Below are 48,218 nucleotides of genomic sequence, written 5' to 3'. Positions count from 1 at the left end.
CAGAAGCGACTTTATTAATATAACATTTCGTTATATTTTCGTCAACAACTTTTTTTAATAAGTTGTTTTTCGTTTGTTTTTCTTGTTACCTTTCGTGGCAACGAATATAAATATACCAGTTTGATTATTAAAATGCAATAGTTTTTCTAATAAAATTTTTAACTTAGTAAAAAAGTATAAAAACAGCATATTTCTTCTATATAAATATAATTTCTTGCACCATCAAACTTTAAAACTTCACTACTCACACTTAAATAAAAAAAGCTTTGGAGAAATCTCCAAAGCTTAGTCTTGTTTATGACGCATAGCAGGGAATAGTAGTACATCACGAATAGATGGTGCATTTGTTAATAGCATAACAAGACGATCAATACCAATTCCTAGTCCACCTGTAGGAGGCATACCGTACTCAAGAGCTTCGATATAATCATCATCCATCATGTGAGCTTCGTCATTACCTTGTTCACGTTCTTTTAATTGCGCTTCAAAGCGTTCTTTTTGATCGATTGGATCATTTAACTCAGTGAACGCATTTGCATGCTCACGTGCAACGATAAATAATTCGAAACGATCTGTGAATCGTGGATCTTCGTCATTCTTTTTCGCAAGTGGCGAAATTTCTACAGGGTGACCGTAAATGAATGTTGGTTGGATTAATTTATCTTCTACTTTTTGTTCGAAGAATTCATTTATAATATGACCAACTTCCATTGTATCCTTAATATCTACATTATGTTCTTTCGCAAGTTCACGCGCTTCTTCTACACTCATCGGATTCCAGAAGTCTGCTCCAGAATGTTCCTTAATTGCATCTACCATATGAAGACGTGTCCATTCTGGTTCTAGATTAATTTCATAATCACCATATTGGATTGTCGTTGTACCTAGTACTTGCTTCGCGATATGAGCAACCATATTTTCTGTTAGTTTCATAATATCTTTATAATCAGCATACGCTTCATATAATTCAATCATCGTAAATTCAGGGTTATGACGAGTTGATACACCCTCATTACGGAATACACGGCCGATTTCATAAACTTTTTCTAACCCACCCACAATAAGGCGTTTTAAATGAAGTTCAATCGCGATACGCATATATAATTCCATATCTAACGCATTATGATGCGTAATGAAAGGACGCGCAGAAGCTCCACCTGCAATTGCATGCATCATAGGTGTTTCCACTTCAAGATAACCGTTGTCATCTAAGTATCTTCTCATTTCACGAATGATCTTACTACGAGTAACGAATGTTTCACGGCTTTCCATACTTGTAATTAAGTCTAAGTAACGTTGACGGTAGCGCTGTTCAACATCTTTTAATCCATGATATTTATCCGGTAATGGACGAAGAGATTTCGTTAATAGCGTAAAGCCAGTTGCTTTCACTGAAAGTTCTCCAACGTTCGTTTTGAACACTTTACCTTCAATACCTACTAAGTCACCTAAATCTGCTGTTTTAAATAATTCGTACTCTTCATCGCCAACAGCATCTTTACGAACATAAATTTGAACTTGTCCATGTAAATCTTGAATATGCGCAAATCCAGCTTTTCCTTTACCGCGCTTTGTCATAATACGACCAGCGATAGAAACAGAGATTTCTTTCTCTTCTAATTCTTCTTTAGAGAACTCTCCATATAAGCTTAATAAGTCATTTGTTGCATTTGTACGTTCAAATCGTTTACCGAACGGATCGATTCCTTGCTCACGTAAGTTATGTAGCTTTTCACGACGAACAAGCAATTGGTCGTTTAATTCTTCGTGGTTCATGTTATCCATGGTATTGATATCACTCCAGCTCTATTAATTTTTACAATATATACAGTATAGCATTTTCTACTCAACTAGAAAAACTGCCAGCAACTAACTGGCAGTTCTTCTTTCTTTCACGTAATTATAGGAAGTGTATAGAAGAATGTCAATCTTCCCTATCTATTATTAACCAACGTGAATTGTTTGTTGTTTCGCTTCCACTTCTTCTACAAATGCACCTAATACATTCGCAAGGTCTTCACGCGTATTACAAGCATTTATACCATTACGTACATTTGCATTACCACGAATACCTTTTAAATACCAAGCTGCATGCTTTCTCATCTCTCTTACAGCGACACTTTCGTTCTTTAAATCGATTAGACGATCTAGATGCAACATACATACGTCAATTTTCTCACGTACTGTCGGTTCCGGCATTAATTCACCTGTCTCTAAATACTTTACCGTACGATAAATCATCCAAGGATCTCCAAGGGCAGCGCGACCAATCATAACGCCATCTACACCAATTTCATCAATCATGCGTTTTGCATCTTGTGGCGTTGCGACATCACCATTTCCGATAACCGGGATATTTACAGCTTGCTTTACTTGTTTAATAATATCCCAATCCGCTTTCCCCTCATACATTTGCACTCGTGTACGTCCATGAACCGCTACCGCTTGTCCGCCAGCACGCTCAACAGCTTTTGCATTCTCGATTGCGAAAATATGATCCTCATCCCAACCAATTCGCATTTTAACTGTAACTGGTTTTTTTACAGCATCTACAACTGCCGCTACCATTTCATATATTTTATTTGGGTCTAACAGCCACTTTGCTCCTGCATCACACTTAACGATTTTCGGTACCGGACACCCCATATTTATATCAATGATGTCTGCTGTCGTATATTGATCTACATATTTTGCAGCATCTACAAGAGTCTCTTTTTCTCCACCAAAAATTTGTAAACTTAATGGCTTTTCTCTCTCATCAATATATAACATATCTAACGTTCTTTTATTGTTCAGTAGTATTGCCTTATCACTTACCATTTCGGCACAAACTAGACCGGCACCAAATTCTTTTACTGTCAAACGGAATGCAGAGTTACATACTCCCGCCATCGGTGCTAATACAACTGGATTTTTCATCTCAATATTTGCGATTTTTAACACTCGATTTACTCCTTCCTTCCTGGTCACTTTGGCATTAACTCATCTATCGAGACCTTTAATGCTTTAGCAACTTCCACTACAAAATCTTGGGAAGGCGATCGATTTCCTCTCTCAACTTCACCTAAAACAGATACAGATACCCCTAATTCTTTTGCAAAACCTTCTTGCGTATAACCTTTTAGCTTTCGAAAAGCACGAATGCGTCTTCCCCATTTTTCTGCTTCCATACCGTTACTCCCTCTCGCCTTTTCATTTCTTCTACTTGTGAACGTGAAATGTTTTGTTTTATATCTTGATTAATCTCTAACAACGGAACGATAACAAAAGCTCTTTCGAACATCCGCGGATGCGGAACAATAAGATTCTCTGTTTCAATATTTTCTTGATTATATAGTAAAATGTCAAGGTCGATAGTTCTCGGACCCCACCTAATTTCCCTTTTTCTTCCTAGGTCATTCTCTACTTTTTGCGTTACTTTCAATAATTCTTGCGGTGATAAATTGGTAGAAATTTTTATAACTAAATTTAAAAAGGAACTTTGGTCGGTATAGCCAACTGGTTCCGTTTCATATACAGACGAAACAGCCTCAACTTGGATATATGGATTTTTATTTAGAAACTGAATCGCTTCAGTTAAATACGTATAACGCTCTCCGATATTTGAACCTAATGCAATGTACGCTACATTATTCATGGACGTTCTCTCGTAATTTCCACTGCTACAGCACGATAATGCCCCGGTATCGGCGGATCTGGTTTAATCACCTTTATTATACATCTTGAAATACTCTCATATTGTTCCAATATATCTGCAGCGATATTTTCAGCAATGCTCTCTACTAGCTTATACGTTCTATCTTCAACAACTTTCCTACATAATTCAAAAAGCTCTCCATAATTGACAGAATGCTCTAGGTCATCACTTTCTCCGGCCTGCTTCAAATCCAATTCCACCGTTAAGTCCACTTTAAATCTTTGGCCCAATTTATTTTCCTCTGGGAATACACCATGGTAACCGTAAAACTCCATATCATGAATATAAATTTTATCCAATTACTTCCCCCCCTTACCAATCATCGCGTCCATCATCTTAGCCATACGCGCCATTTCCTTCACATCATGAACACGAACAAATTCACAACCCTTTTCAATACCGAGACAAACGGTAGCTCCCGTTCCCTCAAGACGTTCCTCTACCGGTAAATCTAGCACATGCCCAATAAAGGACTTTCTTGAAGTACCTAAGAGAACCGGGTAACCTAATACGTTTAACTGTTCTAAATTACGCATCGCTTCTAAATTTTGTTCTGGTGTTTTAGCAAAGCCGATACCTGGGTCTAAAATGATATTCTCATCTCGTACGCCAGCATCTTTAGCAATTTTAATACTGTCATATAAATCAGCAATCATATCAGCCATTAAATTGCGGTAATTCATGTTATCGCGATTGTGCATTAAGATAAGAGGTACATCGTAATGAGCTGCAACTTCAGCGATTTTTGGTTCCGCCTTCGCTCCCCAAATATCATTAATAATATGAGCACCAGCTTCGATTGCTTGTTTTGCAACTTCAGCTTTATACGTATCGATAGAAATAGGTAATTTCACTTCTCTTGAAACCGCCTGAATCATCGGAACAACTCGCTTTATTTCTTCTTCCACTGATACTTTAGCAAAACCCGGGCGAGTAGATTCACCACCGATATCAATAATATGAGCACCTTCATCTCGCATTTCTTTCGCATGGCGCACCGCAGCCTCTACCTCATTGTAACTTCCACCATCGGAAAACGAATCTGGCGTTACATTTAAAATCCCCATAATTAAAGTTTTTTCATTTAAGTTCAATGTATATTCGCCGCAGCGCAAATCATAATCCCACTTCAAACTACACATCTCCTCTTCGCAATTCATTTCTGCTCCACAATTTCTCTCTCTGCATTTCATAAAGATTCATAAATCTTTTTGTAACCATACCTACTTTACCCGGGAAATCTCGTCCCTCTATACGATTAAGCGGAACAATTTCTTGAACCGAGTTTGTTACGAAGACTTCATCAGCTGAAAGTAATTCATCTTTTGTAAAGAAACCTTCCTTTACTTCTATGCCTATTTCTTCAGCAACCTTTATAATAAACGCGCGAGTGATACCATTTAAAATCCCCGTTTTTAACGAAGGTGTATATAAAATATCACCTTTTACAAAAAAGAGATTCGAAACAATACCCTCTGCAACATAACCTGTTTCAGTAAGGAAAATACCTTCCTTATTCACAACATTTCCTATTTCACGTTTCCCTAAAATGTTATTTAAATAATGGTGAGACTTCAAGCGAGATGCACCCTCTGGTGTATTTCGCACTTGATTTAAGACAACCCCTTCTTTTTCCACTACATCTCCCGGGGCCGCTAAAGGTTTTATAAAAACAATAATAGACGGCTCTTCATACATTTCTGTTTGCAATCCAATTTCATCTATACCCGCCGATACATTAAAACGGACATACGCATTCTCTAATTTATTCTTGATGAGTAAATTCTTCAAAATAAGCATTACTTCATCTTTCGTCATCGACCATTTAATTTGCAACGTATCAAGCGCATCTATTAAACGGTCATAATGATCATCCAATAAGAAAGGATGGCCATTATAAATACGAAATGTCTCAAAAACTCCAAGACCATATAAATAACCGTGGTCATACGGCGAAATTCTCGCTTCACTCGCTTCTACATACTGACCGTTTACGTAAATTAACATGACGTCACACTTGGACTGTATTTACGAATGAAATTCTGCAACAACTCTTTTCCGTGAGAAGTCATAATAGATTCCGGATGGAACTGTACACCTTCAATCGGTAATGTTGTATGACGGAGCGCCATAATTTCCCCTTCTTCTGTCCAAGATGTTACCTCTAAGCACTCCGGTAATGTCTCTTTCTTAACAATAAGGGAATGATAGCGCGTCGCAGTAAATGGATTAGGGATATCCGAAAAAATCGTCTTTCCATCATGATGCATAGGTGACGTTTTCCCATGCATTAATCGCCCTGCACGGACAACCTCTCCGCCAAACACTTGCGCAATAGATTGATGCCCAAGACAAACCCCAAAAATCGGAATCTTTCCAGCGAAGTATCGAATAACCTCCATACTAATCCCTGCCTCATTCGGACTACATGGGCCTGGCGAAATCATTAAAAAGTCTGGTTTCATATTCTCAATATCTGAAATAGTCACTTCATCGTTACGTTTAACAACAAGCTCTTGTCCAAGTTCTCCAAGAAACTGTACTAAATTAAATGTAAAAGAATCATAATTATCAATCATTAATATCATTTCTCTCACCTAACCGTTTCTTCGCTACGTTCTTTTGCACGCCATAAAGCAATCGCCTTTTTGAGCGACTCTTTATATTCATTTTCCGGATTTGAATCAATTACAATTCCCGCTCCTGCTTGTACATGAGCTTTCCCATCTTTAGCAAGAAGGGTTCTAATTACAATATTCAATTCTGTATCTCCAGAATAACCGATCCAACCAATTGAACCTGTATAAATCCCTCTGCGAACAGGCTCTAATTCTTCAATGATTTCCATCGTACGTATTTTCGGGGCACCAGTAATTGTTCCACCAGGGAATACAGCTTTCACTAAATCGAAAGCATCCTTATCTTCTTCCACCTCACCACGCACATTAGAAACGATATGCATAACATGTGAGTACTTTTCAATTACCATAAATTCATCTACTTCTACAGTGCCATATTTACAAACGCGCCCTAAATCATTTCGTTCTAAATCTACAAGCATGACATGCTCTGCTCGTTCCTTTTCATTCTCAATTAATTCCCTTGCTAATTCTTCATCCTCTTGTTCATTCGCACCGCGGGATCTTGTACCAGCAATTGGTCTTGTACTTACTTCTTGCCCTTGTTTTTTAATTAGCAATTCAGGCGAAGCACTAACAATTTGAAAATCCCCAAGCTCCAAGTATCCCATATATGGAGAGGGATTAATTTCACGAAGGCTTGTATAAATTTCTAACGGGTGTGTTTGTAACGTTCTTTCTTGTCTCGTCGACAAGTTTACTTGAAACACATCACCAGCCCCAATATATTCTTGAATACATTCAACCGCCTTCATAAAGCTTTCTTCTGTAAAAGCAACTGCTTCACTTTTCTTTTCAGGGCATGCAAACGGTATAGTCACTTCCGGCGCTTCTGTCGCCCAAAGAACCTTCCATTCATTTAATCGCTCTTTTGCCTCTTCACGCTTATCTACATAATGTGTAATAATCCATAATACTTTTTCTTCTTGATCATACACAAACACATCATCAAATAATAAAAAGAATATATCAGGTATATTAATATCATCCTCTGCAAGAGAAGGTAATTTTTCAATATAACGGATGCAATCATAACTAAAGTAACCAATTGCACCACCTTGAAATGGCGGGTACCCTGGATTATAGTCTGTTTTCCATTGCTCCATATACTCCTGCATTAAATCTAATGGATTTCCTCGCTTTATTGTTTCCTTACCACTTTCACTTATATGTAACGTTTCACCCTTCCCTTGGATTACCGCTACTGGGTTCAACCCCGCAATGTTATAACGACCGCCACGTCCACTTTCTAACAAAATATGTTGCGGTTTATCCTTAGAAAGAAATTTATATTGCTTAAAGAAATCTAACTGATATGGAATAGAAAGCGCTAAAGATTTTCTTCGTTGCATATCAACACCCCGTCTTCTTTTATCCCACCTTCTTAAAGTAACCACTTCAAACTATATTCGTTATGTATGCAGAAGGGTTACACTCGAAGGCTAGTGAAAATAAATTAATTATACTACCTCTTATTTTACATGAAGTTTTCTAGTCATTCACTCTTTTCCTATTTCCAATCCAAAAAGAAAAAGCATCCTTTTTCAAGGATGCTTTTTCAATCACATATAATTAAGATTCAAATTGATAAAGTGGTGTACTTAAATAACGTTCACCGTTACTTGGGATAATAACAAGTACCTTTTTCCCTTTACCTAACTTTTTCGCAATTTCTGTTGCTGCATAAATAACTGCTCCAGAAGAGATACCCACTAAAATACCTTCCTCTTTCGCCACTCTTCTTGCATATTCAAATGCTTGTTCTGTTTTTACTTGAACAATTTCATCATATACTTCTACATCCAACGTCTCTGGGATGAATCCCGCCCCAATTCCTTGGATTTTATGTGGACCTGGTTTTCCACCAGATAATACTGGTGAATCCGCAGGTTCTACTGCATAAATTTTAATATCTTTATATGCTTCCTTCAGTACTTCACCAGCACCAGTAATCGTTCCACCTGTACCAATTCCTGCAATAAACGCATCTAATTGGTCGCCCATTTGTTCAACAATTTCTGGACCTGTTGTTAAACGATGAATTTCTGGATTCGATTGGTTTTTGAACTGTTGTGGTATAAAGTAGCCATGCTCTTTTGCTAATTCAGTCGCTTGACGAATTGCTCCACCCATTCCTTCAGGACCTGGAGTTAATACTAATTCAGCACCGTAAGCACGTAATAAATTACGACGTTCAACACTCATTGTTTCTGGCATTACTAAAATTGCCTTATATCCTTTAGCAGCCGCTACCATCGCTAAACCAATTCCTGTGTTACCACTTGTTGGCTCAATGATTGTATCGCCTTCTTTTAATAATCCCTTTTTTTCAGCATCTTCAATCATAGCTAATGCAATACGATCTTTAACACTACTCCCTGGATTCATAAATTCTAATTTTAAGTATATATCTGCGCTGTCTGATTCTACGATGCGGTTCAACTTAACGATCGGCGTTTTCCCGATTAATTCTGAAACTGATTGTGCCACTCGCATTCCTGTCACTCCTAACACCGAGTATTTTTATTGGTTTTGTCTATATTTAGATTTTGTCAGAAAATTCCCTGTTTGTCAATCTATATAGAGGGTGAATCCTCTTAATTTCCCTTATTACAAATTCTCAATTAAATTTGTAATATCTTCTTTAGAAAACTTATATCGCTCATTACAGAAATGACAATGAACTTCTGTTTCTTCTTCTTCTTCACGAACTTGCTCTAACTCCGTTTTACCTAAACTAATTAATACACTTTCAATACGTTCGCGTGAGCATGTGCAATTAAATTGAACGTCCATCGTTTCTAATACTTTTACTTTATCTTCTCCAAGAACTGCATACAGTAACTCTTCTGGAGAAAGCCCTTGTTCAATCAATGTTGATACAGGAGGAATCTTCTGCAAACGATCTTCAATGAACGAAATTGTTTCTTCCTGCGCACCCGGCATAATTTGAAGGATAAATCCACCTGCCGCTAATATACTGTCATCTCCATTTACAAGAACGCCAACACCTACAGAAGAAGGCGTCTGCTCAGAAACTGCAAAATAATACGTGAAGTCATCCCCTAATTCTCCTGAAACAATTGGAGATTGACCAATAAACGGCTCACGCATACCAATATCTTTAATTACTGTTACAAATCCTTCAGTACCTACAGCTTGATATACACGTAATTTTCCTTGTTCCGTTCCTTCAAAGTCAACATGTGGATTCGTTACGTAACCACGTACATCCCCATTTGCATGAGCATCTACTAAGATAGGACCAATCGGACCATTACCTTCTACCTTAATCGTTAGCTTTTGGTCACCTTTTAACATTGCGCCCATCATTGTACCTGCAGTTAAAGAACGACCAAGTGCCGCTGAAGCTGTTCTCCATGTATCATGACGTCTTTGCGCCTCACTTACCGTGTTAGTAGTACGTACACTATACGCACGCACTTCTCCATCAAACGCTAACGCTTTTACTAAATAATCTTTCATACTTATTTATTCACCTTTCTCATGCTGTAAATTTGCATTACGCTCGTATAACATATACAAACCTTTTAATGTTAAGAATGGATCTACAACATCAATTACATTCGATTCTTCTGAAATTAATTTCGCCAATCCACCTGTTGCAATAACTTTCGGTTCTTGTTTAGCTTCCTCTTTCATACGCTTAACAATACCTTCCACTTGTCCAACATAACCATAAAGAATACCTGATTGCATCGCACTTACCGTATTCTTCCCAACAACACTGCTTGGTTTTGTGATTTCAATACGAGGAAGTTTTGCCGCTCTACTGTATAAAGCCTCTGCTGAAATCATAATTCCCGGTGTAATAACGCCACCCATATAATGCTTTTCTTCGTTAATATAACAATATGTAGTAGCCGTACCGAAATCGACAATAATAAGCGGACTTCCATATAAGTGGATTCCAGCTACTGCATTTACAATTCGGTCCGCACCTACTTCACGTGGATTTTCATATTTAATATTTAGCCCAGTTTTTATTCCAGGACCTACTACAAGCGGTTTAATTTTAAAGTACTTTTCACACATGCGCTCTAAAGCAAACATAATTGGCGGTACGACTGAAGACACGATAATACCTTTCACATCTTCAAACGAAAGACCCTCGTGCTCAAGCAACTGCTTTACAAGCATTCCATATTCATCTTCTGTCTTATGACGATCTGTTTCCATGCGCCAATGTTGACGAAGTTCCCCCTCTTCAAACACGCCTAGTACAGCATTTGTGTTCCCTACATCCAATACAAAAATCATATTCTCACCACTTATCTTATTTAATCTATATTTGTGCAGTATGTATAAAACTTATAAAAACATCATATCACACATACTTATATAATCAGCTTTTCTATCCTCATCATTTTACAAAAAGATTACGCTCTATTTCAATTTTTAATACTATATTTATTTAAATTCTTTTTCTACTTCATTTCATTACACAAATAAAAAAGGAGTGACCACCGTCACTCCTTCATCTCTTACTTATCTTCTGATTCTTCATCGTCCTTCTTCATATTGATGTTCACTTTCACATCAGCTGAAGATGTTGGACGTTCTGGCAATCTGCCGTAATCACATAAATGATTGATTTGCTCAGCATCTAACGTTTCTACTTCAAGTAACGTTTTTGCAATAAGATCTAGCTTATCACGATTTTCAGTAAGAATGTCTTTTGCACGAGCATAACATTCTTTCATAATCGTTTGCATTTCCACATCGATGTCGTGTGCAATTGCATCACTGTAGTTTTGTTCTGAATGGAAGTCTCTTCCTAAGAACACTTGACCACCTTGCGAACTACCAAATTGCATCGGTCCAAGCTTATCACTCATACCGAATTCCGTAACCATACGTCTTGCGATACCAGTCGCACGTTGGAAGTCGTTATGAGCACCTGTACTCACTTCACCAAATACAATCTCCTCAGCTACTCGACCACCAAGTAAACCAGTGATTTTATCAAGTAACTCTGGCTTTGTCATGAAGTAACGATCTTCTTTCGGAAGCATTACTGCATATCCACCAGCTTGACCACGAGGGACAATTGTTACTTTATGAACGACATCAGCTTCATCAAGAACAACACCAATTACAGTATGGCCCGCTTCATGGAAAGCGACGATATTACGTTCTTTTTCAGAGATAACACGACTTTTCTTAGCCGGACCTGCAATAACACGATCCGTTGCTTCATCAATGTCACTCATATCAATTTTCTTCTTATCTTGACGCGCAGCTACTAACGCAGCTTCGTTTAATAAGTTTTCAAGATCGGCACCAGAGAATCCTGGCGTACGAGTTGCAATTGCTCTTAAGTTGATATTCTCATCAAGCGGTTTATTACGAGCATGTACTTTAAGTACAGCTTCACGGCCATTTACATCTGGACGATCTACTGTAATTTGACGGTCAAAACGACCTGGACGTAATAATGCTGGGTCAAGAATATCAGGACGGTTTGTCGCAGCGATGATAATAATACCTTCATTTGCACCGAATCCATCCATTTCAACAAGTAATTGGTTCAACGTTTGCTCGCGCTCATCATGGCCACCACCAAGACCTGCACCACGCTGACGTCCTACCGCATCAATTTCATCAATGAAAATGATACAAGGAGCATTTTTCTTTGCATTTTCAAATAAATCACGTACACGTGATGCACCGACACCGACAAACATCTCTACGAAGTCAGAACCACTGATAGAGAAGAACGGAACGCCTGCCTCACCTGCAACAGCACGTGCTAATAAAGTTTTACCTGTACCTGGAGGTCCAACTAATAGAACACCCTTCGGAATACGGGCACCAACCTCAGCGAACTTACGAGGATCTTTCAAGAATTCAACTACCTCAACAAGCTCTTGTTTCTCTTCATCCGCCCCAGCAACATCTCTGAAACGAACCTTTTTCTTTTCGTCATTATATAACTTCGCCTTACTTTTCCCGAAGTTCATAACACGGCTACCGCCGCCCTGAGCTTGGTTTAATAAGAAGAAGAATAAAATGAAGATAATAACAAACGGAATGATAGAAGTAAAGAATGTTACCCAAGCACTTGTTTCTTCTGCTGGTTGATACTTAACTTCAGCACCTTGCGCTTTGTCATTAATTTTCTTTTGTAATTCCTCAGTATTTGGTGCATAAGTAACAAATTGTTCTCCTTGGCTAGAGTTGTTAAATTGTCCTTTTACCTCAAACACACCATTTTTCGGTTGAAGTTGCACATTACGAACTTCACCTTTTTCTAGTTTAGTAATGAATTTATCGTAGCTAACTGATGTCGTTTTTTGTGTCGAACCATTAAAATAGCTCACGATTCCAATTACTACTAGGAATATCAGTAAATAAAAGATGGTATTACGGAAGATACGATTCATTCCTAACCTCCTCTCACGGCATAAACACTATAGTAAATCGTAACATAGAAAAACTTTCCTATACAATTGTGACGCCTGTATTTAATTAATTTGAGTAAACGCTTGGTTTTAATACTCCTACATAAGGAAGATTACGGTACTGCTCTTTATAATCTAATCCATACCCTACAACAAATTCATGCGGTACAGTAAATCCAACATAATCCGCTTTCAAATCTACCTTACGGCCTGTTGGTTTATCTAATAACGTAACAATTTTTACAGACTTCGCTTTACGATATTTAAATAGGTCTACTAAGTAGCTTAGCGTAAGACCGCTATCAATAATATCTTCAACGATTAAAATATCGCGACCTTCTACAGAAGTATCAAGGTCTTTTAAAATTTTCACTTCGCCTGTTGAAACAGTTGAGTGACCGTAACTAGATACAGCCATAAAATCCATTTCAAGATATGTATCTGTTCTCTTTAATAAATCTGCCATGAATGGCATTGCACCCTTTAGTACACCAATCGCAAGAGGTACTGTATTTTTATAATCCTCTGCAATAATTGCACCTAACTCGAGCACCTTTTCTTGTATTTGTTCTTCAGAAATTAATACTTTTTCGATATCTTGATTCATCATTTCATTATCCTCCCGGAAGACTCCTTGCTTTTGTAGTGAATAATCATATATTTATCTTTCTTTGTTACCTCTTTCGAGATAGCAAATGCAGATCGCTTCAACAAGGGTATCCAAATAATGTTCCCACTTGCATCACAAACGACCGGCCATTCTTCTCTTTTTTCTCTCGGTACTTTCGCTTCGATAAAAATAGCTTTTATCTTTTTGGTGCCATTCATACCTTGTATTGACATGCGATCTCCATTTTCTCTAGAACGAATACGAAGTGGATATGATATATCATTATACTTAGCAACAAAAATTGTTTCATTCATGTTACTTGGTATATCTTCGCTCACCTCTGTTACAAGCATATCCCCGTTCGATAGCGTAATTGTCCCGGGCACTGATAAATCTTGTAAAAAAGGGGAAACAATTTCTTGTTTAAATCCAAAGCTGCACTCCTCGTATGCGCGAACAATTTTTAAATCACCTGGGAAATCAAGTGAACCCGAAGGTTGTGTCCGCTTAAAAAACTCAATCACTTTGTCAATATGTATAGAGGAAAGAGAAGATGGAATCTTATATTCATAAAGATAGTTTAATATTAGTTGAATCCCTCTTCTTTGTAAAGGCATAGACATGGATTCAAAGGCAGGAATTGATAAGCTAATTTGTTTATCACTTTTTTTTGTAATTACTTTATTCATTTTCTCAAAAGCTAATTCCTGCAAATACGCCTCATCCTCTTGCATCTGCATGCTAAATTTTTGGAACTTCTCATGCACTTGTGGATTTTCTTCTTTCAAATGAGGAAGAACATATTTACGTAATCGATTCCTTGTATATACTTCCTTTTTATTGCTTGGATCTATACGAGGAATTATTTTTTGCTTATGACAGTAATCAACAATCTCTTCCTTCGTTACTCCAAGTAACGGCCTAATTAAATACCCATTATGAAAGGGACGCTTCACTGCAATTCCTGCATATCCTTTCGGAGTACTCCCTCGTACAAGGCGCATTAAAATCGTCTCTACTTGATCATCACCATGATGCCCAAGGGCTACATACCTCGCATCATATTTCTTCATTATTCTTTCCAAAAATGCATATCTGCATTCTCTAGCAGCAACTTGTGCATTCATCCCGTATTGCTGTTGATATTGCGACACATTAATCCTTATCGTTTCGCAAATAACTCCCAGTCCTTTACAAATGTCCTGCACAAACTGTAGATCCTCATGAGATTCATCACCTCTAAACATATGATCCACATGCGCCACTACAATCTCAAACTGTTTTGCCGCTCTTTTTTCTAACAAATAATATAGAAGAGCCAAAGAGTCAGGACCACCAGAAACCCCTACAACAATTGTTGAGCGTTCCTTTAATACATCATGCTGCTTTACAAAGTCATCTACCTTTTCAACAAATGTATCTTTCAACTTCGTAATCACCTTTCATTAAACAAGAACAGCAACGTTAGTTACCTTGTTTATAATGGTACAACTTTTACAAACATTGTGCAAAAAAAAGATATACAAAAATTACATTTTTATCTTACATCATCCGTACATATTCACAAAAATAATAATATTATCCTTTAAAGCAAAAAAACCTAGGCATCCACCTAGGTTTTTAGAAAGAAATATCACACTTCAAGTTTATTGCGCTTGCATTCCTACAATTGGAATGGTAGCCCACTTCGGCATATTTTTCTTCACCTTCGCTACTACAATAGTCATATCATCATTTATATAACCATCGCCAGAGCGAATCACCTCTTCCATAATGATATCAGCAATTTCTTGCGGATCTTCAGTTTGTAACTCTTTAATTTTCCGCTTCATCCATAACTCGTGATTCTCCACATGTTGCGCACCCTCAAAAATCCCATCACTCATCATAATAAGAATATCGCCCGTCTTTAATTGCTCACCCACTACATCAACTTCAACATCCTCAATAATTCCCATTGGTAAATTACTTGCTTCAATTTTCAAAATATTATTTGCGCGTTTAACAAAACTTGGCGTCGATCCAATCTTTAAAAACTTCGCACTCGCATCCCGCAAATCTACCATAGCTAAGTCTAATGTCGTAAACATCTCTTCTGTTGTTCTTAAAGAAAGAATAGAGTTAATAGATTTAATCGCTATCTCCTCATCAATGCCTGACTGAAGTATTTTTTGTAATAATTTCACTGTTTCTTTACTCTCCATATGAGCTCTTTGCCCATTTCCCATGCCATCACTAATTGCAAGGGCATATTTCCCAACACTTAAATCCATCATTGCATAAGAATCACCCGAAACAAACCCACCGCCTTTCGCAGCTGTGGCCAAGCCGGTATCAAGAGAATACGTTTTTGCTGAACCAAATGATATTAAGCTATGACCGTTCGGGTAAGAAGATTTTTCTTCATGTTTCACAACTATATTTTCCTTTAAGATATCAGAAAGCATTGGTGCAACTAATTTTTCACACTCTCCATGTTCATTAGAGGCAACTGGAATCAACATTTCAATATCAATACTTCCTCTATCTAAACAATAAATATCAACATGCTCTATTTCTACACCAAAATCACGAAATGCTTGCAGAATCTGTTCTTCCTGTACTTGATGATTTTCTCTTTCTCTTTGTATCTCCTTAGCAAAATCCTCCATAACTTTTGATACACCTAATAGTTGCTCCGCTACTATTCTACGATTTTCTTTCATTTGTTTTCGTAATTTTTGTCCCTCATAGAAGTGATCTAATTCACCTGCTACTAAATCCGTCACTTTCTTCCCTCTCACGCAATGCTTGTCCCATTCACGAACTAGCTTCCGATTATGCTGCAGAGTTCCTTCTTCCGTTTCGCTCATTATTTGTTTCATATAATCGTACGTTTTATCGAAATTAACTACCCAGCATTGATCTTTCTTAAAACATGTTTGACATGTTTTTGCAGTAATTGTACTTAAGAACAAATCTGCCTCTGTCTCTTTATCTTCCTCCTCCACATATCCATATACAGAAAAGCTATTAGATAAAGCAGCAAATACATTGGCAAATTGATTGATTTTATTCGCCGTAACATCACGCATTCTTCTTAAATACTGTTGTTGATCTTGCGAATGCTCCTGTGTGCCTGGCATGAATTTAGCAATACGATCCATAACAAGTTTCGGTGTTAATAAGAAGAAAGCAATCGCTACACCAGATTCAATTAAAGTTGTCACAATGTTTGTTTGCTTGTCTACATATAGTGTAATCAAGCTCGTCCCGATTAATAAACCTAAACTAACACCTAATCGCTTCCCTTCTTTTAGCAAACCACCAAGCAACCCAGAAAAAGCAAGCAGACTAAGTTGGGACAAACTGGAGACATTCGCCAAACTTAATATTAATCCAGTGACAACTCCCACTGTAGACCCTGTAGCAGCTCCCGCGATAAATGCAAACACGAGCACTAAATATCTAGTAAAAATATGTTGAATAGAAGCGTCATATACAAACCAATCTGTTGTACCTGTTAAAACAGATGCTAGTAATATAATTAAACAAACGATTTCTTCCGTCTCTAATGCTTGTTGTTTCCCTTTTCTTTCTACTAGAAGTGGGACACTTTGTAAAAATATCATAGTTAATACGAAGCTAAGCCCCGCCTCAATCGTACTAACGAGTAAATCGTACATGGTAACAGTTTGTTGTGCAAAATATACAACAACTAAATGTGCAGTTAATGCGGAGATAAATACTTGGAATGGTACAAGTCCAACAGTTTTACGTGTAAACCGACTAAAGAAGATATTATAAATGAAGAAAGTAAAGATAGATGCAAAGGTAAAGAATAAATTATCTATCGAAACTGAAAGTGCGCCTCCCATTAGAGCCAAGAACGCGAGCGGCATTTTATCCCGCTTCATAACATAAACAGCAGCAAAAAACGGTAGTGCAAACGGTAAAATGTTTGTTAATATATATGCTCGTCCCAAAAGAAAACCAATAACAACAATAATAAATCCCCATCTAAAGAAAACTTGTTCAAACTTCATTCGCAACTTACTCGTCCACTTTACTCCTCCAAGCTGACCTTCATTCATTGCCAATGCACTTGTATTCATAGTATTCCTTCCTGCTTTAGGCATATTTTTAACACCACCTGCATAGTTTAATTACTGTCATTATAAAAGATGATTATTGGGATTTTTGTCAAAACAACAGTTTTCACTTTTATAATCGTTCGACTTTTTATTCGAAATAACTCTACATATATACACGGTATGTATTTTATTTTTAATATTTTAACCGAACATTCAGAAAATATAGGGTGATTTTGTAGAAGTGTTGTATGTCTTAATTTATTTAACAAAAAAAGATCATGCACATTTGCATGATCTTTTTTAGATGACCCGTACGGGATTCGAACCCGTGTTACCGCCGTGAAAGGGCGGTGTCTTAACCACTTGACCAACGGGCCGTTAAATTAAATATAGCGGCGGAGGGGATCGAACCCCCGACCTCACGGGTATGAACCGTACGCTCTAGCCAGCTGAGCTACACCGCCATGTCGTCTTATTTAACGGACAATTAGTATCTTACCCTAGATATAATTTAAAGTCAACACATCTTGAAAACTTTTTAAAAAAATATATTTTTACATATAAAAAAGCACCCCGAGCAATCGCCCTGGGCACCTCTCTATATACTAAGAATTAAACGTTCTTATTATCCGCGACGTGCGCCACGGCCACCACGTTTAGATTCTGTGTTACGCTTTAAAGAAGTTAAACGATCTTCGCTATCCTTTAAGAAACGTGCCATCTTTTGCTCGAATGTTTCTTTTGGAGCACGGTCGTTACCGCCACCACGGTTATCTCTGTTGAAAGAACGATTACGTTGTGGACGCCCAGAACGTTGTTGATCACCACCGCGTTGGTATTCACCACGTGGACGATCTCCTTCTGTTTTTTCACGCTCTTTCGCTTTTTTAATAGATAAACCGATCTTACCATCTTTTTCAACGTTAATAACTTTTACTTCTACTTGGTCGCCCACTTTTAAGTGATCGTTAATATCTTTCACATAATTATCAGCAACTTCACTAATATGAACAAGACCCGTTAAGCCTTCTGGCAGCTCCACAAAAGCCCCAAAATTTGTAATACCTGTTACTTTACCCTGTAACTTGCTGCCTACCTCGATTGACATAAAAAAAATGCTCCTCCTTAGTGGTTAAAAAGTCAAATTTTACTTTATTATATATAATCCTAAAATATAGTGTCAATAAGACATACTCTACTTAGAAACAGGAAAAATTATCTCCCCTTTTCCAGAGAAGAAATAATCCCTTCTAGCAATCTTTAATACGTACTCTTCATCATTCAACTTTTGAACTTCGTCTTTTAGACTCTTTTCTTTGTTCGTTAATGAATCCAGTTCTTTTTTCATGTCCTTAACTTTTGCTTCTTTTGCTTTAATGGAACTGTTTTGTTGATAAAACGTTACACTAATACTCGCAATAATTGTAAAAGCAAAGACAAGAAAAACCGCTAAACGGCGATAAAGTCGCTTCCTGTTCTCATCCGTTTGTATTATATGCTCTTTAACAGGATTTGGACTCTGTTTTTCGATTGTTCTTTGTCTCAGTTCCCTCATTTTCGAGGTCCCCCTAACTTCTTTTTTATACGCTCCCATAATTGGAAGATATATTCCTTCAATTTTGCTATATATTGCAGGAACCCTACATGTTTCATTATAAAAAGTTTAACACGATTAGGGAGAAGTTTCCATATGAGCGAAGCAATAAATCGAACAGGCCAGAAAAAAACTTTCCATATGAAAAGTAATATCCAAATCACCATTTTCCATAACACATGTCCAATTGAAAGCAGTATACGAAATAAGAATAATATAAATGCAATAAATAGCTGCGCTATAATAATAACAGGTTTTATCATGAGTAGCTTTATAATTTGAACAAAAAAGTGTGTTGTTTGCATAAAAATATAGATGAGAAAATTTAACAGTCTCATGTATATTGCTTTCAATAAGCTTTGATACGCCGCAAAACCACATAATAATGCCAAAAATACATATACACGTAGTTCAGCTTCATTTACAAGAAGCAATACGTAAAAGACAAATAATGCTTGGACAATCCAAAATAGTATATCATGTATAAACACAAGCCAACGTTTACGTTCTTGCCGCTTTAAAAATCGTTGGTATGTATCTAAAGACGCTCCAATCCAAGCACCCATTCCGATCATTGAGAGCATCGTATACAACTGAATTGTTAGGCTCATTTAAACAACTTACTAAAGAATCCTTTAGTTTTCTCCCCTTGATTCTCATCAATATACAGCATCTCATGAACTTTTCCTTTAATCGATACAACACCTTTTTCCACATCTAAATTTTTCATTTGCAAATTTTGACCACGAATTGTTAAAAAGCCCATTACAGTCTCAAGCAAAAACTCTTCGCTATCAAAACTCTCTACCTGCTTTACACCGGTAATATCAATTACACGCCTGCCACGCATAATAATATCATGCTCTACAGAAACATTTTGTTGATTAGAAGACATAGGTGAGTAACCATTATTCACGTAAATCCCCCCATACATTTATACTAGCTAATAGTAATGTATGAAGGGATAATCGATTTTAGAACAAGCCTTCTTCAGCCTTTACCTTTTCTTCGCTAACTAAACTATACATATTTGCTGCATCTTCTTTTTTAGTCGTTTCTTTCAATTCATTTATTTTTACAGTTACTATTTTTTGACCGAAACGAATTGTTAATTCATCAGCTACTTTCACATCTGAACTCGCTTTTGCCACTTGACCATTAATTGATATTCTTCCTTGATCAGCTACTTCTTTCGCTAATGTTCTTCTTTTAATTAAACGTGATACTTTTAAAAACTTATCTAAACGCATATCAAATCCCCCTATTAACGCTCTGTTTGTTTTGCCTCTTCCCATAAAACATCCAACTGCTCTAATGATAAATCTTGCATCTCTTTATTCATTTCGGCTACCTTTGCTTCCATGTATAAGAAACGACCGACAAATTTCTCATTTGTTGAACGTAACGCTTCTTCTGGATCTATTTTATAATGACGAGCTATATTAACAAATGCAAATAGTAAATCGCCGAATTCACTTAACATCTTCGCCTCATCCATGTTTGTAACTTCTTGTTGGAACTCGTGCCATTCTTCTAAGGCTTTCTCTATCATCGGTTGCACATCAACCCAATCGAAACCAACCTTGCCAGCTTTTTTCTGGATTTCATACGCACGTAGTAACTGCGGCAAACTTTTTGGAACTCCATTTAAAACGGATTCTTTCACAAATCCTTTTTCTTGTTTTTTAATTTCTTCCCAATTGGCAAGTACTTCATCGGCACTATTTACATCTGTATTCCCAAACACATGCGGATGACGACGAACCATTTTCTCAGATAAAGTTCGAATAATATCATCTATAGAGAACCAACCTTCATCTTCTCCGATTTGAGCATGCAGCATAACTTGTAGTAATACATCACCTAGTTCCTCTACTAAGTGATCGTCATCCTCTTCATCAATTGCTTCCAATACTTCATAAGCTTCCTCAATTAAATACTTCTTTAAAGATTGATGCGTTTGCTTTTTATCCCACGGACAACCATTTGGGCCACGAAGGTCTGCAATAATTTCTCGAAGTACATCAAACTGTTGATACAAGGACGCACGTTCCTGAACTGGTGGTACATATACGCTCGTTAAGTTATTCAACTCCGTTTCATGATCTAACATGTACAACGGCACCTTTTTCACTTGTTCAAATGAAGTCCCTGCAGCTGTTACGATATACACTTCATAATCATCTGGCAGCATCTCCATTAATGTTAATTTCACATCTGATGCAACGAATGCGTCATATACTTGGCAAAAGATTAAGTGTTGACGTAATTCTAATTGTCCTCTTTCAAATGATGTAGCGTCAATTAATTGGAACCCTTCAATCGGATCAATCTTAAGACTTGCAAACATAGGATCAAGGAAACTTTGTCCACCTTCAATTCGCACTTCAATATTCGCTACTTCACTTTTTTCCAACAGTAGCTGAACCGTTCTTTCCGCTACAAGCGGATGCCCTGGAACAGCATAGATGATTTCTGCACCTTCAGCTTGTTTTAGCAATGTATTCGCAATTGTTTCATATACAATTTCAAATGTATCATGTGCTTCATATACATTGTCAAAAGCAGTATATTGTATACCTTCTTTCTCCAACTCTTCTATAACGGGATGTTCCTTCGTTCTAACAAACATGTGATCCGCTTCTTTTATTTTTCGATATACACCCATCGTTAACTGATCTAATTCACCAGCACCTAATCCTAAAATAGTAATGATTCCACTCACAACCTGCCACCTCTATCCACTCTTCTTCAATGAACCTTCTTTTGTCCCTTTTTTCATAACGGTTCCTATTTCCGCTTTTGTAAATATACGTAATTTTAAAATTAAAAACATATATGCTAATCCACCGATAGCTACACCTAATAATGCCTCAAGTGTCGCAATTCCTCTATGTTCCGTATCAATTACTAATCCAGACATTTGCAATATACGCATAAAGACTATTAATACAAATCCCATACCGATACCACTAATAACTACACCTAACATATTCTGTTTGTCGATAAGCGATTCAGATACAGCTCGCATAAGTAATACACTATTTAGTACAGAGATTACAATTAACGCAACTAGCGTTGCAATTGCAGCTCCCTTCACACCAAAATACGGCATTAATATATAATTTAAAGCTAACTTTAAACAACCCCCAAATATAACGAATATTGCTGGTTTTAGTGTTTGTCCTAACCCTTGCAAAATAGAAGCGGTTGTAATTGACAATGAACTAAATAAAATAGATAAAGATAAGATGGATAAAACATCTGACCCATCACTATTTTCAAACAACATAATATTTGTAGGCTGAATAATACAAGTTAATCCAATGGCCGCTGCAAACCCAATAACAAATGTTATTTTCATTGCTAACTTTACCTTTTCTTGAATAAAGGTAAGATCTCCTCTTTCCTTCGCTGCTGTTATAATTGGAATAAGCGACAACGAGAAAGAAGTTGTTACGACAGTACCTAATTGCATAAGCGGGATACTTCTGTCATAAACACCTTTTAACACCTTTGCACTTTCAGCTTGCTCTCCTGCCCCAATAAGTAAAGAATAGAAAGAAATAGAATCAGCCATTTGTATAAAAATAAGCACTAAGTTACTAACACAAATCGCCAATCCTTGCCAAAACAGGATTTTAATGATCTTCTTTTTCCCTCTAATTCTCTTTACGCTTTTGAAGAATATAGAATGAAAATCATGACGCATATAAAGTACCAGTACGATAATCCCAATCAGTCCACCTGCGATTGAACCTAACATAGCACCTGCACCAACTGTATATAAATCAAATCCGTGAGCAATTAGGAATAGAGATAAAAATACAATAATAGAAACACGAATTGTTTGTTCTATCACTTGCGAAACAGCTGTTGGCATCATATTATTGAACCCCTGAAAATATCCTCTTGCTACAGATAAAAACGGCATCAATATGAATGAAAAGGAAATAACACGTAATAGCTTATCTAAGTGTATATCACCCATGGCTGTTGCAATTGCCTCGGCACCAAAGAACAGTGTAAAAAATCCTATGAAACCAATCCCTAATAAAAACCAAAAAGATACACAGATAATTTCCTCTGCTTCTTGCTTTTTCCCTCGTTCTAATCGTTCCGCAACCATTTTTGAAATTATAATGGGGAACCCATAAGTAGCTAAAATTAAACAAAATCCATAAAACGGATAAATTTGTTGATAAATATAAAAACCAACGTCACCCGCTATATTTTGATATGGAATACGGTAAAAGGCGCTTAATACCTTTGTAACAAAACTTGCGATTGTTAATATAATAGCCCCTCGCCAAAAGGCTTGATACTTCTTCGATTCCATACAAGAAAACTCCTTTTTCTATTCTCACCCCTCGTATTATATCATAAAGAAAAGGACAAGCTTCCTTACCTACACGAGTAACCATACGTTCGTGCAACGCTAGAAATGTTCAACGAAAAAAGGTAGCAAAGCGCTACCTTCATTCAATATACACATCTCCAAATAATTGATCTCTCAAGAAGAAATATCATAATTAGGAAAGATTGCTACTTCTAAAATTATACATCCTTACTGTTCCATTTGTTTCGCTAAGAAACTTGCAGCAGTATTAACTGCTTTATGCTCAATCTCGCTTATAATAGCTTCTTTTGAAAAAATAATGACAGCTCCAATTGGGTCTCCATTTGCAACAATTGGTCCAACTGTATAAGAGTGAACCTTTTCTGTTACGCCATCAATAATGGAAATATCACTTTCGTCCGTCATAATAACAGACTTTCTTTCTTCCATCGTTTTTTCAATTAGATCGCCAACGCTTTTATTTAAGTATTCTTTTTTTGATACACCTGATACTGCGATAATAGAATCTCGATCGCATACAAGCACATTATGTCCTAAGCTATCATATAAAGCCTCTGCATATTCTTTTGCAAAATCACCTAGTTCGCTAATTGGAGAGTATTTCTTTAAAATTACTTCCCCATCGCGATCTACAAATATTTCTAGTGGGTCCCCTTCTCGAATACGTAAAGTTCTACGAATTTCCTTCGGGATTACTACCCTACCTAAATCATCAATTCGACGTACGATTCCAGTTGCTTTCATTCTAATGCTGCCTCACTTTCTACTGATGATCAAAGTGGTGAATTTACCTGTTCATGTAAAAATCACCAACTGTTAGACATAGTATTTTACACATTAGTTCTTCTATGCACGTCGAATTGCATTTTTTTATCTAATATTAGGCATTTATGACTTCTTTTTTTACATCTGGCAAGCCTTTTAATAAATTTTCAGCAATTGTTAACCACTTCGATGTCTCTAAGCCATTTGTTTTCATAACGATTTTCAATTGTGATCCTTCCATTCCTAGACCAATCATACGTCCAAAACTATTTCCAAGCATGAATAATTTTCCACCATCAATATTTTGACTCGCTTGTTCTGAGAACAGAATTGTTACTTCAAATTTATTTTGCTTAATTAACTCAATTTGTTCTTTCATTGCCAACACTTTAATATTTGCGATTTGTAATAAGTAACCAACTTCTTGCGGGTAATCACCAAATCTATCTATCATCTCTTCCTGCAATTCTTCGATATCCTCAATTGCAGAAACCCCTCTAAATTGTTTATACATCATAATTTTTTGTTTACTATCTGAAATATAAGCATCCGGTAAATATGCATCTACTTCTAAATCAATTTCAACATTAACTGTATTTTCAACTCCGTCTGTTCCTCTACGCTGTTCAATTGCATCTTTTAACATTTGAGAATATAAATCAAAGCCGACAGAATCAATAAATCCATGTTGTTCGGCTCCTAATAAGTTACCCGCACCACGAATTGATAAGTCTCTCATCGCAATTTTGAAACCTGATCCAAGCTCTGTGAACTCTTTAATAGCTTGCAGACGCTTCTCAGCAACTTCTGATAACACCTTATCTCGTTTGTATGCAAAGTATGCATACGCAACACGATTAGAACGTCCAACACGTCCACGGAGCTGATACAACTGTGATAATCCCATACGATCCGCATCAAATACAATTAACGTATTTACATTCGGAATATCTACACCCGTCTCAATAATCGTTGTACTTACAAGAACATCATGCTGCCCTTCTAAAAACGATAGCATAACAGACTCTAATTCACTTTCGTTCATTTTCCCGTGTGCATAAGTTACACGCGCGTCTGGAACTAACATCGAAATTTCATCTGCTTTTCGTTCGATATCCTCTACACGATTATACAGGAAGTAAACTTGACCACCTCTTGCAAGCTCTCGTTCTATCGCTTCTCGCATTAATGCTGGATTATACTCTACTACATATGTTTGAACTGGGAAACGATTTTCCGGCGGCGTCTCAATAACAGATAAATCACGCACACCAAGCATAGACATATGGAGCGTACGCGGAATTGGAGTTGCCGTTAATGTTAATACATCGACATTCGCTTTTAATTGTTTAATTTTTTCTTTATGCGTTACACCAAATCTTTGTTCTTCATCAATAATAAGAAGACCTAAATCTTTATAAGTAACATCTTTAGACAAAATACGATGTGTTCCGATTACAATGTCTACTGTGCCATCTTTTAGGCCCTTAATCGTTTCATTTTGCTGTTTTCTCGTACGGAATCTACTTAACAATCCTATATTAATTGGATAATCTTGAAAACGCTCTCGAATTGTTTCATAGTGTTGTTGTGCAAGGATCGTTGTCGGCACTAAAATTGCAACTTGCTTTTCATCCATAATCGCCTTAAACGCCGCACGAATAGCTACTTCTGTCTTTCCATACCCTACATCGCCACAAAGAAGCCTATCCATTGGACGTCCTCGTTCCATATCCTTTTTAATCTCTTCAATAGAACGTAATTGATCCTCTGTCTCTTGATACGGGAAAGAAGACTCAAATTCTTGTTGTTCTGCCGTATCTGGTGTATATGCATAACCCTTTGAAGCTTCGCGCTCTGCATATAGTTTAATTAAGTCATCTGCAATATCTTGTACAGATTTTTCAACTTTCGTTTTGACCTTCTTCCAATCGTTTCCGCCCAATTTATAAACTTTCGGATCCTTACCTTCAGATCCTACATATTTTTGCACTTGGTCAATTTGTTCAATTGGAACGTATAACTTATCATTACCTTGGTATTTAATATTTAAATAATCTTTATGAACACCATTAATCTCTAATGTCTCGATACCTAAAAATTTACCTATACCATGATTTACATGAACTACATAATCCCCAACTTTTAATTCCGAATAACTTTTAATACGTTCAGCATTAGATAACTTTTGCTTACGTTGTGATTTTTTAACTTTCTTATGAAAAAGTTCTTTTTCAGTAATGACAACAAGTTTTTGCATCGGCATTTCAAACCCTGCATGTAAATCACCTACAGCAATTTGTAACCTTCCAGGCAATAATATATCTGTGCCCTCTACAATATCTGCCTCAATATCATAGTCACTTAAAATATGTTGTAGTTTTTTTACACGTTCATCATCTGTACCTAACACAACCGTCGTAAAATGCCCTTCGTTCCATCTATCAATTTCAGTTTTCAATAACTGCATCTGTCCATGGAAATCTTGCATTGTTTTACATGTTACATTCACAATGTTTTGTGGGTGTGTATGGGCGATATGACGTAAGAATAACGTTAAATATACAAAGCTTCTTTTTTTATGATGAAGAAATTCTTCAAACGAGTGGGAGAAAGATAAATCTTGAATAATCGTTCCCTCACCAAGAAGTGATATATACCATTCCGCCTCTTCCGTTTCAAGATGTGATGCTGTTTCTTGAATACGGGAAATCTCATCTAAAATCACAACACCATCTTCTGGTAAATAATCTATCAGACTAGCAGGTTCGTTATAGAAAATAGATAAATATTTAAACATCTGTTCTATACTTTGCCCGTTTTTTAACATTTCAATTTCATGACTTACCGTCTCAAGCACTGTAGTCTTCAATTTATCATCGGAAAGTTTTTGCATCGTCTTAGTCAAGCCTTCTTCAAGATGCTTAATTCCCGATTTCAATTCTTCCTGTGAAAATAAGAACTCCGTTGCTGGACCGAATCTAACACTTTCTTTTTTATCTTGAGAGCGCTGTTCATCCACATCAAATAATCGAATAGAATCGACTTCTGTGTCGAAAAATTCAATACGAACTGGTAACTCTTCAGTTAGTGGATAAATATCTAATATTCCCCCGCGTAAACTAAATTCCCCAGGAGCTTCTACCATCGACTTACGCTCATAGCCAATATGGTGTAAGGTATGCAAGAATGTATCTAAATCAATCTCTTGCCCTAGACTGATTTCGATTTGCCTTTGCTTCCACAATTCTTTCATTGGTAAAAATCTGCGTAACCCTGCGACTGGTGCTACAATAATCCCGTGCTCTCCTGCAGCTAAGCGATTTAATACTTCAATGCGTTGTGCCTTCAATTCTGGGCTTGCAACACCAAGTTCTGATGCTATCAATTCATTTACTGGGTATAGCCACACATCTTTTTCACCAAGTAACGCCACTAAATCTTCGTGTACTTTTTGTGCTTGATATAAATTATGCGTCACAATAAGTTGTGATTTTTTTGTTTTTTTATATAAGGCCGCCATTAATAACGAACGAGAAGAGGTTGCCATACCTGATACAAGTTGCTCTTTTAAACCATCTTCTAATCCATTAATAACCGATTGGATCTCTTCATTTTTATAAAATTGCTCTAATAAACCTATCATTTTCAAAACCCCTCTCAACATAAAGAGCAAGCCACTGTATTTTATGCAAATATTTCGGAAAAAGAAAACAGAAAAATGCTTTGGACATGCCAAAGCGCCAACATTTTATTGCAGAAATTTTTCATATTCATAATACTCAGGATAAGATGCGAGCGTTTCTTGACACAATTCACAAATCGTTTGTATATATATATTTCCATTCTCATGAAAATGAATCATCTCTACTACTTCTTGCTCTGTTAGTTGAAATAAAACGTCGCTATATACTTTTTCTGCGGTAACGGAGCCTACATTACTCCCGCAATGTCTGCAATAATAATACCCTTCCATACTAGCCTCCTATAAAATCCAATTACTGCTAGTATGGGTAAAAATAAAATAAAATATTCTCAATCATACCCTTAACTATTGAAAGTATTCATGATTTGAAGAAAAGGTTTATTTAACCATTCTTCACATGCATCCGCCGCTTTTTCAATAGAATGATTAACATCAGGAATTTCTTCTGATGTAAAACGTCCTAATACGTAATCTACTACCTTCATTCCATTTTTCGGACGATCAATTCCCATGCGGATACGTTGAAACTCTTGTGTTCCTAAATGTGAAATTGTTGATTTCACACCATTATGTCCACCAGCGCTACCTTTCATACGAAGGCGTAATTTACCTACAGGGATGTCTAAATCATCATACAGAACAACGAAGTCCTCTACATCAATTTTGTAATAATCCATAAGCGGACGAATACTTTCCCCAGATAAATTCATATATGTAAGTGGCTTTAATAAGATTACTTTTTCTCCATTAACAAATCCTGCACCAAATACTCCTTTAAATTTTTGTTCGTTTAAAGAAATATTCCAACGCTTTGCAAGTTCATCAATTGCCATAAACCCAATATTATGCCTTGTTAATTCATATTCTCTACCCGGGTTCCCAAGTCCTACTATCAATTTCATTCTTGTACCACTACTTTCTTTTTTCGATACGAAAAGACGTAACCAATCTTGGTTACGTCTCATTCTATCCAATTAATTGAATAATACACTTACAGATTCTTCTTCGTATACACGAATGATTGCTTCTCCGATTAGTGGAGCAACTGAAAGTTCATGTACTTTGTCGATCTTCTTCTCTTCTGGTAATACGATAGAGTTCGTTACAACTAACTCTTTAATATTTGAGTTTTGAATACGCTCAATTGCTGGACCAGATAATACTGGGTGTGTACAGCAAGCATATACTTCAGAAGCACCGTTCTCAACAAGAGCGTTTGCTGCTAATGTAATTGTACCAGCTGTATCAATGATGTCATCAATTAAAATTGCTGTTTTACCTTCAATATTACCGATAATGTTCATTACCTCTGATACGTTTGGACGAGGACGACGCTTATCAATAATAGCGATTGGTGCTTTTAGGCGATCTGCCATTTTTCTAGCACGAGTTACCCCACCGTGATCAGGTGACACGATTACGATATCTTTAAGACCTTTTGTTTCAAAGTAATCTGAAAGAATCGGTACACCCATTAGGTGGTCGATTGGGATATCAAAGAACCCTTGAATTTGTGGAGCATGTAAATCTAGAGTGATTACACGAGTTGCACCTGCTGTTTCAAGCAAGTTTGCTACAAGTTTCGATGTAATTGGTTCACGAGAACGCGCTTTACGGTCTTGACGCGCATAACCATAGTAAGGAATAACAATATTAATTGTTTTTGCAGATGCACGCTTTAATGCATCGATCATAATAAGTAATTCCATGATATGTTCGTTTACTGGGAAGCTTGTAGATTGAATAATGAATACATCGCAACCACGGATACTTTCTTCAATGTTAATTTGAACTTCTCCATCACTAAAACGATCAACAGAACATTTTCCTAGCCCTACTCCAATGTGCTTTGCAATTTGCTCCGCAAGTTCCTTATTAGAGTTTAAAGAGAATACTTTCAAATTAGAATTTAGATATTGAGTCGACATCTAGATTAACCCTCCACATTATGATTTTTTCTTATTCAGCAATTGATCAACATAGTCTTCTTTGTTAACTTGACGTGCACGTGCTACAGATAATGCTTTTGATGGAACATTCTCTGTAATTGTAGAGCCTGCTGCCACATAAGCACCATCTTCAACTGTTACAGGAGCAACAAGGTTTGAATTACATCCAATAAATACCCCGTTACCAATCACAGTTTTGAATTTATTCTTACCGTCATAGTTCACCGTAATTGAACCACAACCAAGATTCACGTCTTCTCCAATTTGTGCATCCCCGATATAACTTAAGTGTGAAGCTTTACTTCTATTACCAAAAACAGTTTTTTTGATTTCCACGAAGTTTCCAACGCGTACTTCATCTCCAATAACTGAATCTGGGCGAATATGTGCAAATGGACCAACCGATACTTCTGTACCAAGTTTACTATCATGTACAGTAGATTGACGAATTGTCGTACGATCTCCAATTTCACTATCGCGAATTACTGTATGCGGTCCAATTTCACAATCAGAACCAATTACAGTGTTTCCCTCAATAATTGTTCCTGGATGAAGAACTGTATCACTACCGATAATTGCATCAGCAGAAATATATGTGTTACTTGGATCGATAATTGTAACACCATTTACCATATTCTTTCGGTTGATACGGTTTTTCATAATAATTTCCGCTTGCGATAGAGCGACTCTGTCGTTAACACCTAACGTTTCATCGAAGTGCTCTGTTTGATAAGCCGATACAATATGACCTTCATTTTTTAAAATCTCAATAACATCTGGCAGGTAATATTCACCTTGTACGTTATCATTTGAAACTTTAGAAAGTGAAGCAAATAAAGCTTTATTATCAAAACAATACGTACCTGTATTGATTTCTTTAATAGCTAATTCTTTCTCATTTGCATCCTTATGCTCAACAATCTTTTCAACATGACCGTTCTCATTACGAACGATACGACCATATCCAGCAGGTTCTTCTATGTACGCTGTTAGCACCGTTGCCATTGCCCCTGCTTCTTTATGTTGCTGAAGTAATGCTTCCATCGTTTCAGCAGTTATTAGCGGTGTATCACCACAAATAACTAAAGTTGTTCCTTCTTCATTTGCAAGTACACTTGCAGCTTGATCTACAGCATGCGCTGTACCAAGTTGTTCTGCTTGTAATGCAAACTCACTTACGTTTCCTAGCTGTTCTTGTACCATTTCAGCACCATGTCCTACGACTGTTACAAGTTTCTGCAATCCTAATTGAGATACTTGATCGACAACATGTTGTACCATAGGTTTTCCACATACAGGATGAAGCACCTTGTATAGCTTAGACTTCATACGTGTGCCTTTACCTGCAGCTAGAATCACTGCAAATCTGTTTGACATATAGACCCTCCATCGCAACCTATTTATCCATTAAAGATATTATCCTAAATCATCATATATTTCAAGAAACACATTTTAACTATTAAATTTTACCATAATTCTTATAAGATGTTTTACTCTTTAGTATCTTTTTTAAGAAATAAGCTATACTATTTAAAATGATTTTGAAAAAATTAGAAGTTTCCCTTCTTCTTTTATTTAATTTAGAATTTTCTAAACAGAATATATGTATAAACACAAAAAAACAAACCCCTGTAAATGCTTACAGGAGTTTGTTGCAAAATTATAGGGCTTCTCTAAAAAGCCCTTTTCATTCGAATTTTACGAAGCACCCGCTTCTTCAAACTCAACCTCTTCTAACTCGCCTAAACGATGATACTCTGTTAAAACCGCATCTTGAATTTTAGAGCGTGTACCAGAATTAATTGGATGTGCAATGTCACGGAACTCTCCATCTGGAGTACGTTTACTTGGCATTGCTACAAATAATCCATTATTACCATCAATTACACGAATATCATGAACAACAAATTCATGGTCTAGAGTAATAGAGGCAATTGCTCTCATGCGGCCTTCTGTGTTTACGCGGCGTAATCTTACGTCAGTCACTTCCATCTTGTGTTCACCACCCTTTTCTAAATAAGCGATATATTTGTATAAATTCCACAAAATTTCTAATTTCCCTTTAATTTTTTAAAAATTTTTAAGATAAAAATTTTTAATGTAATTGAATATAGAGATTAGTGGAGGTTATCGCTTACAAAGGACTACTTAACTAGGGCGATTACCTCAATTTCAACTGAAACATCTTTCGGTAATTTTGCTACTTGTACACAAGAACGAGCTGGCTTATGAGCAGAGAAATAAGAACCGTATACTTCATTAACAGCATTAAAATCATCCATATCTTTTAAGAATACTGTTGTTTTTACTACTGTATCAAATGAAGCACCTGCTCCTTCTAATACTGCTTGTAAATTTTGAAATACTTGCTCTGTTTGTACTGTCACGTCTCCCGCTACAAGCTCTCCACTTGCAGTTAACGGAATTTGCCCTGAACTGTAAAACATATTATTTACAATAATCCCTTGTGAATATGGTCCAATCGCTTGTGGTGCATTGTTTGTTTGAACAACTTTCATATTTTTCACCCTTTTATTATTTATTTTTACTCTTTAAAAATAGTGCACGAAAAGCAGTTTGTCCATCTATTTTATAATTTATAAATAGAATAAAAAAAAGATAAAGCTATTTGCTTTACCTTTTTACTCAGCCTCTACAAGCCTCTCATCAAATGGTGCCAATGAATAATTTCCTTTTTCTACTTGAATCGCTTTTTCTTTTACATCAACTTCTGATAAGCGAATTAATGATACAAAGTTGTTAATTAGTCTTTCTTCAATATCAGTAGACTCTACTAATACACCAATACCAACAACATTGGCCTTAAACTCTTCTAACATACTCATCATACCTTGAATGGTTCCGCCAGCTTTCATGAAGTCATCAATAATTAAAACATTTGATCCTTCTGGAAGGCTACGCTTTGCTAGCGTCATTGTTTGAATGCGCTTAGAAGAACCTGACACATAGTTAATACTAACAGTTGGACCTTCTGTCACCTTATTATCTTTCCTTGCAATTACTACCGGTACATCTAAGTAGTTCGCCACTGCATAAGCAAGTGGAATCCCCTTTGTTGCCACCGTCATAACTGCATTAATTGGTTGCCTAGCAAAAACAGAAGCAAACAAACGACCTGCGCCATTAATATGACGAGGATTACTTAAAAGATCTGTCATATATAAGTAACCACCAGGCAAAATACGATCTGGATTTTCAAATAAGCTACACAGCTCACCAATAATTAGATCTGCCTCTTCCTCACTTATATATGGTATATATTTCACTCCTCCTGCTGCTCCTGGTATCGTTTGCAATGTGCCGACCCCTTGTTGTTCAAACGTTTGCTTAATAATAACTAAATCTTCACTAATAGAAGACTTAGCTGATTGATACCTTTCAGCAAAAAAAGTGAGAGAAACTAGCTGACGAGGGTTTTGTAACAAGTAATAAGTCATATCGACTAATCTTGTACTTCGTCTAATTTTCATACTCTCACCTCAAATCACGAATATTCTAAACAAATCATAACGTATTATACGTCTTTATTCAAGCGTTTCTCGCTCTCCTAATAAACGTACTGCGTATACTTGTTCACAAAATCCTTTTAATCCGTTATATATACGATGCATTCGTGAGTCATGGTGCACAAGACCGAATACAGTTGGACCACTTCCACTCATTAATACGGCATCCGCCCCAAATCGCTTCATCTGTGCCTTAATACGTGCAACTTCAGGATGCATCGCAAACGTTACATCTTCTAAAACGTTACCAACAGTATCACAAATCCCTTTGTAGTCCCCGGCATTTATGACATCAACCATTTTATCTACATTCGGATGTGTAACTCGATTTAACTTTAAATTCCCATACACATCAGCAGTAGATACACCAATATGAGGTTTTGCTAAAATAACCCAGCAAGAAGGTGGAGTTTTTATATGCTCAATTTGCTCTCCTCTTCCAGTGGCAATTGCTGTCCCACCATACACGCAAAATGATACATCTGATCCAATTTCTGCGCCAAGCTCTGCTAATTGATCAATTGTAAGCCCTAAATTCCATAATTTATTAAGGCCACGTAATGTCGCTGCTGCATCACTACTTCCACCTGCTAATCCAGCTGCTACTGGAATCGTTTTTTCAATAGTAATAGATACGCCTTTTTTCACATTAAACTTCTCTTTTAATAATCTCGCTGCTTGATAAGCTAAATTTCTTTGGTCGTCTGGGACATACCGATTATGGGATAAAATTTCAATACGGTCTTCTGCTAATTCCATTAGTTCTAAACGATCCGCTAAATCAATTGTTGTCATAATCATTTTCACTTCATGATATCCGTCTTGTCTTTTTCCCAGTACATCTAACGACAGATTAATCTTTGCTGGTGCTTTCACTAGTAGCTTCAATCTATTCACCCACTCTATGTACTCAATCTTTTATCGTTTATTTTACCATAAATTTATAGTAAGACGATGACACTTCCCTAATTATAACGAAAAGCATTCAGAATGAAACTACTTATGTAAAATGATGGCACCTTTTATAGTACAAAAAGCCGAGGAATCACTCCTCGGCTACCGTAGCATAGAAAGTATCTTACAACTACTGGTTTTGTTTCATTAATTGCTGTTCTGCAATTTCTATAGCACGTTTCACCATGTTACCAGCATCTTTCGCACGAATTCCGCCCCATCCTTCTTTTTGAACAACATCATAAAAGCCTAGCTCTTTTGCAAGCTCTTCTTTAAATTGATTTGACATGACACCTCTTCGTCTACTCAATGCAGAGTCCCTCCTTATTTTGCTACGGTATAATTAGTATGCAAAATAATATAGCTTTTCATTTGTGGGAATATATGTAACGATACATGGATTATAAAATCGCTTCATTATGAGGTTCACCATAAAATGTTAACTCTACTGTCTCTGTTAAAACATCCGCATAGCTATACGATACACGTTGCAATGCATCTTCTTGTTGATCCAGTTGTACAACAAAAACAGAACGATACGTTTCTGCAAGTACACCCGATTGTTCTACAGTTTTTCTTCTCCCACTGTTTGCCTTTAACATCAGTCTCTGTCCAAGATGGTGATCTAATTCGCTTTTAATTTCATCTAAACGTTTTGACATATACTTTGTTACACCTCGCTGTAATTTAGATTGAATACTTAAAACACGATATATCTATCCCAATTATTAACCGCAACTCACAGACAATATCATTATAAAAGCATTATGCGTTCGAATAGATAGAAGAAATACTATATTGTAAAAGTATCATTATGTAGTCTGTGCGTTCTTGTCTCTTTTTATCCAAGCTGATTTAAATCCTTTCTATACAAAAAAGCAAGATACATATGTACCTTGCTTATTCTTCATAATGTTGAAAGGGTAATCCAGTTCGTAAAATCCCCCTTGTCTCAATCCCACCAAGTCCCTTTTCGCCAGTAATCGTATTACGTACAACATCCCATACATTGACTCTCTCCATAAATGACGTAAAACTAATTTTACCAACCACATATACAGGATCTAGTGCGTGAATATTAATTCTAGATGGGGAACTAGCAAAATTAGCGCCTGCTCGAATTAATGCTTCAAAGTGTGATTGACATGCCCCAGCAAAAATAACGAGTTGATCCAATGATGGATATTTCTTTCGCACCTCTCGAACAGCCTGTACAAAATGCCTTGAATGCCTATATGCCGCTAAATCTCCCTTTACGCCTTTTGCTTTTGTATATGCATCGTGCCCTGTGATTACTAAAATATCTGGACGGAAATGGTCTATTAAATCTACCACCTTTTCATGCATCTCTGTTTCTTTACAATGAATACCTTGTACAGGAACACCAATTTTATTATATAGGTCTAGACACTTGCGCAAATATAATGGATCTCCATCTATATGCAGTACACGTCCTGGCATTTGAAAATAATTCACCTCACTTGTATATCCACCAGTTGAAGTGTGTTCATGCCTTTGTTTCATTAATACATAATCTTGTTGAAACAAACGATACGTGCGCTCCATTGTTTCTTTCTCACGCTTCGCTCTTTTTTTATGCTCTCGTTGATCTATACTAATTAAATCTTCAAGTGGTGCATCTGCCACCAATCTAATTTCCTCTCCAAATAATATAGCTATCTCACCTTTTATTTCTATAATACGAAAAAGAATATCCCTATTATGAGAATATCGTTCCACTAACTCTCCAACATGTAAAGCCATTCTCCTACCTCCAAACTCGTTAGGCCATCTTACCTGTTTTTAAAGTATGAATGTAGGAGCGGAAAGGTGACAAAAGGGACAGTTCAAGTTGAACTGTCCCTTTTATATTCTTATGATAATTTATGAAGAACTAATGCATTACTTAATGTTGCAAACTCCTCGATAGATAGCGTCTCGCCTCTTCGTTTTGGATCAATTCCTACCTCTGTTAAAATTCGATCCAACAACTCTTTATCTTTCGGGAAACCATTTAAATTATTGGATAAATTATTCATTAAAGTTTTACGACGCTGTGCAAAACTTGCTCGTACTACTTCAAAGAAGAACGTCTCATCCGTTACTTCTACAACTGGTTTCGGGCGCTTTAGGAGGCGGATAATTGCAGAATCAACATTTGGTTGTGGTACAAACACTGTACGCGGTACAGTCATAACTGTTTCTACCTCTGTATAATATTGAATAGCAATTGATAAAGAACCATACTCTTTCGTTCCAGGTTTAGCAGCTAAACGATCCCCAACTTCTTTTTGCATCATAACAACAAATCCACGAACCGGTAATTTCTCTTCTAGCAATTTAAATAGAATTGGTGTTGTAATATAGTATGGTAAATTAGCTACTACCATTACATCTTGCCCTTCTTCAAATTGCTCACTAAACACCTCATGTACATCTGCCTTTAGTACATCTTTATTGATAACTGTAACGTTGCCATATGGAGCTAACGTCTCATCTAAAATCGGTAATAATCTTTGGTCGATTTCAAAAGCCACCACTTTTTTAGCACGCTTCGCTAATTGTTCTGTTAATGCACCGATACCTGGTCCAATTTCAATTGCACCACTTTCCGAACCAATTTCAGCGTGATCAACGATACGATTTAATACATTCGTATCAATTAAGAAATTTTGTCCTAAACTTTTTTTGAATGAAAATCCATACTTTTCAACAATGTCTTTCGTACGATTTGGCGTTGCGATATCCTTCATTTTCTTTCCTCCTGTATGACTTGCTTATAAGCTTCTGCAAATGATTCCTTTGAAACTTGAAACATTTGTAAACGTTTATGTAACTGTTTTGCGTTTGTATAACCAATCTTTAATAGCTTACCCATTCTTTCTCTGCGACTCTTTGCCATTTCTCCGCCCACTAAACCTGCATCGACTAGATCGCTCCAACTAATTTCACTTGTGTAAGCTTCCATTTCTTCATGTATATTCTCTAAAGCACGGCGAATTGATTCATTAGAAGCATGTTCAATTCCCACACCTTTTTTCCTTTTAGCCAGTGCTTCTTCCTTCGGTAAAAAAGCATGTTTACATCCAGGAACCTTATCAGAAATAATTTTTCGAATACGCTCTCCAGGGTAATCCGGATCTGTGAAAATAATAACGCCTCTTTTTTGCAGCGCTAATTTAACTTGCTCAATAACATGATCACCGATTGCTGAACCGTTCGTTTCAATTGTATCCGCATCAACAGCACGCTTAATTGCAACTGTATCATCTTTACCTTCTACAACGATAATCTCTTTAATTTTCATGCTTGCCTCCACACTCGTTTCGTCTCTACTTAGTAAAACAAAAAAATGACGACTTTTCCATTATTATTTTCCCCATTCTTACATTTTAAAAAATAGAATGTCCAAAACTTTGTTCTCTCTCCTTATTGTAACACTTCCCCCATTCGCCCGTATTTTCTCTGTCACTCCCGCTACTTTTTTATAAAAAATAAAAAAAGAATGGGTTCTCCCACTCCTTTTTATTCAACACCAAATAAAGCTTTTGCATTTTTCGTTGTCATATCTGCTACTTCCTCATAAGAAATTCCTTTTAAGTTCGCAATTTCTTCTGCTACGAGTTTTACATAACTTGGTTCATTTCGTTTCCCTCGAAATGGATGCGGTGTTAAATACGGACAATCCGTCTCTATTAACAATTTCTCTAATGGAATCTCCGCAGCAACTTCTTTCGGCTTCTTAGCGTTCTTAAATGTAACTGGTCCGCCTAACGAAATTAAAAAGTTCATATCAACACATCGCTCTGCTACTTCTACACTGCCACTAAAGCAATGCATAATGCCTCCTACTTCAGCTGCATTCTCTTCTTCTAGAATATCAACGATATCTTGAGTTGCATCGCGGTTATGTATAATAATCGGCAATTTTACTTTTTTAGCTAATGCAATTTGTTTACGGAATACGTCTTTCTGAATTTCTTTTGGGGACTTATCCCAATGATAATCTAAGCCCATCTCTCCAAGTGCAACGACTTTAGGATGAGAAGCAAGTTCCTCTAACCAAGCTAAATGTTCTTCTGTCATATCGATTGCATCAACTGGATGCCATCCAACCGCAGCATAAATAAAATCATAAGCTTCTGCTAATTCAATTGCCTTTTTTATCGTTACTTCGTCAAAACCAACAACAACTGTATAAGTAACTCCTGCTTCTTTCATTCGGGCAATAACTTCTTGCAAATCTTCTTCAAATTGCTCTGCATTTAAATGTGAATGTGTATCAAACAACATCATACATAACTCCTTTTATATTGAAATCAAGTTTATTCTACAAAAATAAGCTCTTTCATAACTTAACGATAACAATACTACAATCTTAATGCAAAAATTGAGAATGTAAAAAGAAAAAAGACGCTTCACACATGTTACACGTGAAACATCTCTTTTCTTGTCTTAATTACTTGATTTTTGTACCATTTGGTAGATTTTGGTCAATTGATGCTAATGACAATACGCCATTCTCTTCACCTGCTAAAATCATACCTTGTGATAATTCACCACGTAATTTTACAGGTTTTAAGTTTGTTACACAAATAACCTTTTTACCTTTTAGGTCTTCTGGTGAATAGAATTTTGCAATCCCCGAAACAACTTGACGCTTTTCTGTACCTAAGTCTAGTTGGATTTTTAACAACTTGTCTGCTTTTTTCACAGGTTCAGCAGATAGTACTTCAGCTACGCGTAATTCTACTTTAAAGAAATCATCAATTGTAATTTCTTCTGCCTTCGGTTCTTCTTCTTTTTTCTCTTCTACTTTAGGAGCAGAGGCTTTCATTTGTTCTTTAATGTACTCTACCTCTACTTCCATTTCTAAACGAGGGAAAATCGGGTTTCCTTTTTCTACTTTTGTTCCAGCTGGAATGCATCCAATTGTAGACAGGCTTTCCCAAGATGTATGTGCTTCTTCAGTAAGGCCAAGCTGAGCAAACATCTTGCTTGGTGCTACTGTTAAGAATGGCATAAGCATAATACCCGTTTGGCGAAGTACTTCTGCTAAATGAGCCATTACAGAAGCTAACTTTTCACGATCATTCTCATCTTTTGCTAATACCCACGGTTGTGTTTCATCAATATATTTATTCGTACGGCTAACCAATTGCCAAATTGAGCTTAGAGCTACAGAGAATTCCATATTCTCCATTGCTTCTTCTACTTTTTTCAATGTATCCTGTGCAAACGCTACTAACGTTTCATCAAATTCCGTTACATTTGCTTTAAATGCAGGGATTTCTCCGTTAAAGTATTTATCAATCATAGCTACTGTACGGTTTAATAAGTTACCTAAGTCATTTGCTAAATCGAAATTAATACGCTCCACAAATCCTTCTGGTGTGAATACGCCATCAGATCCGAACGGAACTTCACGAAGTAAGTAATAACGTAATGCATCTAATCCGTAACGATCGATTAATGTAACTGGATCTACTACGTTACCTTTTGACTTACTCATCTTTCCATCCTTCATTAAAATCCAACCATGAGCAAATACTTTTTTCGGAAGAGGTAAATCTAATGCCATTAAAATGATTGGCCAATAAATTGTATGGAAACGAACGATTTCTTTTCCAACTAAATGCACATCTGCTGGCCAGAATTTCTTATACATCTCTTCATTTTCTGTTCCATAACCTAATGCTGTAATATAGTTAGATAACGCGTCAACCCATACGTAAATAACGTGTTTCGGGTTACCTGGAACACGAACTCCCCAGTCAAATGAAGTACGAGAAACTGCTAAATCTTCTAAGCCTGGTTTAATGAAGTTATTAATCATTTCATTCTTACGAGACTCTGGCTGAATGAAATGTGGATTCTCTTCATAGAATTTTAATAGTCTGTCTACGTATTTACCCATTCTAAAGAAATAAGATTCTTCACGAACAAGCTCTACATCATGACCACTATCTGGACTTTTTCCTCCAACTACTTTGTCACCTTCCATAATTGGATTTACTAATTGGTGCTCCGTATAGAATGTCTCATCTTGTACAGAATACCAACCTTCATATTCATCAAGGTAAATATCGCCTTGATCTACTAGTTGCTTGAAGATTTTTTCAACAACATCTTTATGACGATCTTCCGTTGTACGAATAAAATCATCATAAGATATATCCATCTTCTTCCAAAGCTCTTTAATTCCTGCAACGATGTTATCCACATATGCTTGTGGTGTAACATTTAATTCTTCTGCTTTCTTTTGGATCTTCTGTCCATGCTCATCAGTTCCTGTTAAATAATGAACATTATATCCTTGCATACGCTTATATCGTGCCATCGCATCCCCTGCTACTGTTGTATAAGCATGTCCAATGTGTAATTTTCCACTTGGATAATAAATTGGGGTAGTAATATAAAAGGATTTGTTTTCCTTTGTCATTGTTTTGGACCTCCCGGATAACCTCATATGTATTTATAAATAGTATATCAAAAACTTATATATAAAGTGAAACTTTAATCTGTGAGGGTCTTGTTCATTCCCACGGATTATCAACCCACACCAATCGGACTTTTACGAGCAATCCGACTTCCACTTAACTTCTTTGGCCCAGCCGAATTTAAAATTTAGAATCTTACTGCTCGTTAATGCAGAATAAAAACAAGTTCATATTTTTATATTTATCATCTATTACTCATATTTCAAGAAAATATACAGTCATTACCTATAATTTATAAACTTTTCTGAAAATAAAATGAAATAATAGTAGAAATTACTCACATTCTATTATATATAAGAAGTAAGAAATCTATAAATCTTTTTAAAAAATATAGAATTTAAGAATTGACGGAAATGTAAATGATTGGTATCATATGTCCATAGGGTATTTTGTCGAAAAATGACGAATCTAAAAATAGACTCGAAACTTATAAACTATTTCTTTAGGAGGAAAAGAATTATGAAATCTACTGGTATCGTTCGTAAAGTTGATGAATTAGGTCGTGTAGTAATTCCAATCGAATTACGCCGTACTTTAGGTATTGCAGAAAAGGATGCTCTTGAAATCTATGTTGATGACGAGAAAATCATCTTAAAAAAATATAAGCCAAACATGACTTGCCAAGTAACTGGTGAAGTATCTGATGGTAACCTATCTTTAGCTGAAGGTAAAATTATCTTAAGCAAAGAAGGCGCTGAGCAAATCTTAAACGAACTTCAAGATTATATCGAAACAGCAAAATAAGCTTCTCAATTATGAGAAGCTTATTTTTTATCGACATGATAGATTTGATATACATCGCGTTTCGACAAATCTCGATCTTTAGCGACTGTTTTTATCGCCTCTTTTGAATTCATACCTTTTTCGTTTATATAATGTTCAATATGGTCATAGACCGAAATAGATTCCCACCATTGTTCTTCTGGAGCAGGTTCTTCCGTTGAACCAGCTACTAAAATACAAAACTCACCGCGAACTTCATTTTGTTTCGTCCACTCAATTGCTTCTTCGACTGTTCCACGAATAAATTCCTCGAATTTTTTCGTTAACTCTCGGCATAATACGATTTCTCTATTTCCCAATACTTCTTGCATCGAGATTAAAGTATCATCCAGGCGGTGAGGTGCTTCATAAAACATCATTGTAGTTTGTATATAACGAAGCTTCTCTAACTCCATTTTTCTTTCTTTTTTATTTCTTTGTAAAAATCCATAGAAATAAAACTGTTTTGTTTCAAGGCCTGATGCAATTAATGCTGTAAGGGCTGCATTCGCCCCAGGAAGCGGGATAACATGATACTGTTCCGCTACAGCCTCTACAACAATATCGTAACCTGGATCGGAAATACACGGCATACCAGCATCACTAACAAGTGCTACTGTCTTTCCTTCGTCTAACTTATCTAATATTTTCTTCCCACTTACTTCCTTATTATGCTCATGGTAACTCATAACAGGCGTTTCAATTTCGAAGTAATTACAAAGTTTTTTCGTTTGTCTCGTATCTTCAGCAGCAATTAAATCCGCTTCTTTTAAAATTCGGATTGCACGAAATGTCATATCTTCTAAATTCCCAATAGGGGTTGGTACTAAATATAAAACGCCTTTTTCATTTTGTTGAAAACTTTTTTGTTGCCACATAAGGTTCTCCTTTTTGCATATATTCTTCTTTTTGTTTTCTATTTAATTGCTTAAAATAGTACTCTGCTTGCATAGCTGTACGCTTATCTTCATGAAATTCTACGTATTTTAAAGCAACAGGAAGTCTAGCACGCGTATACCTAGCCCCTTTTCCGCTATTATGGGTCTCAATCCGCTTCTCTATATGATTTGTATATCCAGCATAATAACTTCCATCAGAGCACTCTACTACATAAAAACAATGCTTATTCTTCTCCATATAAAATTGAACGAATCTCCTTTGTATATTCATTATTTTCTTCATATACAAAAAGAGGTGGCAATATTTTTAAATCTGCGTTTCCGTCCTTAATTCCTTCAATTAACAATGTATTTGCTTCTTTTCCTGCCTTAGGATAAACAAATCGTACACGCTTTGGTTCAATTTTATACTTCCGCATTAATGTAACAATGTCTAGTAAACGACCTGGACGATGTACAAATGCTACTTTCCCGCCTTGCTTTACTAGCTGACTACTTGCAGATACAACATCCTCTAGTGTACACATAATTTCATGACGAGCTATCGCTAAATGTTCATTCATATTTTTTTCAGAAGTTGCAGGTGTTTGGAAATAAGGGGGATTACATGTGACAACATCATATTGATGACGTCCAAGTTTCTCCGGCATATCTTTCAAATCCCCGTGTATTAAGTGAATTCTTTCTTCCAACTTATTGTATTGGACACTTCTTATTCCCATATCATATAAGCGTTCTTGAATTTCTACACCAGTAATATTCCCTTTTGTTCTTGTACTTAATAGAAGGGGCACAACGGCATTACCTGTACACAAATCAAGTAAATTACCTTTTTGAATTGGCACCCAAGCAAAGTCTGCAAGTAAAACAGCATCTAACGAGAAATTAAATACTGATGGGCTTTGTATAATCTTCAAATCTTGTGCTAATAAGTAATCTAAACGTTCATCTTCATATAAATTCATATGTTACTCCTTTTCTTACACTTAACCTACCCTATTTCATCTTCAACTAATAAAAAACATATTTCATTCTACTCTCATGTATAAAAAATTACCTTTCCAATTATCATTGGAAAGGTAATTTCACTTTTTATTTAAAAATGACAGGCAGAATAAACAATCTCCCTCTTTACGTACACTTCCATAATGCAGATTACAAATATGAAAACCTTCTTGATATAGTCTTGCTAAATTATCGTAGCCTTCACCAATATCTGTTTTCGGCTTCACTTCTTTACGTTTTTGAGTTTTTTGTTTTTCTTTAATCTGCACTTCTTCAAAGCGGTGTCGCAAATTTTCGTTTTCCATTTTTATATGTTGGTTTTCTTCCAACAACTCTGCAAGATGTTGTTTTAATTCTCCCAACTGTTTGTATAAATGTCCAATTTGCTCTTCCATACTAGAAACCGATGCAAAAATATCTTTTTTCTCCACAAGCACCCACCTCATTAATCTGTGGTTTGACTCGAAACGACCCCTTTATTCACTAACTCATCTAACGTATATTCTACTATCCGTTCCTTGTCTACTAGTTCCACTTGAATTAATCTTTCTAAAATATTTAATCCGATAACACGGCCAGTACCATGCGGGGTTTGTATACGTTGATCTAAATCAGGAAGTTGTTCCTTTGCTGCCTCATATTCATCGTTCTCATATTTTAAGCAACACATTAAGCGACCACATAAACCAGAGATTTTTGCAGGATTTAATGATAAATTTTGATCCTTTGCCATCTTAATAGATACAGGTTCAAAATCCCCTAAAAAAGTAGAACAACAAAGCATACGACCACATGGACCAATACCACCAAGCATCTTCGCTTCATCACGAACACCAATTTGTCTTAGTTCAATTCTTGTTCTAAAAATTGCTGCTAAGTCCTTCACTAGTTCGCGGAAATCAATCCGACCATCCGCAGTAAAGTAGAAAATAATCTTATTGCGATCGAACGTATACTCTACATCTACAAGTTTCATATCAAGATTATGTTCTACTACCTTTTGTTGACAAACTTGATATGCTTCTTTTGCAGCATGTTTGTTCTCTTCAACAATGGTACGATCGTTTTCATTTGCAATACGAATAACCTTTTTTAGCGGTAATACAACGTCGTTTTCATCAACTTGCTTTTTGGTAATAACTACTTTTCCGTATTCAATACCTCTTACCGTTTCTACAATTACAAACTCATTTTCAGAGATATCGAACTGATTTGGATCAAAGTAATACACCTTTCCGGCCTTCTTAAAGCGAACACCTACTACATCATACAAAACGGTCATCCCTCCTGCAACCGCAACACTAACTGTTCGAACACAAGCTGCGCATTTACATTAGCGTTGATTCTATTTTTTGCCTCTAATATATTAAAGAGAGCCGATACAATGCGCTTCTGAGCGTAGGAGAAAGATTCAAACATCTCTTTCTGCTCATGAAAAACAAGACGATCTTCTTCTCCAAGTTGAACATATAATAAATCCTTATAAATAAGGAGTAACATATCTAAACCTTGCTGTAATTGTTCTTTCTCTCCAAAGTGTTTCCCCCATTTTTCTTGTACAAAAAAAATAGAGGCTTTATCTTTTTCGAGCGCTTCACATAATTTTATCACTAAAGCTCGTGCTTGTGCAAACCATTCATCACTACATAAAGCTAAAGCTTCATCAAAACTATTTGTGAGTTGTGCAGCAAGTGTCGATAAAGATGCCGTAACACCTTCATCCTGTAATCTTCTAATTAAAGATTCCGTAGGTAAAGGTCTAAATGTAACAACTTGACAGCGAGATAAAATCGTATTTAAAATTTGATGACTTTGTTCAGTAAGTAAAATAGCTGTTGTATCACTACTTGGTTCTTCTAAAAATTTCAAGAGTGTATTCGCCGCATTTGCTGTCATACGGTCTGCGTGTTCAATAACATATACTTTTTTATTTGCTTCTAATCCTGTTTTTGAAAACTCTTCTTGTAAATCATGAATTTGCTGCTTCTTAATAGATAATCCGTCTGGTTTTACAATATGTAAGTTTGGGTGGTTACCTGAATCAATTCGCTTACAATTTGTACATACATGACAAGGCTCTACCCCATTCCGCTGAGAACAGAGGAAACTCTTTGCCATTTGAATTGCTGTCGCAAACTTTCCTGTCCCTTTCCCTCCCTCTAACAAATAAGCGTGGGATATACGCTCTTTTGCAATGCTATTCATCAACATTTTTACACCGATGGGTTGTATAGCAGAAAGCTGCTCCCACGTCTTCGTCATAATGCATACCTCACTTATTTCATTCTTTCCTTCTATTATAACAATTTATCTTCTATAACCTGAATAACTTCTTCTATAAGTTTTTCCATTGGTTGATCAGCATTTACCAATACAATACGATCCGAGAAACGTTCTACAACTTGTAAGTAGCCTTCACGCACACGTTTATGGAAAGAGATATCTTCCATGTCCAATCGATTCACTTCACGTCCTGCATCTTTTGCGATTCGAGCTAAGCCAACCTCTGGCTCAATATCTAAGTAAATTGTTAAACTAGGCATACAGTCCTCTGTTGCAAAACGATTTATTTCAAACACTTTATCCATACCTAATCCTCTTGCATATCCTTGATATGCTAAAGAGCTATCTATAAAGCGATCACATAATACAAGGTAATCCTCGTTAAGCGCCGGCATAACTTTTTCTACTAAATGCTGTCTACGTGCAGCGGCATACAAAAGCGCCTCTGTACGTGCTTCCATCATCGTATACTCTTGTTTATGTAAAATCGTTCTAATATCCTCAGAAATTGCAATACCACCTGGTTCTCTTGTCGCCATTACCTTTTGTTCTCTTTGTTCAAAGTATGGTAATAAACTTTGAATTAACGTTGTTTTACCCGAGCCTTCTGGGCCTTCAATTGTTACAAATAATCCCTTCATCCTAAAACCTACTTTCTATATCATACACTTTCATATATTTTGTGCTGCCTTGAAAACGAGCGCCAGCTTTCTCTAAATACATAATTTGCTCTTTATGCTCTGAAGTAATTTTTTCTCCATACATAATCAATGGAATTCCAGGTGGATACGGAATTACCATTTCCGCCGCTATCATCCCAACTGCTTCTTCTACAGATACTACTTTTGTTTCATACCCTTCCAGTTGTTTATATGTATACGGTAAAGGAGAAATTTCTCCTTTATAAGTATAACGAATAGATTCCTTCTTGTCTTTCACCTCATAAGATTGCAATGCCATCCGAATCATCTCTATAGCCTTCATATACTTCTTATTTACTTGCAAGGGCAAAATAAATAAGACATTATATGGATCTGCCATTTCCGTATATATACCGACCTTTTCTAATACAGACTGTAATTCGTATCCCGATAACTGACAACGTGTCTGTACGGTAACCTTTAACTCGTCTTGTAATGGATATTGTAAAATAGCTATTTGTGGGATAGAAGACAATTCTGCTTTAAATTCCCGTAAAAACTCGACAATTTCATCATGTCCCTTTTCTTTTATACGCGCTATTGTAAAGCGTGCAATATCAAGAGAAGTCATAATTGGATACGATGGACTACTAGATTGTAGCATACTTAAATAAGTAGAAACTTTTTCTTCTTTCACTAAACTGCTATTTATATGTAAATAGGATCCCATCGTCATCGCAGGTAATGTTTTATGTGCGGAATGAACTACAATATCTGCACCATATGCTAAAGCTGACTTTGGAAATGCTCCGCCTAAACAAAAATGAGCCCCATGTGCTTCATCTACTAAAACAGGGATTTTATGTGCATGTGCATAAGCAATACTTTCCTCTAAATCCATCCCCATACCATAATAATTAGGATGTGTTAAAATAAGTGCTTTCGCATTTGGATATTTTTCAATTGCTTCCTTAATAACTTCATTATGAATTCCCACGGGTACGTTATAAGCTTCATCAATCCACGGATCTAAAAAAATTGGATTTGCTCCTGCTAATTTTAAACCATTAATAATTGATTTATGACAATTTCTTTGTACAAGAACAATATCATGTTCCCCACAGCAAGACAAAATCATTGCTAAGTTCCCGACTGTTGAACCATTAATTAAAAAATAACTTTTTTTCACTTCATATACATCAGCTAATAATTGTTGTGCCTCTTCTATACATTCAAACGGACTATGTAAATCATCTAACCCTGATAATTCAGTTACATCGATAGATAGTATATCTTTAAACTCCTCTACTGCCTCCTGAGGGAAGTTTAAACCATTTTTATGACCTGGAACATGAAAGGATAATGGCCCTCTTTCTTTAAACTCTATTAATGCCTCATATAAAGGTATGCGATTTTGATTCATCTATATCTCTTCCTTATTATTTCATTCTTTCTCTATTATACAGAACAAAAAAAATAATAGGCATATGCCTATTTAAAAATATGATACTTCTAATTTCCGAAGTTGTTTTAAATAATATATATACTTCGGATCATTTGTCTCCGTATTCACCATGTCTTTTTCACATTCATAACATATTAAATTATTATAAACATATATTCCTTCTTTTCTTTCTGTCTCACAAACAATACAAACTTCGTTTTGTGATTTCATATCCTTCCCTCCCTATTCAAATGAACATATTTCATACTTCTATTCCTTAACAATTTCCAGAAAAATATACATCGATTTCTTATATAATATGATTCATTCTTGGGCAACGTGTTTGTATTATCATGACTTCTTTTTACGTACTGTTTGAAAACAC

50 protein-coding genes and 2 tRNA genes are annotated in these 48,218 nt (G+C 36.2%); 1 reads left to right on the top strand and 51 read right to left on the bottom strand.

The window, feature by feature from the left end; translation table 11 throughout:
• Positions 1–285: 285 nt before the first annotated feature.
• The 42 genes from lysS to metG all read right to left on the bottom strand — a co-directional run bounded on the left by lysS (position 286) and on the right by metG (position 40,741).
• The gene (gene lysS / locus ACZ76X_RS28565; RefSeq protein ID WP_048526409.1) at positions 286–1,785 is read right to left on the bottom strand and encodes a lysine--tRNA ligase; all 1,500 of its coding nucleotides are present in this window, start codon (positions 1,783–1,785) and stop codon (positions 286–288) included.
• A gap of 159 nt (positions 1,786–1,944) precedes the next feature.
• Entirely contained in the window at positions 1,945–2,943 is a 999-nt protein-coding gene (dusB, locus tag ACZ76X_RS28560; protein ID WP_098254734.1) for a tRNA dihydrouridine synthase DusB, read from the bottom strand.
• A gap of 23 nt (positions 2,944–2,966) precedes the next feature.
• Positions 2,967–3,170, bottom strand: a complete 204-nt coding sequence (locus tag ACZ76X_RS28555) for a helix-turn-helix domain-containing protein (RefSeq protein ID WP_000387027.1) — start codon at positions 3,168–3,170, stop codon at positions 2,967–2,969.
• Positions 3,122–3,637, bottom strand: coding sequence for a 2-amino-4-hydroxy-6-hydroxymethyldihydropteridine diphosphokinase (folK, locus tag ACZ76X_RS28550; protein WP_479852424.1), 516 nt, complete (start codon positions 3,635–3,637; stop codon positions 3,122–3,124). The genes ACZ76X_RS28555 and folK overlap by 49 nt, the downstream gene beginning before the upstream one ends.
• Complete coding sequence (gene folB, locus ACZ76X_RS28545) at positions 3,634–3,996, bottom strand: dihydroneopterin aldolase (protein WP_479852423.1); 363 nt, start codon at positions 3,994–3,996, stop codon at positions 3,634–3,636. Before folB ends, folK begins: the two co-directional genes overlap by 4 nt.
• Positions 3,997–4,857 (bottom strand): dihydropteroate synthase, encoded by an 861-nt coding sequence (gene folP / locus ACZ76X_RS28540; RefSeq protein ID WP_479852422.1) that lies wholly within the window; start codon positions 4,855–4,857, stop codon positions 3,997–3,999.
• Positions 4,832–5,704: an aminodeoxychorismate lyase gene (gene pabC / locus ACZ76X_RS28535; RefSeq protein WP_479852421.1), complete on the bottom strand. Its 873-nt coding sequence runs from the start codon at positions 5,702–5,704 to the stop codon at positions 4,832–4,834. Before pabC ends, folP begins: the two co-directional genes overlap by 26 nt.
• Positions 5,698–6,285 (bottom strand): aminodeoxychorismate/anthranilate synthase component II, encoded by a 588-nt coding sequence (gene pabA, locus ACZ76X_RS28530; RefSeq protein WP_479852420.1) that lies wholly within the window; start codon positions 6,283–6,285, stop codon positions 5,698–5,700. The genes pabC and pabA overlap by 7 nt, the downstream gene beginning before the upstream one ends.
• 5 nt (positions 6,286–6,290) lie before the next feature.
• The gene (pabB, locus tag ACZ76X_RS28525) at positions 6,291–7,688 is read right to left on the bottom strand and encodes an aminodeoxychorismate synthase component I (protein ID WP_479852419.1); all 1,398 of its coding nucleotides are present in this window, start codon (positions 7,686–7,688) and stop codon (positions 6,291–6,293) included.
• Positions 7,689–7,908: 220 nt separating this feature from the next.
• Positions 7,909–8,832 carry a cysteine synthase A gene (gene cysK, locus ACZ76X_RS28520; protein WP_099686265.1) on the bottom strand — a complete coding sequence of 308 codons (924 nt, stop codon included), beginning with the start codon at positions 8,830–8,832 and terminating at the stop codon, positions 7,909–7,911.
• A gap of 114 nt (positions 8,833–8,946) precedes the next feature.
• A complete protein-coding gene (hslO, locus tag ACZ76X_RS28515; protein ID WP_479852418.1) occupies positions 8,947–9,822 on the bottom strand; it encodes a redox-regulated molecular chaperone HslO in 876 nt (291 codons plus the stop codon).
• A 6-nt stretch (positions 9,823–9,828) separates the two neighbouring features.
• On the bottom strand, positions 9,829–10,617 hold the full coding sequence (locus ACZ76X_RS28510; protein WP_000578367.1) for a type III pantothenate kinase: 789 nt from the start codon (positions 10,615–10,617) through the stop codon (positions 9,829–9,831).
• 224 nt (positions 10,618–10,841) lie between these two features.
• Complete coding sequence (gene ftsH / locus ACZ76X_RS28505) at positions 10,842–12,743, bottom strand: ATP-dependent zinc metalloprotease FtsH (protein WP_001079658.1); 1,902 nt, start codon at positions 12,741–12,743, stop codon at positions 10,842–10,844.
• An 85-nt stretch (positions 12,744–12,828) separates the two neighbouring features.
• Positions 12,829–13,371, bottom strand: a complete 543-nt coding sequence (gene hpt / locus ACZ76X_RS28500) for a hypoxanthine phosphoribosyltransferase (RefSeq protein ID WP_000981838.1) — start codon at positions 13,369–13,371, stop codon at positions 12,829–12,831.
• Positions 13,368–14,798 carry a tRNA lysidine(34) synthetase TilS gene (tilS, locus tag ACZ76X_RS28495; protein ID WP_479852417.1) on the bottom strand — a complete coding sequence of 477 codons (1,431 nt, stop codon included), beginning with the start codon at positions 14,796–14,798 and terminating at the stop codon, positions 13,368–13,370. The genes hpt and tilS overlap by 4 nt, the downstream gene beginning before the upstream one ends.
• 219 nt (positions 14,799–15,017) lie before the next feature.
• Positions 15,018–17,489, bottom strand: a complete 2,472-nt coding sequence (spoIIE, locus tag ACZ76X_RS28490) for a stage II sporulation protein E (RefSeq protein WP_001123533.1) — start codon at positions 17,487–17,489, stop codon at positions 15,018–15,020.
• 260 nt (positions 17,490–17,749) lie between these two features.
• Positions 17,750–17,821: transfer RNA gene (locus tag ACZ76X_RS28485), tRNA-Glu, on the bottom strand.
• Between the two features lie 13 nt (positions 17,822–17,834).
• A tRNA-Met gene (locus tag ACZ76X_RS28480) sits at positions 17,835–17,908 on the bottom strand.
• A gap of 161 nt (positions 17,909–18,069) precedes the next feature.
• Positions 18,070–18,552 carry a S1 domain-containing RNA-binding protein gene (locus ACZ76X_RS28475; RefSeq protein WP_000021452.1) on the bottom strand — a complete coding sequence of 161 codons (483 nt, stop codon included), beginning with the start codon at positions 18,550–18,552 and terminating at the stop codon, positions 18,070–18,072.
• Between the two features lie 87 nt (positions 18,553–18,639).
• Positions 18,640–18,999, bottom strand: a complete 360-nt coding sequence (gene divIC / locus ACZ76X_RS28470) for a cell division protein DivIC (RefSeq protein ID WP_001208736.1) — start codon at positions 18,997–18,999, stop codon at positions 18,640–18,642.
• The gene (gene yabQ / locus ACZ76X_RS28465; protein WP_479852416.1) at positions 18,996–19,649 is read right to left on the bottom strand and encodes a spore cortex biosynthesis protein YabQ; all 654 of its coding nucleotides are present in this window, start codon (positions 19,647–19,649) and stop codon (positions 18,996–18,998) included. Before yabQ ends, divIC begins: the two co-directional genes overlap by 4 nt.
• The gene (gene yabP / locus ACZ76X_RS28460; protein ID WP_001059101.1) at positions 19,646–19,954 is read right to left on the bottom strand and encodes a sporulation protein YabP; all 309 of its coding nucleotides are present in this window, start codon (positions 19,952–19,954) and stop codon (positions 19,646–19,648) included. Before yabP ends, yabQ begins: the two co-directional genes overlap by 4 nt.
• Positions 19,955–20,012: 58 nt before the next feature.
• Positions 20,013–20,288 (bottom strand): RNA-binding S4 domain-containing protein, encoded by a 276-nt coding sequence (locus ACZ76X_RS28455; RefSeq protein WP_098668005.1) that lies wholly within the window; start codon positions 20,286–20,288, stop codon positions 20,013–20,015.
• A 14-nt stretch (positions 20,289–20,302) separates the two neighbouring features.
• Entirely contained in the window at positions 20,303–21,763 is a 1,461-nt protein-coding gene (gene yabN, locus ACZ76X_RS28450) for a bifunctional methyltransferase/pyrophosphohydrolase YabN (protein WP_098668006.1), read from the bottom strand.
• A gap of 12 nt (positions 21,764–21,775) precedes the next feature.
• The gene (locus ACZ76X_RS28445) at positions 21,776–23,377 is read right to left on the bottom strand and encodes a putative polysaccharide biosynthesis protein (protein WP_479852415.1); all 1,602 of its coding nucleotides are present in this window, start codon (positions 23,375–23,377) and stop codon (positions 21,776–21,778) included.
• Positions 23,378–23,605: 228 nt separating this feature from the next.
• Positions 23,606–24,142 (bottom strand): stage V sporulation protein T, encoded by a 537-nt coding sequence (spoVT, locus tag ACZ76X_RS28440; protein ID WP_000648306.1) that lies wholly within the window; start codon positions 24,140–24,142, stop codon positions 23,606–23,608.
• A gap of 136 nt (positions 24,143–24,278) precedes the next feature.
• Positions 24,279–27,809 (bottom strand): transcription-repair coupling factor, encoded by a 3,531-nt coding sequence (gene mfd, locus ACZ76X_RS28435; protein ID WP_342716594.1) that lies wholly within the window; start codon positions 27,807–27,809, stop codon positions 24,279–24,281.
• A gap of 105 nt (positions 27,810–27,914) precedes the next feature.
• Positions 27,915–28,139 carry an anti-sigma-F factor Fin gene (locus ACZ76X_RS28430; RefSeq protein ID WP_098668009.1) on the bottom strand — a complete coding sequence of 75 codons (225 nt, stop codon included), beginning with the start codon at positions 28,137–28,139 and terminating at the stop codon, positions 27,915–27,917.
• Between the two features lie 71 nt (positions 28,140–28,210).
• On the bottom strand, positions 28,211–28,771 hold the full coding sequence (gene pth / locus ACZ76X_RS28425) for an aminoacyl-tRNA hydrolase (RefSeq protein ID WP_001979768.1): 561 nt from the start codon (positions 28,769–28,771) through the stop codon (positions 28,211–28,213).
• A gap of 72 nt (positions 28,772–28,843) precedes the next feature.
• A complete protein-coding gene (locus ACZ76X_RS28420; RefSeq protein ID WP_000107420.1) occupies positions 28,844–29,797 on the bottom strand; it encodes a ribose-phosphate diphosphokinase in 954 nt (317 codons plus the stop codon).
• An 18-nt stretch (positions 29,798–29,815) separates the two neighbouring features.
• Positions 29,816–31,195 (bottom strand): bifunctional UDP-N-acetylglucosamine diphosphorylase/glucosamine-1-phosphate N-acetyltransferase GlmU, encoded by a 1,380-nt coding sequence (gene glmU / locus ACZ76X_RS28415; RefSeq protein ID WP_098668010.1) that lies wholly within the window; start codon positions 31,193–31,195, stop codon positions 29,816–29,818.
• A 321-nt stretch (positions 31,196–31,516) separates the two neighbouring features.
• A complete protein-coding gene (spoVG, locus tag ACZ76X_RS28410; protein ID WP_000454041.1) occupies positions 31,517–31,810 on the bottom strand; it encodes a septation regulator SpoVG in 294 nt (97 codons plus the stop codon).
• Positions 31,811–31,962: 152 nt separating this feature from the next.
• Complete coding sequence (locus tag ACZ76X_RS28405; protein WP_479852414.1) at positions 31,963–32,337, bottom strand: RidA family protein; 375 nt, start codon at positions 32,335–32,337, stop codon at positions 31,963–31,965.
• 123 nt (positions 32,338–32,460) lie between these two features.
• Entirely contained in the window at positions 32,461–33,309 is an 849-nt protein-coding gene (purR, locus tag ACZ76X_RS28400; protein ID WP_479852413.1) for a pur operon repressor, read from the bottom strand.
• Positions 33,310–33,363: 54 nt separating this feature from the next.
• Positions 33,364–34,233 carry a 4-(cytidine 5'-diphospho)-2-C-methyl-D-erythritol kinase gene (gene ispE / locus ACZ76X_RS28395; protein WP_000772099.1) on the bottom strand — a complete coding sequence of 290 codons (870 nt, stop codon included), beginning with the start codon at positions 34,231–34,233 and terminating at the stop codon, positions 33,364–33,366.
• Between the two features lie 196 nt (positions 34,234–34,429).
• Positions 34,430–34,609, bottom strand: a complete 180-nt coding sequence (sspF, locus tag ACZ76X_RS28390) for an acid-soluble spore protein SspF (protein WP_001985066.1) — start codon at positions 34,607–34,609, stop codon at positions 34,430–34,432.
• A 91-nt stretch (positions 34,610–34,700) separates the two neighbouring features.
• A complete protein-coding gene (veg, locus tag ACZ76X_RS28385) occupies positions 34,701–34,961 on the bottom strand; it encodes a biofilm formation stimulator Veg (protein WP_098668012.1) in 261 nt (86 codons plus the stop codon).
• A gap of 238 nt (positions 34,962–35,199) precedes the next feature.
• Entirely contained in the window at positions 35,200–36,063 is an 864-nt protein-coding gene (gene yabG, locus ACZ76X_RS28380) for a sporulation peptidase YabG (RefSeq protein ID WP_048526387.1), read from the bottom strand.
• 110 nt (positions 36,064–36,173) lie between these two features.
• On the bottom strand, positions 36,174–37,052 hold the full coding sequence (rsmA, locus tag ACZ76X_RS28375) for a 16S rRNA (adenine(1518)-N(6)/adenine(1519)-N(6))-dimethyltransferase RsmA (protein WP_000651552.1): 879 nt from the start codon (positions 37,050–37,052) through the stop codon (positions 36,174–36,176).
• Entirely contained in the window at positions 37,049–37,606 is a 558-nt protein-coding gene (gene rnmV / locus ACZ76X_RS28370; protein WP_000692830.1) for a ribonuclease M5, read from the bottom strand. Before rnmV ends, rsmA begins: the two co-directional genes overlap by 4 nt.
• A gap of 218 nt (positions 37,607–37,824) precedes the next feature.
• Positions 37,825–38,592 carry a TatD family hydrolase gene (locus ACZ76X_RS28365; protein ID WP_479852412.1) on the bottom strand — a complete coding sequence of 256 codons (768 nt, stop codon included), beginning with the start codon at positions 38,590–38,592 and terminating at the stop codon, positions 37,825–37,827.
• A gap of 166 nt (positions 38,593–38,758) precedes the next feature.
• Positions 38,759–40,741: a methionine--tRNA ligase gene (metG, locus tag ACZ76X_RS28360; protein ID WP_479852411.1), complete on the bottom strand. Its 1,983-nt coding sequence runs from the start codon at positions 40,739–40,741 to the stop codon at positions 38,759–38,761.
• A gap of 517 nt (positions 40,742–41,258) precedes the next feature.
• Here metG and ACZ76X_RS28355 point away from each other — a divergent pair.
• On the top strand, positions 41,259–41,543 hold the full coding sequence (locus ACZ76X_RS28355; protein ID WP_000843036.1) for an AbrB/MazE/SpoVT family DNA-binding domain-containing protein: 285 nt from the start codon (positions 41,259–41,261) through the stop codon (positions 41,541–41,543).
• A gap of 20 nt (positions 41,544–41,563) precedes the next feature.
• Here ACZ76X_RS28355 and rsmI read toward each other — a convergent pair whose 3' ends face one another.
• The 9 genes from rsmI to ACZ76X_RS28310 form a co-directional block, all read right to left on the bottom strand.
• Complete coding sequence (gene rsmI / locus ACZ76X_RS28350) at positions 41,564–42,439, bottom strand: 16S rRNA (cytidine(1402)-2'-O)-methyltransferase (protein ID WP_098925333.1); 876 nt, start codon at positions 42,437–42,439, stop codon at positions 41,564–41,566.
• Entirely contained in the window at positions 42,408–42,698 is a 291-nt protein-coding gene (locus tag ACZ76X_RS28345) for a GIY-YIG nuclease family protein (protein ID WP_098668017.1), read from the bottom strand. The genes rsmI and ACZ76X_RS28345 overlap by 32 nt, the downstream gene beginning before the upstream one ends.
• The gene (locus ACZ76X_RS28340; protein WP_001055351.1) at positions 42,685–43,425 is read right to left on the bottom strand and encodes a tRNA1(Val) (adenine(37)-N6)-methyltransferase; all 741 of its coding nucleotides are present in this window, start codon (positions 43,423–43,425) and stop codon (positions 42,685–42,687) included. Before ACZ76X_RS28340 ends, ACZ76X_RS28345 begins: the two co-directional genes overlap by 14 nt.
• A gap of 120 nt (positions 43,426–43,545) precedes the next feature.
• Positions 43,546–43,896 (bottom strand): DNA replication initiation control protein YabA, encoded by a 351-nt coding sequence (gene yabA / locus ACZ76X_RS28335; RefSeq protein ID WP_000412056.1) that lies wholly within the window; start codon positions 43,894–43,896, stop codon positions 43,546–43,548.
• Positions 43,897–43,910: 14 nt separating this feature from the next.
• Positions 43,911–44,738, bottom strand: coding sequence for a PSP1 domain-containing protein (locus ACZ76X_RS28330; RefSeq protein ID WP_000272429.1), 828 nt, complete (start codon positions 44,736–44,738; stop codon positions 43,911–43,913).
• A 5-nt stretch (positions 44,739–44,743) separates the two neighbouring features.
• Positions 44,744–45,727, bottom strand: a complete 984-nt coding sequence (gene holB / locus ACZ76X_RS28325) for a DNA polymerase III subunit delta' (protein WP_087951393.1) — start codon at positions 45,725–45,727, stop codon at positions 44,744–44,746.
• A gap of 35 nt (positions 45,728–45,762) precedes the next feature.
• Complete coding sequence (tmk, locus tag ACZ76X_RS28320) at positions 45,763–46,389, bottom strand: dTMP kinase (RefSeq protein WP_479852410.1); 627 nt, start codon at positions 46,387–46,389, stop codon at positions 45,763–45,765.
• A 1-nt stretch (position 46,390) separates the two neighbouring features.
• Positions 46,391–47,812: an aminotransferase class I/II-fold pyridoxal phosphate-dependent enzyme gene (locus tag ACZ76X_RS28315; RefSeq protein WP_479852409.1), complete on the bottom strand. Its 1,422-nt coding sequence runs from the start codon at positions 47,810–47,812 to the stop codon at positions 46,391–46,393.
• Between the two features lie 72 nt (positions 47,813–47,884).
• Complete coding sequence (locus ACZ76X_RS28310) at positions 47,885–48,064, bottom strand: sigma factor G inhibitor Gin (RefSeq protein WP_000842028.1); 180 nt, start codon at positions 48,062–48,064, stop codon at positions 47,885–47,887.
• Positions 48,065–48,218: the final 154 nt, after the last annotated feature.

Source organism: Bacillus sp. BC05(2025) (genome assembly GCF_056725905.1).
This window is presented reverse-complemented; position numbering and strand designations above follow the sequence as displayed.

Excerpts from the sequence above, each read along its gene's own strand:
- lysS (WP_048526409.1), bottom strand. The coding sequence starts at position 1,785 with ATGGATAACATGAACCACGAAGAATTAAACGACCAATTGCTTGTTCGT.
- ACZ76X_RS28555 (WP_000387027.1), bottom strand. The coding sequence starts at position 3,170 with ATGGAAGCAGAAAAATGGGGAAGACGCATTCGTGCTTTTCGAAAGCTA.
- folK (WP_479852424.1), bottom strand. The coding sequence starts at position 3,637 with ATGAATAATGTAGCGTACATTGCATTAGGTTCAAATATCGGAGAGCGT.
- folP (WP_479852422.1), bottom strand. The coding sequence starts at position 4,857 with ATGAATTGCGAAGAGGAGATGTGTAGTTTGAAGTGGGATTATGATTTG.
- pabC (WP_479852421.1), bottom strand. The coding sequence starts at position 5,704 with ATGTTAATTTACGTAAACGGTCAGTATGTAGAAGCGAGTGAAGCGAGA.
- pabA (WP_479852420.1), bottom strand. The coding sequence starts at position 6,285 with ATGATATTAATGATTGATAATTATGATTCTTTTACATTTAATTTAGTA.
- pabB (WP_479852419.1), bottom strand. The coding sequence starts at position 7,688 with ATGCAACGAAGAAAATCTTTAGCGCTTTCTATTCCATATCAGTTAGAT.
- cysK (WP_099686265.1), bottom strand. The coding sequence starts at position 8,832 with ATGCGAGTGGCACAATCAGTTTCAGAATTAATCGGGAAAACGCCGATC.
- hslO (WP_479852418.1), bottom strand. The coding sequence starts at position 9,822 with ATGAAAGATTATTTAGTAAAAGCGTTAGCGTTTGATGGAGAAGTGCGT.
- ACZ76X_RS28510 (WP_000578367.1), bottom strand. The coding sequence starts at position 10,617 with ATGATTTTTGTATTGGATGTAGGGAACACAAATGCTGTACTAGGCGTG.
- ftsH (WP_001079658.1), bottom strand. The coding sequence starts at position 12,743 with ATGAATCGTATCTTCCGTAATACCATCTTTTATTTACTGATATTCCTA.
- hpt (WP_000981838.1), bottom strand. The coding sequence starts at position 13,371 with ATGATGAATCAAGATATCGAAAAAGTATTAATTTCTGAAGAACAAATA.
- spoIIE (WP_001123533.1), bottom strand. The coding sequence starts at position 17,489 with ATGCCTAAAGCAGGAAGGAATACTATGAATACAAGTGCATTGGCAATG.
- ACZ76X_RS28475 (WP_000021452.1), bottom strand. The coding sequence starts at position 18,552 with ATGTCAATCGAGGTAGGCAGCAAGTTACAGGGTAAAGTAACAGGTATT.
- divIC (WP_001208736.1), bottom strand. The coding sequence starts at position 18,999 with ATGAGGGAACTGAGACAAAGAACAATCGAAAAACAGAGTCCAAATCCT.
- yabQ (WP_479852416.1), bottom strand. The coding sequence starts at position 19,649 with ATGAGCCTAACAATTCAGTTGTATACGATGCTCTCAATGATCGGAATG.
- ACZ76X_RS28455 (WP_098668005.1), bottom strand. The coding sequence starts at position 20,288 with ATGCGTTTAGATAAGTTTTTAAAAGTATCACGTTTAATTAAAAGAAGA.
- ACZ76X_RS28445 (WP_479852415.1), bottom strand. The coding sequence starts at position 23,377 with ATGGAATCGAAGAAGTATCAAGCCTTTTGGCGAGGGGCTATTATATTA.
- spoVT (WP_000648306.1), bottom strand. The coding sequence starts at position 24,142 with ATGAAAGCAACTGGAATCGTACGTCGAATTGATGATTTAGGTAGGGTA.
- mfd (WP_342716594.1), bottom strand. The coding sequence starts at position 27,809 with ATGATAGGTTTATTAGAGCAATTTTATAAAAATGAAGAGATCCAATCG.
- ACZ76X_RS28430 (WP_098668009.1), bottom strand. The coding sequence starts at position 28,139 with ATGGAAGGGTATTATTATTGCAGACATTGCGGGAGTAATGTAGGCTCC.
- pth (WP_001979768.1), bottom strand. The coding sequence starts at position 28,771 with ATGAAATTGATAGTAGGACTTGGGAACCCGGGTAGAGAATATGAATTA.
- ACZ76X_RS28420 (WP_000107420.1), bottom strand. The coding sequence starts at position 29,797 with ATGTCGACTCAATATCTAAATTCTAATTTGAAAGTATTCTCTTTAAAC.
- glmU (WP_098668010.1), bottom strand. The coding sequence starts at position 31,195 with ATGTCAAACAGATTTGCAGTGATTCTAGCTGCAGGTAAAGGCACACGT.
- spoVG (WP_000454041.1), bottom strand. The coding sequence starts at position 31,810 with ATGGAAGTGACTGACGTAAGATTACGCCGCGTAAACACAGAAGGCCGC.
- ACZ76X_RS28405 (WP_479852414.1), bottom strand. The coding sequence starts at position 32,337 with ATGAAAGTTGTTCAAACAAACAATGCACCACAAGCGATTGGACCATAT.
- purR (WP_479852413.1), bottom strand. The coding sequence starts at position 33,309 with ATGAAAATTAGACGAAGTACAAGATTAGTCGATATGACTTATTACTTG.
- veg (WP_098668012.1), bottom strand. The coding sequence starts at position 34,961 with ATGTCAAAACGTTTAGATGAAATTAAAAGCGAATTAGATCACCATCTT.
- yabG (WP_048526387.1), bottom strand. The coding sequence starts at position 36,063 with ATGGCTTTACATGTTGGAGAGTTAGTGGAACGATATTCTCATAATAGG.
- rsmA (WP_000651552.1), bottom strand. The coding sequence starts at position 37,052 with ATGAAGGATATCGCAACGCCAAATCGTACGAAAGACATTGTTGAAAAG.
- rnmV (WP_000692830.1), bottom strand. The coding sequence starts at position 37,606 with ATGAAAATTAAAGAGATTATCGTTGTAGAAGGTAAAGATGATACAGTT.
- ACZ76X_RS28365 (WP_479852412.1), bottom strand. The coding sequence starts at position 38,592 with ATGTTGTTTGATACACATTCACATTTAAATGCAGAGCAATTTGAAGAA.
- metG (WP_479852411.1), bottom strand. The coding sequence starts at position 40,741 with ATGACAAAGGAAAACAAATCCTTTTATATTACTACCCCAATTTATTAT.
- ACZ76X_RS28355 (WP_000843036.1), top strand. The coding sequence starts at position 41,259 with ATGAAATCTACTGGTATCGTTCGTAAAGTTGATGAATTAGGTCGTGTA.
- rsmI (WP_098925333.1), bottom strand. The coding sequence starts at position 42,439 with ATGTGGCAACAAAAAAGTTTTCAACAAAATGAAAAAGGCGTTTTATAT.
- ACZ76X_RS28345 (WP_098668017.1), bottom strand. The coding sequence starts at position 42,698 with ATGGAGAAGAATAAGCATTGTTTTTATGTAGTAGAGTGCTCTGATGGA.
- ACZ76X_RS28340 (WP_001055351.1), bottom strand. The coding sequence starts at position 43,425 with ATGAATTTATATGAAGATGAACGTTTAGATTACTTATTAGCACAAGAT.
- holB (WP_087951393.1), bottom strand. The coding sequence starts at position 45,727 with ATGACGAAGACGTGGGAGCAGCTTTCTGCTATACAACCCATCGGTGTA.
- tmk (WP_479852410.1), bottom strand. The coding sequence starts at position 46,389 with ATGAAGGGATTATTTGTAACAATTGAAGGCCCAGAAGGCTCGGGTAAA.
- ACZ76X_RS28315 (WP_479852409.1), bottom strand. The coding sequence starts at position 47,812 with ATGAATCAAAATCGCATACCTTTATATGAGGCATTAATAGAGTTTAAA.
- ACZ76X_RS28310 (WP_000842028.1), bottom strand. The coding sequence starts at position 48,064 with ATGAAATCACAAAACGAAGTTTGTATTGTTTGTGAGACAGAAAGAAAA.